Origin of the sequence: Mycolicibacterium chlorophenolicum, assembly GCF_001044235.1 — a bacterium.
GTDB classification, from domain to species: domain Bacteria; phylum Actinomycetota; class Actinomycetes; order Mycobacteriales; family Mycobacteriaceae; genus Mycobacterium; species Mycobacterium chlorophenolicum.
On record NZ_JYNL01000020.1, the window covers coordinates 729,782 to 784,726 of the forward strand.

Genomic DNA, 54,945 nt, shown 5'->3' on the forward strand with positions numbered 1-54,945 from the left:
CTGACGAAGCTGAACCTGCCCGAGACGGGCGACGATCACCGTCGGGTGCGCGCGGTGATCATGTTCCTCGAGGGCCGCTGACGTCTCGGTCGGCCAGCAACCGGTTGATCGCCACCGGCGACAGCGCGAACTTCGGCAGGAATCCCAGGGCGGGGCTGGCCGCGATCAGGTCGGCGAAATCCTGCTCGTCGTGGGTGGACGTCAGGATCACCGGCACCTCGGCCAACCGCTCGGCGACGTCGAAACCGCTGTCGGCGCCCAGATCGACGTCCACCAGCGCCAGATCCGGCCGCAGGGCGCGGGCCTGCTGCTCTGCTTCCTCCGCATCGGCTGCGGTGCCGACCACGACGAAGTCCGCGCGCTCCAGCATGTCGCGCGCGGCGTCGCGGAAGCCGGGGCTGTCGTCGACGATCAGGCAGCGCACTCCAGTCATGCTTCGAGCATGCCCGGCCGACCGCCCGATGGCATTCCTGTTAACGGGAAACCTTGCGATTACCATCACCCGGTGACCTGGCGTTCGCTTCCGACCCGGCTCCTGGCCCTGGTCGTGCGGCCCACCGCCCGGCCGCTTGGTGTCGGGATCGCCGTGGCCGGCGCCTTCCTCGTCGCCGAGGTGCTCGCCGTGTTCGCACTCAAGCGGATCGCACCCGAGAACGCGTTCGGTGCGCTGCTGCTGCTGGGCGTGCTCGTCGTGTCGGCGGGATGGGGCTTCGGGCTGGCGATCGCCACGTCGCTGGCCAGTGCCGCGGTGTACGCCTATCTGCATCTGGAGGGCCGCGACAGTCTGGCCCCGGCGCTCGCGATCTTCCTGACGCTGGCGCTGCTGACCAACGCCCTGGTGGGGCAGGCGCGGCTGCGCGCCGCCGAGGCCGAGCAGCGCAGGCGGCAGGCCGACGCGCTGGCCGCCCAGCAGGCGGCTCTGCGTCGGGTGGCCACGCTGGTCGCCGGCGGCGCCGAGCTCTCGGAGGTGTTCTCCGCCGCTGTCGAGGAGCTCGCGCACAGCCTCGAGGTCGACCAGGTGACGCTGCTGCGTTTCGACGGCGACGGCACCGCGGAGGTGCTGGCGGCACGCGATCGGCCCGGCAAGCCCAGCCTGACGCCCGGCGAGCGGCTGTCACTGGCCGGCGACAGCGTGAGCACCAGGATCCGGCAGCGTGGCGCGCCCGCCCGGATCGAGGACTACGCGGTGGCGACCGGCCCGATCGCGACGAGGCTGCGCGGCCTGGGGGTGCGCTCGGCGACGGGCGTGCCGCTGATCGTCGACGGCGCGGTGCTGGGCGCCCTGCTGGTGGGTTGCCTTGACTCCGAGGCGATCTCCGAGGATCTCGACGCCCACATCGGCGACTTCGCGGATCTGATCTCCACGGCGATCGCCAACGCGCAGACGCGGGCCGCACTGACGGCGTCGCGGGCCCGCCTGGTCGCCGCCGCGGACGAGGCGCGCCGCGGCTTCGAGAGAGACCTGCACGACGGCGCGCAACAGCGCATCGTCTCGCTCAGCCTCGAGTTGCGCCAGATCGAGGCGGCCGCCGACGAGCCGCTGCGGGCCCAACTGTCGAACGCGGTGGCCGGTCTGGCCGGTCTCTACTCGGATCTGCAGGAGCTCTCCCGCGGGATGCACCCGGCGGTGCTGTCCAAGGGCGGCCTGCCGTCGGCGCTGAAGGCGCTGGCGCGACGTTCCTCGGTGCCGGTCGAGTTGACGGTCGGGGTGGACCGCCGGCTGCCGGAGTCGGTCGAGGTAGCCGCGTATTACGTTGTGGCAGAAGCGTTGACGAATGCCGCCAAGTACGCCGAGGCGGACGTGGTGACCGTCGAGGTCGGCCTGGACAAAGACACCCTGCACCTGTCGGTCACCGACGACGGAGTCGGTGGTGCCACCGCGGGCGCCGGTTCGGGTCTGGTCGGCCTGCGCGACCGCGTGGAGGCGCTCTCGGGGGCGCTCACGGTGACGAGCGAGCCGGGGGCGGGGACCAGGATCGACGCCGCCATCCCGGTCGGCGAGCCCTGACCACGAGCCACCTCCTCAGCCCGGCGGTGCCGCCGCGAGCGTCAGCGTGAACGTCGCTCCGCCGCCCGGGGTCTGCGCGACGGAGATGTCGCCGTGGTGGGCGACGGCGATCTCGCGGACCAGCGCCAGTCCGATGCCGTAGCGTTCGCGGCCGCCGGCCGCCGTGTGGGCGTGCCCGTGGGAGAACCGGGCGAACAGGCCCTCCATCGCGTCGGGGTCGACGCCCACGCCGTCGTCGCGCACGTCGATGACGACGTTCGGTCCGCGCCGGCGCAGACAGATCTCGATGGAGCCGCCCGCGTGTTCGTGGGCGAGAGCGTTGTCGACCAGCGACGTGAGCGCGCGACGCAGCGCGGCAGCCGACCCGAGAACGACGAACGCCGTTGCCGCGTCGGCGTCGCGGTTCACCGCCAAGGTCACACCGGCGGACGCGGCGTGCTCGGACATGCTGGCGCGGACGTCCTCGGCGAGGTCGGCGACGTCGACGCGGTCACGCGGCACACCCTTGCTGGCCATCGAAGCCGACGCCAGCAGATCCTCGATCACCTCACCGAGCACCCGGGTGTCGGCGGCCAGCGCCTCGATCTGTTCCTTGGCGCGGTGGGCGTCGCCGTCGTCGAAGCGCCGGGCCAACAGTTGAATCCTGGTGTGCAGCACGGTGAGTGGGGCGCGCAATTCGTGGGAGGCGTCGGCGACGAACCGTCGCTGGAGGGCCAGGGCTTCGGTGAGGGGACGGAGCGAGCGCCGCGTGAGCAGGACGACCACACCGACCGAGGCCAGGATGCCGGCCAGTTCGGCTGCGCCCAACGCCAGCAGCAGCCGGTTGCGGCTCGCCTCATAGGATTTCAGCGCCAGCAGCGCCACCACCCTGCCCTCGGGCCGGTCGGCGACCAGCACCCGGTACGACTCGTCACCGATGCGGATGTCAGAGAAGCCGGGTTCCCGCCCGAGCAGCTCCGCGGTCGGCAGCCCGTCGGCGCTGGCGGACGTCTCGCCGGCCAGATCCCGGAGCACGAGTTGCATGCCCGGCGGCGGATCGGTCACGTCGTCGGCCGTCCCGACGACCGAGGTCAACTGGTCGGCGATCTGTTGCTTCTGCACCTGCCCGTCGACGAGGAAGATGACCGCCCCGACGAGCAGCAGCACCGCGGTCAGGGCCAGGGACGCCTGCAGGGCGGCGATCCGACCCGCGCGCCGAACGACGGCCAGATCGCTGCTCGACGTCATCCGGCGGCCCCCAGGCGGTATCCCGTGCCGTGCACGGTGCGCACGATGCCGCGCCCCAGCTTGCGACGGAGGTAGTGCACGTAGGTGTCGACCACGCCGGGATTGTCGACCCCGTCGAAGGCGGAGCTGAGCAGCTGGCCGCGGGTGTAGGTACGCCCGGGGGCGGTCATCAGGACACTGAGCAGCGCCGCCTCCCGCTCGGAGAGTTCGACCTCCCCTGCCACCGCGGGCCCGCTCACGGTCCGGGTCACCCGGTCCAGCGACAGACCGGCGGCCCGCAGGGTCGAGTCGCCGTTCGGCCGTCGCACCAGAGCGCGGATGCGGGCCAGCAGCTCCGGGACCTCGAAGGGTTTGATGAGGTAGTCCTGCGCGCCCGCGTCGAGACCATCGACCCGGTCGGACAGCGCACCGCGCGCAGTCAGCATCAGGATCGGGGTGGCCGTTCCCCGCGATCGAAGCGCGACGACGAGGTCGAGGCCGTCCATGACCGGGAGCCCGCGATCGACGATGATCGCGTCGTGCCGCCGCGTGAGTGCGGCGTGCAGGCCCCGTTGAGCGTCGTGTGCGACCTCGACCTCGTACCCCTCGTCGGTGAACAGCCCGTCCAGCATCGAACTCAAGGCGCGGTCGTCCTCGACGATCAGCAGCCTCGGCTTCGCAGTGCGGTCGGGCACTCGACGAGCGTCCCACGGCAGTTCTTCGAAGGCTCGAAGAATCGACTGCCAGCATCGGCGTCATGGAATCACCCCGTTCCGGAGTGCGCCGCGCCAGAGCCGCCTCGTGGGCGCTGGCCGGCCTCGGCGTCGCCGCCGTCGCGGGCACCTCCACGCTGGCCTATGCCGACACCACCGCACCGGCGGCCCCCGCCGCCCAGGTCGTCGTCGACCCCGTGCCCGCGGACAGCGGTCCCCCGCCCCCACTCGACCTGCCGGTGCCGGCGACCACGACCGCCGACACACCGGTGGTCCCCGTCCCGCCTCCCGATCCCACGGTCGAGCGGGCGCCGGCCACCACCCGGTGGACACCGGCACCCGTGTACACCCCGCGCGAGACCTACCAGCCCACCCCGGTGCAGACGTCCGATTCGGCGCCGGCCCCCGAGCAGACCACGCAGACCCGCGAAACGTCGACGCCCCCGACGACCCGGCGGCGCACCCTCACTCCGGCACCCAAGCTGTCGCCGAGCTTCTCACCGCATGTGACGGTGTCACGCGGCTCATGACCCTCGACGCCCCGGACCTCGCGCACAGCCGATGGCAGCGCTGGAGCACCGACATGCACATCGTCGTGACCGAACCGCCGTCGCTGCGCCGCGCCCGGTTCGAGGTCGACGCCGAACTCGACGCCGTCGAACGTGCGGCGTCCCGGTTCCGGCCGGATTCCGAGGTCATGGCGCTCGCCACCTCTGATGGCCGGCCGACCAGGATCAGCGAGACGCTGGCCGTCCTGCTGGAGGCCGCCTTGACCGCGGCACGGGAGACCGACGGCGACGTCGATCCCACCGTGGGCGCCGCGGTGGTCGCACTCGAGGGCGACGGCCGTGCCGCGCTGTCGACCATCACCCCGGCGTGCTGGTCGATGGTCGCCCTCGACGGTCGGGTCGTCACCGTTCCGCCCGGGGTGCTGCTCGACCTGGGCGCCACCGCGAAGGCCGTCGCGGCCGATCGGTGCGCGGACCGGGTCCACCAGGTCACGGGCAGCGGGGTGCTGATCAACCTCGGCGGTGACATCGCCACCGCGGGGCCGGCGCCCGACGGCGGCTGGCAGGTCCTGGTGCACGACGTCGACGGGGATCCGGACAGTGCGGTCGCGTTGCCGTCCGGCACCGCACTGGCCACCTCCAGCACCCTTCGGCGCACCTGGCGGTGCAATGGCGCAGTGCTGCATCACATCCTGGATCCGCGCACGGGCCGGTCCGCGGATCCGTTGTGGCGCACGGTGTCCGTCGCGGCGCAGACCTGTTGGGCCGCGAACACCGTTTCGACAGCGGCGATCGTGCGCGGGTGGGCGGCGCTGACATGGATTGCGGCGCTGGGAATGTCGGCGCGACTGGTGGACAGCGAGTGCGTCGAGCACACCATCGGTACGTGGCCGCGCACTGCTGCGGAGGCTCGGCGATGACCAGTGAGGCACTGTGGGCGCTGGGGCGCGGTACCGGGATCACCGCCCTGGTGTTCCTGACGATCTCGCAGGCGCTGGGCATCGCCACCCGTTCCGGGCGCCGCGTCGTCGCGCTCCCCCGCTTCGCCGTCGCCGACGTTCACCGGTTCGCCGCGCTGGCCGGGACCGGGCTGGTCGCTCTGCATCTGACCCTGCTGTTCTTCGACCCGTACGCCCAACTGCGCCTGGTCGACTTCGTCGTTCCGTTCCTCGCCGCGTACCGGCCCGTCTGGCTCGGCCTGGGCACCCTCGCCTGTGACGTCCTCGTCGTGGTGACGGTCAGCAGCCTGTTGCGTCACCGCCTCGGTCTGCGCGCGTTCCGCGCCATCCACTGGCTCGCCTACGCGCTGTGGCCGGTCGCGCTGGTGCACGCGCTCGGCTCGGGCACCGACGCCCAACGCGCCTGGTTCCTGGCTCTGGCAGGCGGTTGCGCGGTCGTCGTCGCGGGCGCGCTGATGTGGCGACTGCGGGCCGACTACGTCGAATACGCCGATACCCGAACAGAGGCCCGCCGATGACCGCCCTCTCACCGTCGCGCACGAATCCTCCTGGTGCACAACGCCTCTTCGCTGCCGGCGGGAGCGGCCTGACCGAGCATCACACGCGATTCGGCGCCCTCCCCACCCACTCGGCGGAGCAGGTGGTCGCGTCACTGCACGCAGCGGGTCTGACGGGGCGGGGCGGAGCAGGGTTTCCCACCGGCCGCAAGATCGCCTCGGTCACTGGACGCGGCGCCGTGGTGATCGGTAACGGCGCCGAGGGCGAGCCACTCAGCCAGAAGGACGCCATGCTCCTGACCCGGGCACCCCATCTGGTGCTGGACGGTCTGCAGGTGTGCGCATCGACGGTCGGCGCGGACAGGGTCTACCTCTATGTGCCGGAACGCATTTCGCCGGCCGTACGGAAGACCCTCGACGAACGGGTCGCCGCCGGAGTGGACCCGCGCCGGGTGACCCTCGTCGAGGCCTCCGACACGTTCGTCGCCGGCGAGGAGTCCGCGGTGGTCCGGCGCATCGAAGGCGGTCCGGCGCTGCCCCGCGACCGCACGGTCCCGACGTCGATCTCCGGGGTGCGGGGACGCCCCACGCTGGTCAACAATGTCGAAACACTGGCCCATGTCGCGTTGATCGCCCGCTACGGTCCGCAGTGGTTCCGATCGGTCGGCGACCCGGAAGATCCCGGCACCATGCTGATCACACTGTCGGGAGCGCTACCCCGACGCGGTGTCCTCGAACTGCCCACCGGAACCCCGCTGGCGGACGTCCTCGCCGCAGGCGGCCTCACCGACCTGCGGACCGCCCGAGCGGTGCTGACCGGCGGCTACCACGGCAGCTGGATCCCGGCGGCGAACCTCACCGATGCCCGCCTGTCCCGTGCGGGCCTGCGAGCGTGCGGGGCCACCCCCGGCGCGGGCATCGTCCATGTGCTCGCCGCCGACCAGTGCGGCCTCGCCCACACCGCGGGCATCGTCGCCTACCTCGCCGATCACGGTGCCCGACAGTGCGGTCCGTGCCGCAACGGCCTTCCCCGGCTGGCCGAGCTGTGCGACGAGCTCGCCTACGGCCGGGTCGACGACGGACAGATCCGTGAGCTGCACCGGATGCTCGGCCTCGTCGATGGCCGCGGCGCGTGCCGCCACCCGGACGGCACTGTCCGCATGGTGCGCAGCGCGCTGAACGCCTTCGCCGACGACATCGCCCACCATCGCGCCGGCCGCTGCAGCGCCGCACTGGTCACCGCCCGCAGCGCCGACCGTCGCGGTGCCCGACGCGCTGTGGGGATCGCGTGAAACGCCCGGCGGCACCGCGCAGGTTGCACATCGACTGGACCCGATGCGATGGCCGGGGCCTGTGCACCGAGCTGCTGCCCGGGGTGTTCGACCGCGACGACTGGGGCTACCCCCTGGCGCGTGACGGGTCCCGCGAGCCGGTGATACCGCGCGGCGACCTGGCCGAGGCACGGATGGCCGTGAACCGCTGCCCACGCCTCGCGCTGTCCCTGACCACGCGCTCCTAGCTCGACATCCCTTCCCAACAACCACTTTCACCAGAAAGGGCTCGCCTTGTCCACGTTCCAGGGACTTCCCGCTCATATCCTGCTCGTGCACTTCATCGTGGTGCTCGCGCCGGCGACCGCCGTGCTCGCGATCGTGTGCGCGCTGTGGCCGGCCGCGCGGCGCCACTTCACATGGCTGGTCGTGCTCCTTGCCGCCGCGACCACGCTCCTGACCCCGCTGACGACCGATGCCGGCGAGTGGCTGGAGCAGCGCACCGAACCCACCGCAGTGCTGCAGGCGCACACCGAACTCGGTGACACCATGCTCTACTTCTCAGTGGGCCTGCTCGTCGCCGCGGCGCTGCTGGCGTTCATGCATCTTCGCGAGAACCGCAACCAACCGCTCAAGCCGGCGCTCCGATGGGCCGTTGTCGGCATCGTCGTCGTCGCAGCCGTCGCCACCTCGGCCCAGGTGTATCGGATCGGCGACTCCGGGGCGCGCTCGGCCTGGGCCGACAAGGTCGCTGCGACGCAGTCTCCCTGAGGGGTAGCGGGCCTACTTCTTGCGCTGGCTCTGCGCGTACTCCTCGGGCCGATTCTTCTTCATCCACGCCCTCATCGGCCAGAACAGCACCCAGAGAACCGGATACACGGTGACGTAGAACAGCCCGTACACGGCCAGACACCCCAGTATCCCGAGCACCCAGCCGGGGTAGATGATGATCAGGCAGAACTGGATGAACTGCTTCAGCACGACCGGGTACCCGTCGGCCATCGCCCACACCGTCTTCGGGCTCAGGGCGTTGACGAGTGTCCGCCACGTCGACGGCTTGGGCGCCGCGAGTGGTTCGCCGTCCTCGGCTTCGGCACCGCTCGCGGGCTCGGTCATGGCTAGAAGTCCCAGTCCTCGTCTTCGGTGTTGACCGCCTTGCCGATCACGTAGCTGGAACCCGAGCCGGAGAAGAAGTCGTGGTTCTCGTCGGCGTTCGGGCTCAGCGCCGACAGGATCGCCGGGTTGACGTCGGTCTCGTCGCGCGGGAACAGCGCCTCGTAACCGAGGTTCATCAGCGCCTTGTTGGCGTTGTAGCGCAGGAACTTCTTGACGTCCTCGGTCAGCCCGACCTCGTCGTAGAGGTCCTGGGTGTACTCGACCTCGTTGTCGTAGAGCTCGAACAGCAGCTCGTAGGTGTAGTCCTTGAGCTCCTGGCGGGTGGCGTCGTCGGTCAGCGCCAGCCCGCGCTGGAACTTGTAGCCGATGTAGTAGCCGTGCACGGCCTCGTCACGGATGATCAGCCGGATCATGTCCGCGGTGTTGGTCAGCTTGGCCCGGCTGCTCCAGTACATCGGCAGGTAGAAACCGGAGTAGAACAGGAAGCTCTCCAGCAGCGTGGAGGCCACCTTGCGCTTGAGCGGCTCGTCACCCTTGTAGTACTGCATGACGATCTCGGCCTTGCGCTGCAGGTTCGGGTTCTCCTCCGACCAGCGGAACGCGTCGTCGATGTCGGCGGTCGAGCACAGCGTGGAGAAGATGTTGCTGTAGCTGCGCGCGTGCACCGACTCCATGAACGCGATGTTGGTGTACACCGCCTCCTCGTGCGGGGTCAGCGCGTCGGGGATCAGGCTGACGGCGCCGACGGTGCCCTGGATGGTGTCGAGCAGCGTCAGGCCGGTGAAGACCCGCATCGTGAGCTGCTTCTCGTGGGCGGTCAGCGTGTTCCACGACGGGATGTCGTTGGAGACCGGCACCTTCTCGGGCAGCCAGAAATTACCGGTGAGGCGTTCCCACACCTCGGCGTCCTTCTCGTCCTGCAGGCGGTTCCAGTTGATCGCGGAGACGCGGTCGATCAGCTTCATTCCCTCGGACACCAGGACCCCATTTCGCCGGATTTTCACCTGTGTGAGCTGTTCTACAGGCCACCACCGACACTACAACTTGTTGGGTGCGAAAACGGGTGACGATGCCACATCTTGTGTTGGCGTGTCGCCTCGTACGCGGCCGGCCGTCTCCGCGGGCATCCCGACGCCGCCGGACCTCCCCGTGGCGGGTGCGGATCGTCGGGCCAGCACCCACACGGTGGCCGCGGTGAGCCCGACCGTGAGCACGGCCAGCGCGCCGATGCTGTGACCGGCGCCACCGGTGAAGGTGTCACGGTAGGCGGCCATGGCCGGCACGGACGCGGTGTACCTGTCGAGCCCGAGGTGTCGGCCCAGGGCTTCGAAGGCATGGCGGTTGGACAGCACGATGCTGATCAACCGGCCGGGGCCCGCCATGGCGTCGACGGGAACGATCGCCCCGCCGAAGAGCACCTGCGGGAAGCACAGCATCGGCAGGGCCAGGGCGGCCTGGGCGGCGTTGGAGACGGCGGCCGACGCCAACAACCCCAGCGCAAGCGCTGACGTCGCCTCGAGCACCATCGTGAGGAACAGCAGGGCGTAGACGTGCCAGCCGGCAGCGGGCAGCCTGCCCAGCAGGCGCAGCACTCCGAGCAGCACCACGCACACCGCGGCCAACACGGGGAGCAGCGTCGCCACTTTCGACAACACGTAGGCGCCGACCCGGAGACCGGACACGCGCTCCCGCCGGAAGACAGCCATCTCGCCGACGATCTGCAGCAGACCGTAGGTCAGGCCGAAGAAGAAGCCGTCGAAGGCGATCCAGAACACGATCTGCGCCGGGGCCACGCCTGCGGCGCGGACGTCGAAGGCGTCGCGGGTGAACAGTGTCGCCATCATCGCGGTGACCAGAACCGGGGAGCCGAGCAGGATCGCCAAGGTGAGACGGTTGCGCAGCAGGACGTCGACGTTGCGCCGCGTCAACAGCCACCACTGCCGGACCGCACCGGTACGCCGACGGTCCGGCAATGCCACCGGTGCCGACGCAGGCTCGCTCCTGACGGCAGTGGCCAGTCGCTGCGCGAATCGCCGGGCCCAGACGGCGGGGGTGTCCTCCGCTGCGAGCCGCTCATAGACCTGGGCGAGGTCCGTCACGCCGAAGTGACGCCGCGCCTCTGCGGGGGTACCGATGAAGGCGAGGTGGCCGTTCGGAGCGAGAAAGACGACACGGTCGCACATGTCGATGCTGGCCGGTTCGTGCGTCGTCACGACTGTGGTGACACCGCGATCAGTCAGTCGGCGCAGTAGGCGCATCACCTCTACCGATGTCGCGGGATCGAGTCCCGACGTCGGCTCGTCGAGGAAGAACAGGCGCGGCCGGGTCAGCAACTCGACGGCGATGCTGGCTCGCTTGCGCTGACCGCCGGACAACAGGCGAATCGGAACGTCGGCCCTGTCAGCCAGATTGAGGTCGGACATCGTCTGTTCCACCACGCGGTCGGCCTCCTCGGCAGAAGTACCGGCCGGCAGCCGCAGCTTCGCCGCGTAGCGCAGCGTGCGCCGCAACGGCATCTCGAGATGAATGATGTCGTCCTGAGGGACATATCCGACGCCATCGGCCCCGCACGCCCCGGGCGGCAGGCCGTCGAAGCGGATCTGCCCGCCCGATGGTCGCCGTTGTCCGGCCAGAACGTCCAGCAGCGTGGTCTTGCCGGCCCCACTGCCGCCCGCGATGGCGAGCAACTCGCCCGGCTCCACGGTCAGGGACAGCTCGGCGAGGATCTGCCGCCCGCCGGACCGGTAGGTGACGTCGACGGCGTCGACCCGGCCGCCGCGTCGCGTCTGGAGGTGAAATGTGCTGTCGGTCATGAGGAAAACCCCTTCGTGAGTGAGCCCGGTCGCCTTGATCGTCGGCTGCAGCGCGAAGATCCGCATGGGGCGTTTGCCCCAATCTGCGCGACCACGCAGGGGAATTCCGAAAATCGTTCTCCCGCAGAAAAGTACGAGGATCGTTACCGCGCGTCGGCGACGAACGGGGCAAGACCGCGGTCGATCGCCGCGAGACTGGCCTGCGTTCGGTTGTTCACGTTGAGTTTCGCGTAGACCCGCTCGACGTGGTTGCGCGCCGTCTTCTCCGCGATGTGCAGCGCGGCCGCGATCTCGCGGTTCGACCGGCCCTGCGCCACGAGCCGCAGCACATCGACCTCCCGCGGGGTGAGGCTCCCGTCGCGCGATGTACGCCGCGGAGCCTGGTGTCCGGCCGCCGCCAGGACGGCCTCGACGGAGTCGTTGTCGAGGCGCCCGGCGCGGGCGTGTTCCCGCATCGTCCGCGCGGCGCCGGGGCCGTCGAGGGAAGGTCGGTCGCGGTGCGGCTCGAGCAGCTGGTGGTAGGCGACCGACGCCGCGAGCAGGCGGTCGGCGGCCGACAGCTCGGCCCCGACGAGCCCGCGGGGAAAACCGGATCCGTCGATGCGCTCCTCGCCCTTGGTGGCGATGGACACCACCGACTCCAGACCACCGACCCGGCTGAGGATCCGCCCGGTCAGATACGGGTACAACTCGAGCCGCTCCGACTCGGCCGTGGTGAGCGGCCCCTTCTTGTTCCAGATCTGGTTCGACACGCCCAACCGGCCGAGCCCGTGCACCAGGCCGGCCCGGTACAGGCGTGACACGTCGACCGTCGGCATGCGCAGTCGCCGGGCGGCCTCGGCGGCCACGTCGGCGATCCCACGCGAATACCCGGGCGAGCACGGGCATTTGAGGTCGACGAAGTCGGCGACAGCGCGGAGCATGTCATCGGTTTCGTCGGCATCCAGGGTGCGATGACGATCGGGTGCCTGCGCCAGCGCGGCGGTCCAGACGTCGATGTCGAGAAGCCCGTCGACGATCGCTGCGGCATCGCGGACGAACACGTCGGCCACCTCCGGGCTGAATTGCGTTGCGCGCCGGGCCCGTGCGACCTCGACGGCGTGTGACACGCCACCGGCCCGCAGATGCACTTCGGCCACGTCGGCCAGCCGCACGATATGGACTTCGTCCGGAATTTCCTGTCCACGAACACCATTGGGCATCCCGCGGCCGTCCCACCGCTCGAAGATGTGCGCCAGGGCCCGTCCGACCTGGGGATCCAGACCCATCCGATCGGACAGCACTCCTGCGGAACTGCAGTGCGAGTTAATCAGCTCGCCGACCTGGTGGCGGGCCGTCATGAGGAATGCGGCGGTGCGCACCCCGCGCTCCCATCCCGGCGAGTCCCGCCCGACGTGGCTCGCCATCAGGCGCAGGAACGGCAACCCGGCCATGTCCACGCCGTAGGTGTCCGCCCGGAAGGCGATGTCGTCACCGAAGAGAGCAGCCAGCTCGTGAGAGTCGGCGTGACACCCGATCCACCCGACCAGGTTGGCGTAGTAGACGGTGGCGCGGCGCTGCGCGTCGAGCCCCATGCGCTCGGCGATCCGGGTCGCGATCAGCGAGGACCGCAGCATGTGTTCCATGGGTTGGCCGAGGCCGAGATCGATCGCCAGGGAGATCGCGGCCAGCAGTTCCGCCCTGCGCAGTCCCCTGTCCGAGCCGATCCCCGACGGGTGCACGCGCTCATTGTGCACCCGGGTCGTCATTCGCACGCCCCTGATCGTGCGGGCGGACCGGAACGACGGCATGAGGCGATTGCCTCATGTGTGTCGCGCACCCGTACGCGAACATCGCCGCATGACCACGATCATCGAGCCCCGCGCCACCTTCTCGACCGCGCGGGAGAACCCCTGGGATGCGGTGCTCACCGACGGTCACGCGTCACTGGTCCGGGCTCGGCGGTTGTTTCGCTACCTACCGTCAGCGCCCCGATGCAAGCTGTGCAACAACCCTTTCGGCGGGGTGGCCGGGCGGGTGCTGTCCGTCGCCGGATTCAGCCCGTCCCGGAAGAACCCGAACCTGTGCAGCCGCTGTTGTGATGCGCTGCCGGCCGGGGGCGCCGAGGTGGATGTCGCGGTGCTGTTCGCCGATGTGCGCGGCTCGACCGCACTGGGTCGGGCCGCGGCCGCGACCGACTTCGCCTCGCTGCTCAACAGGTTCTACGTCGCCGCGACCCACACGCTGCTCCGTCACGACGCGGTGATCGACAAGCTGATCGGCGACGAGGTGATGGCGTTCTTCGTCCGGGGTATCAGCGGCCCCCACTACCGTGACCGCGCGGTCCGGGCGGGGCTCGACCTGCTCGCCGCGGTCAGAGACGGCGACGGTGCGCCGTGGCTGCAGGTCGGCGTGGCGGTCAATGCGGGCACCGCGTTCGTCGGCAACGTCGGTGGACAGGTCGTCGACTTCACCGCGCTCGGCGACCCCGTCAACGTCGCCGCCCGAATGCAGGGGCACGCGGCGGGCGGCGAACTGGTCGTGGCCGCTGGAGTGGCCGACCACCTGATGGAGGACACGCCGCGGCGCACACTGCGGCTGCGTGATCGGCCACAGCCGCTCGACGCCTTCGTGCTGCGGGCGGGCGGATCGCCGGCGCTCAGGCGACCTTGTCGCGCCGCGTCACGCCTTCGTGCAACGGCAGGTCCGGATCGATGCGGATGCCCAGCACCTCGCACGTGCCGTTGATCGAGCCCATCATGATGGTGGTCAGGTAGTCGACGAACCGCTCGGTGGGCAGCCGGCGCGGGGTCTCGTGGTTGGAGCCCAGCCACCAGTCGGTGGCCGACGCCGCCGCCCCGAACGTCGCGAACGCGGCCAGCTCGAAGGCCGCCCCGTCGAGCTCCATCTCGCGCAGCTCGTTGCTGAACATGTCCGCCATCGCCAGCGTGATGTCCCGGCCCTCGTTGACGGCGCGGATCGTCGACTCGCTCTGCTCGGCGAACCGGCCCTGCATCAGGAAACGCACCACATTGGGGTGCTCGTCGACCAGACGGACGTACTGCTCCACGGCGCGGCGGATGATGGTGTGCGCCGGATCGGTCGAAATGTCGATCGACGGGAAGATGGCCGACCACAGCATGTCCCGCATGCGCTGACCGATCGCCTGGAACAGGTCGGACTTGTCGGTGAAGTGCCGGTAGATCTTGGGCTTGGCGGTGCCGGCCTCCTCGGCGATCTCGCGCAGCGAGACCTCGGGACCCTGCCGGTCGATGGCGCGGTAGGCGGCGTCGACGATCTCCGAGCGCACCTTCTTGCGGTGTTCGCGCCAGCGCTCACTGCGGGCGTCCACCTTGACGCCCGACTCGTCGGCAGGACGTGCCCTCGACCCTCGTCGCACGCGATCACTGTACCCGCTCGGGCGTCGCTGACCTGCCCAGACCGCGCCGGCCCGGGTCTGGGACCAACTGGTGACGTCAGCTCGTCCGCCGCGATGCGTCCAGGGACTTTCGGTACTATCTCGTGCGACAGCCGCTCAACGAGACGAGAGATATGACGCAGCGATACGACCTGGTCATCGCAGGCGGGGGGCCGTCGGGATCGGCCGCCGCATGGCAGGCCGCGCAGACCGGCGCGAAAGTGGTGGTCCTGGACAAGGCACAGTTCCCGCGAGCCAAGCCGTGCGGTGACGGCCTGACCGCGCGCGCGGTCAGCTACCTGCAGAAGATGGGCCTGGCCGACGAGGTCGACACCTTCCACCGGGTCAACAGGGTCACGGTGTTCAGCCCCAGCCGCTGGGAGCTGTCGTTCCCGAAGCGGCCCGGCATGCCCGATCACGGCCACACGGTCAGCCGCGAGCACCTCGACACCCTGCTGCTCAAGCACGCCGAGTCCGCCGGCGCCGAGGTCCGTCAGGGCGCCGAGGTCGCGGGCCCCGAGCTCGATGCCAACGGCCGGGTGATCGGCGTGGTGCTCAAGGGCGGCGAGAAGGTCTACGGAGACGCGGTGATCGCGGCCGACGGCGCCTACTCCCCCATCAAGCGGGCGCTCGAGATCGACTCGGAGTACAACGGCTACTCGGCGATCGCGATCCGCTCGGAGATGCCGGCCAACCGGGCCGACTCCGACAGCCTGGACATCTATCTGAAGCTGCAATTCCAGGGCGATCAGCTGCCCGGCTACGGGTGGGTGTTCCCGATGGGCCAGGGCGTGTTCAACATCGGCCTGGGCTATGTGAACAGCTACAAGAACTGGCAGTCGATCAACGCCACCCAGTTCCTCGGCGACTTCCTGCGCACGCTGCCGCGCGAGTGGGATCTGCCGCCCATCGAGGAGCTGAAGAAGAACAAGAGCGTGCGTGCCTGGCGGCTGCCGATGGGCTTCACCGCCTGGCCGGCCTGGCGCCCCGGCGTGCTGTTCACCGGCGACTCGCTCGGAGCGGGCAAGCCGGCGTCGGGCGCGGGGATCTCCAAGGCGCTCGAGTCCGGCCTGGCCGCCGGTGAGTGCGCGATCGCCGCTCTGACCAACGGCGGGCCCGACGACTTCACGAACTACGGTCAGCGGATGGAGGCCGCGTGGGGCCGGGAGTACAAGCGCGGCAGGTACTTCCACAAGCTCGCTGGCATTCCGGCGGTCGCCAACACCGGGATCAAGCTGATCGACAACGCCTACTTCCGCGACCGGATGCTCAAGTCGCTGTACAAGAAGGCGCAGGGCCCGCAGCACACCTATTAGGAACCACCCCGCCGCATCGTCGGCGCCCCGCCGGGTGTGGAGTTCCAGTTCACACCCGGCGGTGTGGTTTCCGCGCTCCCCTACCGTGACAGGCATGTCGCGACTGGGCAGCACCGCTGCGGAGCACCTGGCCGCGCTCGGCACCGTCGCGATCGAGCCCGGGCTGTCCGAGGCCGAGCTCACCGGCATCGAAGCCGAGTTCGGTTTCGCGTTCGCCGACGATCATCGGGCGTTCCTCGCCGCGGGGCTACCTGTCGGTGGCACCTGGCCGGACTGGCGCGGCACCGGCCGCAGGAGTCTGGCCACGCGGCTGCAGCTGCCGGTCGACGGCATCCTGTTCGCGGTGGAGTGGCGCGACTTCTGGGACGACGGCTGGGGCGCCCGCCCGGCCCGGATGCGTGACGCGCTCCGCACGGCGAAGTACCGACTGGACCGCGTTCCCCGCATGGTCCCGCTGTGCTCGCACCACTATCTGCCGGCCGGAGTGCCGGGACACCCGGTGCTGTCGATCTATCAGACCGACATCAGCGTCTGCGCCGCCGACCTGCTCGACTACGTCGACAGGGGCCAGCGGCCCGATGCGCGGCCGGTCGCGACGCCGACCGTGGCGTTCTGGTCGGACCACGTCAGCTGACCTGTCGGTGCCTGCGGGTAGACCTGATCCCATGGAGCAACGCATCAGCCTGATCACGCTCGGTGTCGACGATCTCGCCCGTGCTCGACGCTTCTACGAGGAAGGCCTGGGCTGGCAGCCCCGCGATGCGCCCGAGGGCGTGGTGTTCTATCAGCTGCCCGGCATCGCGCTGGCGCTGTTCGGCCGCGAGGACCTCGCCGAGGATGCCCACCACCCGGTCGACGGCCGCTTCAGCGGCATCACGATCGCGATCAACGAACGTTCCGAGGCCGACGTCGACGCGGTCCTGGCGCAGGCCGCCGACGCGGGCGCGACCATCCTCAAATCCGCCGAGCGGGTGTTCTGGGGCGGCTATTCGGGCTACTTCGCCGACCCGGACGGTCACGTCTGGGAGGTGGCGCTGAATCCGCAATGGACGATCAACGAGGACGGCACGCTGACGATCTGAGCGCCTGGTGTGCGGGCAGATCGCGTTCCGGCCCGCAGGACGATCTGATCGCACACCAGAGGACGTCAGCGACCGCGGGGCCGCCCCGGCTTACGGGCCACCTTGCCCGCGGCGGCGCGGGCGGCCTGTTTGGCGAGGGTCTTCTCGCGGGCGGTGCGCTTCGGCGGCGGCGGTGTCTGCCCCCGCGACGACCCGGGTCGGCGGCCGCGCACGATGCCGATGAAGTCCTCGATGAGCGCCGGCTGCGGGCCCTCCGCGACGGCAAGAGCCACCGGGCACGGCGGCGCATCGGTGATCGGCCGGTAGGTGACGTCCTTGCGGTGATGCAGCCGCGCCAGCGACTGCGGCACGATCAGCACCCCGACGCCGGCAGCGACCAATTCGATTGCCTCGCCGGTGGTTTCGGGCCGGTGATCGACCGGGGCGCCGGGGGCGCCGGTCCAGTCGACGACGTCGTCGCGAGGAAGCAGGCGCGGCTCGCCGTCGAGATCGGCGGCGGTGATCTCGTCGGGCACGGTGAGAAGGTGGTCGTTCGGCACGACGGCCACCGTGGTCTCATCGTAGAGCGGGATGACCGCGAGCCCGGTCGTGTCGGACGGCAGCCGCAGCACCACGACGTCGACGGTGCCGTCGCGCACCGCGGCGGCCGCGTCCGCGGCGGCGACGGGGCGCAAGTGCAGCGGAATCTGCGGGTGTCGCTGCGACCAGTTGCGCGCCCATTTCGCAGGTGTCACCCCGGGGACGTAACCGACGGTGAGCGAGGGCGCGTTCACTGCCTCAGGCTATCGATAAGCTCTGCCCATGAGCAGGCCGAACGCGCAGTCCATGAAACCCGCCACGGCGGCGAAGAAGCTGGACGTCTACCTGCCCGCGACGCCGGCGGACTTCCAGCAGAACGCGATCACCCGGGAGGAGCTCGCCGCGCTGCAGGCCGACCCGCCGCAGTGGCTGCAGGATCTCCGCAAGAACGGGCCGCATCCGAAGAATCTGGTGGCCGCCAAGCTCGGCGTCTCGATCGCGGGCCTGGCCCGCGGGGGGATCACCGAGGCGCTGACCACCGAACAGATCGCGGCGCTGCTCGAGGAGAAGCCCGACTGGCTGGTCGCCGAACGCGAGAGCTATCAGAACGTGCTGCGTGAGGAGCGGCGCCTCAAGGCGCTGCGTACGGAACAGCTTCGCGACAGCTGACTCCGCACCGCGCCGACCGTGCGGTGTCGTACGCGAATCGCCGCGGCAGCCGTACGGAATCGCACACTGGAAGAGGCGCTAGCCGCGAATGCACAACGCCGCCGACGGAAAACCGCCGACGGCGCTGAACGATTCACCTCACAGCATGCAGCTGACGCAACCCTCGACTTCGGTTCCCTCCAAAGCCATCTGACGCAGCCGGATGTAGTACAGCGTCTTGATGCCCTTGCGCCACGCGTAGATCTGCGCCTTGTTGAAGTCGCGGGTGGTCGCGGTGTCCTTGAAGAACAGCGTCAGGCTCAGCCCCTGGTCCACGTGCTGGGTGGCCGCGGCGTAGGTGTCGATGATCTTCTCGTAACCGATCTCGTACGCGTCCTGGTAGTACTCCAGGTTGTCGTTGGTCAGGTACGGCGCCGGGTAGTAGACGCGGCCGATCTTGCCTTCCTTGCGGATCTCGATCTTGCTGGCCACCGGGTGGATCGAGCTCGTCGAGTGATTGATGTAGCTGATCGATCCCGTCGGCGGAACCGCCTGCAGGTTCTGGTTGTAGATGCCGTGCTCCTGCACCGACTCCTTCAGCCGCTTCCAGTCGTCCTGGTTCGGGATCCGGATGCCCGCGTTCGAAAACAGGGTGCGAACAGCTTCCGTTTTGGGCTCCCACACCTGATCGGTGTACTTGTCGAAGAACTCCCCCGACGCGTACTTCGAGCGTTCGAACCCGCCGAACGCCGAGCCCCGTTCGATCGCAATGCGATTCGACGCGCGCAGCGCGTGGTAGAGCACGGTGTAGAAGTAGATGTTGGTGAAGTCGACGCCTTCTTCGGAGCCGTAGAAGATCCGCTCACGGGCGAGGTAGCCGTGCAGGTTCATCTGCCCGAGCCCGATCGCGTGAGACTCGTTGTTGCCCTGCTCGATCGAGGGCACCGACCAGATGTGGGTCTGATCGCTCACTGCGGTCAGCGCCCGGATGGCCACCTCGATGGTCTGCGCGAAGTCCGGCGAATCCATCGCCTTGGCGATGTTCAGTGAGCCGAGGTTGCAGGAGATGTCCTTGCCCACCCTGGCGTAGCTCAGGTCCTCGTTGAACAGCGACGGGGTCGACACCTGCAGGATCTCCGAGCACAGGTTGCTGTGGGTGATCTTGCCTTCGATCGGGTTGGCCCGGTTCACCGTGTCCTCGTACATGATGTACGGGTAACCCGACTCGAACTGCAGCTCGGCCAGCGTCTGGAAGAACTCACGCGCCTTGATCTTCGTCTTGCGGATGCGCGCGTCGTCGACCATCTCGTAGTACTTCTCGGTCACCGAGATGTCGGCGAACGGCACCCCGTAGACGCGCTCGACGTCGTACGGCGAGAACAGGTACATGTCCTCGTTCTTCTTGGCCAGCTCGAACGTGATGTCCGGGATCACCACACCGAGGCTCAGCGTCTTGATGCGGATCTTCTCGTCGGCGTTCTCGCGCTTGGTGTCGAGGAACCGGTAGATGTCCGGGTGGTGCGCGTGCAGGTACACCGCGCCGGCACCCTGACGCGCGCCCAGCTGGTTGGCGTAGGAGAACGAGTCCTCGAGCAGCTTCATGATCGGGATGACGCCGGAGCTCTGGTTCTCGATGTTCTTGATCGGCGCGCCGTGCTCGCGAATGTTGCTCAGCAGCAGGGCGACTCCGCCACCGCGCTTGGACAGCTGCAGTGCCGAGTTGATCGAGCGCCCGATGGACTCCATGTTGTCCTCGATGCGCAGCAGGAAGCACGACACCGGTTCACCGCGCTGCTTCTTGCCCGAGTTGAGGAACGTCGGGGTGGCCGGCTGGAAGCGGCCGTCCATGATCTCGTCGACGAGCTTCTCGGCCAGAGTCGTGTCGCCGGAGGCCAATGTGAGCGCCACCATCACCACGCGGTCCTCGAAGCGCTCCAGGTAGCGCTTCCCGTCGAACGTCTTGAGCGTGTACGAGGTGTAGTACTTGAACGCGCCGAGGAAGGTCGGGAACCGGAACTTCTTGGCATACGCGCGATCCAGCAGCGTCTTGACGAAGTTGCGGGAGTACTGGTCGAGCACTTCGCGCTCGTAGTACTCCTTCTCGATCAGGTAGTCGAGCTTCTCATCCTGGCTGTGAAAGAACACCGTGTTCTGATTGACGTGCTGCAGGAAGTACTCCCGCGCGGCCTGCACATCCTTGTCGAACTGGATCCTGCCGTCGGCGTCATACAGATTCAGCATCGCGTTCAGGGCGTGATAATCCATCTCGCCCGGGAGCGCGTGTACGCCGGTGGTTACAGGTTCTGCAGCTGTGACGGTTGGTGGCACGTCTGGTCCTTCCGGGATTGGGCCCAAAAATCGTTCAGGCCCGCGCGGACGGCGAAGACGTCGTCCGTGGTGCCCATCAGTTCGAAGCGGTACAGGTACGGGACGCCGCACTTGCGGGAGACGACGTCCCCCGCGTAGCCGAATTCGGCGCCGAAATTGGTGTTGCCCGCGGCGATGACACCGCGGATCAACGACCGGTTGTGTTCGTTGTTGAGGAAAGCGATCACCTGCTTGGGGACGTATCCCCCGCGATCGGGATCGGGACCGTTGGCGTGCCCTCCTCCATAGGTGGGGAGGATGAGCACATACGGCTCGTCGACCTGGATCTGTTCCTTGAGGGGAATCCGGACGGCAGGCAGCTCGAGCTTTTGTACGAACCGATGCGTGTTCTCCGACACGCTGGAGAAGTAGACCAGGTTGCTCACGTCCACTCCTCTCGGTCGATGCATCGGATGAATCGTCAGATGGGCCTAGGCGGTGACGGCGGACGCGCCGGCCAAGGTCTTGATGCGGTCCGGGCGGAACCCCGACCAGTGGTCATTGCCGGCCACCACGACGGGTGCCTGCAGGTAACCGAGCGCCATCACGTAGTCGCGCGCCTCGGAATCCACGCTGATGTCGACGACGTCGTAGGTCACGCCCGCCTTGTCGAGCGCCTTGTAGGTGGCGTTGCACTGAACGCAGGCCGGCTTGGTGTACACGGTGACAGTCATCTGCGGGCTCCCTCAGCGAAAGTTTTCATCAACAACGGGCGTTCTCGTGGTCACTGCACACCTCATCCGACGATCAGCTGGCCGGGCGATCCACCCTCCCTGCCCTCAACGCCGATCCGAGGAAGGAACTTCCCCCGGAACCTCCGCCGAGCGCAGATCGCGCTTTTCGTCGCCCTCCACCCTAGAGCACTAGATGTTGTGCCTCGTTAGTAGAGCACACACAAGATGGCCTTAATAACACGTTTGGAATTTTGCCTGGTCAACGCGGTGTGTCGCGACGATTTCGGCGTGTCGCAGATCACATCAGGGCCCTCGCGCATCCATGTCTCAGGTCTACCAGGACCCACTGACAACACCGGCGTCGCCGGCGCCGCGCCTTCTCACGCCCAGCAAACGACAAAGCCCGGCATTGCTCAGAAGCAAAGCCGGGCGGTGCCGTTGAGGTGTGGGTCAGCCGATTTCGGCGACCAACTTGCCGACGATGTCGCGCAGCTTGGCCGCGACCTCGGCGCTCTCGCGCGGGTGCTTTCCGTCGAGCGTCTGGGTCGGCAGCGACAGCTCGAGGTCCTCGACCACCCGGGGCCCGGCGATGCCGAACGACTTGCGGGTCTCGTCGTGCGCCCACACGCCGCCGTACTGGCCCAGCGCGGCGCCGATGACGGCCAGAGGCTTGTCCTTGAGGGCGCTGTTGCCGTACGGCCGGGACAACCAGTCGATCGCGTTCTTCAGCACGCCGGGGATGCTGCCGTTGTACTCCGGGGTGACGACCAGCGCCGCGTCGGCGCGGGCTGCGGCGTCGCGCAGCGCCGCCACCACCTCGGGGACCGACTCGTTGTCGATGTCCTCGTTGTAGAAGGGCAACTCGCCCAACCGGTCGAAGCGCTCGAAGGTCACCCCCGCGGGGGCCGTTTCGGCCGCCAGGTCGGCGAGCTGGCGGTTCACCGACGCCTCTCGCAGACTTCCCACCAGAACCAATACCGTGCTGTCTGCCACTTCGTTCCCTTCCGTCGTCGCGGTCGATACTCGCAGAGTTTAACCGGACCGCAGTCCGATTAATTCCGGCTGAGTTAAAGTTGCCAGGTGAGCGTCTCCGACGGCCTGACGACCCTGTCCGTCAGCGAGCCCGGACCCCCGGAGCGGGGAGACGCTGCGCGTAACCGGGCACTGCTTCTGGACGCGGCGCGCCGGCTGGTCTCCGAACACGGCGCCGAGGCGGTCACCACCGATGACATCGCGGCCGCCGCAGGCGTCGGCAAGGGCACGTTGTTCCGCCGGTTCGGCAGCCGCGCCGGGCTGATGATCGTGCTGCTCGACGAGGACGAGAAGGCCCTGCAGCAGGCGTTCCTGTTCGGGCCGCCGCCGCTGGGCCCCGGCGCTGCGCCGGCCGACCGGCTGCGGGCCTACGGCCGCGAACGCCTCGCGTTCGTCGACACCCACCACGCGCTGCTCTCCGATGTGGGCCGAGATCCGCAGATGCGGTACAACGCCCCGATGATGCTGCACCACAGCCACGTTCGGATGCTGTTGGACCAGGCACACACGAGCGGCGATCTGGATGCGCAGACCACCGCGCTGCTGGCCCTGCTCGACGCCGACTACGTCCGCCACGAGACCACCGAACGCGGACGCACCCTGGGCGACCTCGGCGACGCATGGGACACGCTGGTCGGCAAACTCTGCGGGACATGAGTTCGCCGGCGCAGTGGATCCTGCACGTCGATCTGGATCAGTTCCTGGCGTCGGTCGAACTGCGGCGCCGGCCCGACCTTGTCGGACTGCCCGTCATCGTCGGCGGGAGCGGTGATCCCACCGAAGCCCGCAAGGTGGTCACGTGCGCGTCCTACGAGGCCCGCGCTTTCGGCGTGCGTGCCGGTATGCCGCTGCGGGCGGCGGCGAAGCGGTGTCCCGACGCCACGTTCCTGCCGTCGGATCCCGACGCCTACGACGCCGCCTCGGAGCAGGTGATGCAGGCGCTACGCGACCTCGGCCATCCCGTCGAGGTCTGGGGCTGGGACGAGGCGTACGTGGGCGCCGGTCCGACCGAGGATCCGTTCGACCTGGCGCGCCGCATCCAGCAGACGATCGCCGCGCAGACGGGCCTGACGTGCTCGGTCGGTATCAGCGACAACAAGCAGCGCGCCAAAGTCGCCACCGGCTTCGGCAAGCCGGCCGGCATCGCGGCGCTGACCGACGACAACTGGATGACCATGATGGGTGACCGGCCCGTCGACGCGCTGTGGGGCGTCGGCCCCAAGACCGCGAAGAAGCTCTCCGCCATGGGCATCTCGACCGTCGCCGACCTCGCGGCCACCGACGCGTCTGCGCTCACGGCCACGTTCGGTCCCACCACCGGGCTGTGGATCCTGCTGCTGGCCAAAGGCGGTGGCGACACAACGGTCAGCGCGGCGCCGTGGGTGCCCCGTTCCCGCAGCCACGTCGTCACGTTCCCCGAGGATCTGACCGACCGGGCCGACATGGCGACCGCGGTCACCGATCTCGCGCGCCGCACGCTGACCGAGATCGTCGACGAGCACCGGGTGGTGACCCGCGTCGCGGTCACGGTGCGCACCGCCACCTTCTTCACCCGCACCAAGATCCGCACGCTGCCGGCGCCCGGCACCGACCCCGAGATCGTCGTGGGCACCGCGTTGGACCTGCTCGGCGAGTTCGATCTCAGCCGGCCGGTGCGACTGCTCGGGGTCCGGCTGGACCTGGCGATGACCGAGCGCCCCGTCGCCGCTGTCGGTACCGAGAGCTAGCGTCACGTTTCGATGCTGCAGACAGTCGCGGTGCGCGGGTACCGCTCGCTCCGGGATCTCGTGGTGCCTCTGCGCCGGCTGACCGTCGTCACCGGAGCCAACGGCACCGGCAAGTCCTCGCTCTACCGCGCGCTGCGCCTGCTCGCCGACTGCGGTCGCGGTGAGGTGATCGGGTCCTTCGCCCGCGAGGGCGGTGTCGAGTCCGCGCTGTGGGCCGGCCCCGAGCAGCTCGCCGGGGCGCGCCGCACCGGGACCGCTCAGGGCGGCCGGCGCACCCGTCCGGTATCCATCGAATTAGGGTATGCCGCTGATGATTTCGGTTATCTCGTGGACTTCGGACTTCCTCAGGCAGTCGAGACGGCGTTCGCCCGCGACCCTGAGGTCAAACGGGAACTGATCTTCGCCGGGCCGGTGGCGCGGCCGACCACCACCCTGGTGCGCCGGGTGCGGGGGCTGGTCGAGGTGGCCTCGGACGGCAGCCGCGGATTCGACGAGCTCTCCCGCAACCTGCCCGCGCACCGCAGCGTGCTGGCCGACTGGGCGGGGGCCGCACCGGAACTGGTGATGGTGCGGGAACGGCTGCGTGACTGGCGCTTCTACGACGGCTTCCGCGCCGACGCCCACGCTCCGGCGCGCCGGCCGCACGTCGGTACGCGGACACCGGTGCTCGCCGACGACGGCGCCGACCTCGCCGCCGCGGTGCAGACGATCCTGGAGACCGGCACCGAGGATCTGCACCGCGCGGTGGCCAGCGCGTTCGACGGCGCCTCGGTCTCGGTGTCGGTCACCGACGGCCTGTTCGATCTCAACCTGCACCAGCGCGGCATGCTCCGGCCGCTGCGCAGCGCCGAGATCTCCGATGGCACACTGCGTTTCCTGCTGTGGACGGCCGCGCTGCTGAGCCCGCAGCCCCCGTCGCTGATGGTGTTGAACGAGCCGGAGACATCGCTGCACCCCGACCTGGTCGCCCCGCTGGCCGACCTCATCACCGCGGCCGCCGCCGTGACCCAGGTCGTGGTGGTCACGCATTCGGCGGCGTTGCGCGAGCGGATCGGCGCGACGCCGATCGGCTCCGACGGCGACGCGTGGGAGATCGAGCTCGTCAAGGACTGGGGTGAGACGAAGGTGTGCGGCCAGGAACTGCTGACCACTCCGCCGTGGGACTGGGGCAGGCGATGACACTCAGCGCTGGCGCGGGTGCGGCCGTAAGGCCCGGGTGAAGACGACGTTCACCCGCTCCATCGCCATCGCGTAGGGCCGCCAGAAGGTGCGCTTGGCGAAGTAGAGCGCACGGATGTCGGCGGAGGTGTACACGAGAAAGTTGTTGCGCACCACGCCGCGCAAGATCTTGTCCGCAGCGGTCTCCGGCGACACGGCATGCCCGCCGAAGCGATCCGTCCACCACTGCACCCGCGGGTCCTCGCGGTCCACCCCGGCGATGTGAACCGATTGCACCAGTGGGGTTTTCACCGCGCCGGGCACCACCACCGACACGCCGATGTCGTGCCGGGCCAGGTCGAAACGCAGGACCTCGGACAGACCGCGCAGGCCGTACTTGCTCGCCGAATAGGCGGCGTGCCACGGCAGCGCCACCAGGCCGGCCGCCGACGACACGTTGACCAGGTGTCCGCCGCGCCCGGCGGCCACCATCGGCGGCAGGAACGTCTCGATGACGTGGATGGGGCCCATCAGGTTGACGTCGATCATCGACTTCCAGTGGTGATGGGTGAGCTGATCGACGGTGCCCCAGGTCGAGATCCCCGCGATGTTCATCACCACGTCCATCGATCCGTGCCGGGTGTGGATGTCCGCGGCGAATCCGGCGACCGCGTCGTAGTCGGTGATGTCGAGCGCACGGTGGGCCGGCACCGCGGCGCCCAGCGCCTGCGCGTCGGCCACGGTGGCCGACAGCCCCTCGGCGTCGCGGTCGGTCAGATACAGTTCGGCACCCTGAGCCGCCAGCTTCAGCGCCGTCGCACGTCCGATCCCGCTGGCCGCACCGGTGAGGAAGCACCGCTTGTCAGTGAAATAGGCACCGCGCCCGTCGCCAGAACCCATGACAGGGACACTACCGGCCGTCCAGCGCACCGATCTCGCTCACTCGCCGCGCAGGTCGGCGCCGCCCCAGAGTCCGTACAGCCACAGCCGCTCGGCGATCTCGGTGGCCCGCGCCGGGTCGACCTCGCGGCCCACGAACGCGCTGTCGCGCGCCAGCGTCATCGACGTGACCGCCGTGAGGGTGCGGACCAGCGCCGGTAGGTCGTCGGAGATCGGACGCGCGCCCTGGTCCTGCCCGACCAGTCCCACGATCTTGTTGACGACGGTGTCCTGGAAGTCGTCCATGATCTCGCGGATCTGCGCGTCGGTGCTGCGCGCGAGATTGCAGGCGCCCATGATCGGGTCGTTCGAGGCGAACACCGCGGCCGCGTAACCCACCATCCGGGTGGCGAACGCCGACGGCGTCTCCCCCGCCTCACGCGGGGCGAAGTCGTGGGTGAGCTGGTCGAGTTCGGCCATCGCCTCGGCGACGATCACGGCGAGCACCGCGTACTTGGAATCGAAGTAGAAGTAGAAGCCCGAGCGCGCCACGCCCGCGCGCTCGCTGATCGTGCTCACCGACAGGTCGGCGAACGAGCGCTCCTGCAGCAGGTCACGCACCGCGGTGATGATGGCGTCCCGCTGCCGATCGCCGCGGCTGCGCCGCGGATCGGTGGTGGCGGGATCGGCTGTCATGGCAGTCAACCTTGGCATCGCGGCGCGCGGGACACAAACTCCGTGAAACTTGACAGGCGTCAAGAGTCTCGACCAGGATGGTCGCCAGTGACATCGACCACAGTCACCCTCAGTCAGGAGTGTGAAGATGCCGACGATCAGCGCCACCGACTACTGGCTTGACCAGGCCAAACGGCGATTGAAGCCCACACCGGTGACCATTCCCGGCATGGGCGCGGTGGAGAAGCGCCTCAAGAACACCGAGTGGGACCAGTTCGTGTTCGCCGAGCCGCCGGCGGGCAGCGGACTCAAGGCGATCAAGGGTGACGCCGGGTTGCCGGTGATCGGGCACATGATCGAGACGTTCCGCGGCGGTCCCGACTTCATCCTCGAGCAGTACCGCAAGCACGGGCCCATCTATTACTCGCAGTCGCCCGCGCTGTCGGCGGTGATGGCGCTGGGCCCCGACGCCACCCAGGCCGTCTTCACCAACCGGAACAAGGACTTCTCCCAGCGCGCCTGGGATCCCATCATCGGCCCGTTCTTCGACGGCGGCCTGATGCTGCTCGACTTCGACGAGCACCTGTTCCACCGTCGCATCATGCAGGAGGCGTTCACCCGTAGCCGGCTGTCCGGCTACGTGCCGCACGTCGACTCGGTCGCGACCCGCGTGCTCGCCAACGACTGGGTGCCCAACGATCCGCGGTTCCTCTTCTATCCGGCGATCAAGGAACTGACCCTCGACATCGCCTCCGAGGTGTTCATGGGTCACCCGGCGGGCACCGACCGCGAACTGGTGACCACCATCAATCAGGCGTTCACCACGACCACCCGGGCGGGCAACGCCATCGTCCGCAAGCCGGTGCCGCCGCTGACCTGGTGGCGGGGCATCAAGGCCCGCGAGACGCTCGAGCACTACTTCTCCAGCCGGATCGGTGAGAAGCGCCGCTCGGAGAGCACCGACATGTTCAGCGTGCTGTGCCACTCGGCCGATGAGGACGGCGGCAGCTTCACCGACGACCAGATCGTCAGCCACATGATCTTCCTGATGATGGCGGCCCACGACACGTCGACCTCCACGATGACGACGATGGCCTACCACCTGGCGGCCAATCCGCAGTGGCAGGACCGGCTGCGCGAGGAGTCGGAGCGGATCGGCGACGGGCCGCTCGACATCGAGGCGCTGGACAAGCTCGAGACCTACGACCTCGTGGTGAACGAGTCGCTGCGGATGATGACGCCGCTGCCGTTCAACTTCCGCCAGACGGTGCGCGACACCGAGCTGCTCGGCTACTACATCCCGGCCGACACCGCGGTGGTGACGTGGCCGTCGATCAACCACCGGCTGCCCGAGCTGTGGACCGATCCGGAGAAGTTCGACCCGGAGCGCTTCGCCGAGCCGCGCAACGAACACAAGAGGCACCGTTACGCGTTCGCCCCGTTCGGCGGCGGAGCGCACAAGTGCATCGGCATGGTGTTCGGTCAGCTGGAGATCAAGACGGTCATGCACCGGCTGCTGCGCCGCTACCGGCTCGAACTGCCCAAGGCCGGCTACACCCCGCGCTACGACTACGGCGGGATGCCGGTGCCGCTGGACGGTATGCCGATCGTGTTGCGCCCCTTGCGCTGACGGACCTCAGGCCAGCAGGCGGTTGGCGCAGGCGACCACCGCCCGCAACGCCGACTGGACCGGGTCGTCCGACCAGCCCAGCGCCCACTCCGCACGCCCGGCCCCGCTGCCGCACAGGAACGTCGCGGTCTGCCCGCCGGCGCGCAGCTGGTGGAAGGCCGTCACCTCGACGGCGATCCCGCGGTCGTGGAGCATCGCGGTCAGCGCGGCCACCGGACCGCACGCGGCGGCCCGCGCCGTGCCGATGCTGTCCCCCAGTGCCAGCGTGGCCTGATAGGTGCGTGCCTGCGGGCCCAGCCGGCCCGCGGGACGGTCGCCGTCGACGCACGACCACTGCCCGAGGCGCACGGGCCCGGCGTGCGGCGCGTACTCCCCGACGAACGCATCGAAGGTCTTCGTCTCGGCGTCCGCACGCAACGGGCGCGGCACACGGCCGTCCACGCATGCGGCGAACGACGACAGGGGTGTGGTGGCGATGGAGGAGTTCATGGGTGCCGGCCTCGAGATGAAGGGGAAAGCGACCGACGAACGAGCAACGACCCACAGCGAGGGGTCGGTCTGGATCAGACCCCGCTGCGGGTTGCTACTACGAGTCGCCTCGGCACGTCGACGATGCTAGCCCCGCCCGCGCCGCCGCTGCAACCACATTCGCCTCGGAGGGTGTGGTGCTGCCGGTACCGTCCGCGGTTGGCACAATGAGCCCGGTGTCGTGGTCGCAGACGGTGCTGCTCGTCGCGGCCGGCATCCTCGGGGGTCTGACCGGGAGCATCGCGGGGCTGGCCTCGGTGGCGACCTACCCGGCTCTGCTCGTGGTGGGCCTGCCGCCCGTCACCGCCAACGTCACCAACACGGTCGCCCTGGTGTTCAACGGCATCGGGTCGGTCTTGGGCTCGCGACCCGAATTGGCGGGGCAGGGCCGTCGGCTCGCCCGGATCGTGCCGTTCGCGATTCTCGGCGGCGTGGCCGGGGCGGCGCTGCTGCTCTCCACCCCGGCCGAGGGTTTCGAAAGGGCGGTGCCGGTGCTGCTCGGTGTGGCGGCCGTGGCGATACTGCTGCCGGTGCGGCCTCGCGCCGACGTCGAGCGGGGCCGCAGACGCGAGCTGGCCGGTCTGCTGGCCGAGACGGCGGCGATCGCGGCGATCTGCGTCTACGGCGGCTACTTCGGTGCGGCCGCCGGTGTGTTGCTGCTGGCGTTGCTGTTGCGTTCGGGCACAACGACGTTGGCGCACGCCAACGCCACCAAGAACGTCGTGCTGGGGGCCTCGAACTGCAGCGCCGCCGTGGTGTTCGCGATCGTCGCGCCGGTGCAGTGGGCGGCGGTCGCGGCGCTCGGCCTCGGCTGCCTGCTCGGATCCCGACTGGGACCGGTCGTGGTGCGCCACGCGCCCGCCGGCCCGATGCGGGTGGCGATCGGACTCGCCGGTCTGGCCTTGGCGATCAAGCTGGGGTGGGACACCTACCGCTGAGGTCTAAAGGAACACGTTGTCGCCGTGCGCAACCCGCGTTCCGAGCTCGATCAGGTTCTCCGCCGAGGCGTGCAGCCGCTCGCCGGCCTCCGCGCTGGCCTGCCCGGCCAGGTACCGCGACCACGTGCCCTCGATGACGATGCCGAGCTTGAAGCAGGCCATGGCCACGTACCAGTCGAGCCGCTCGGTGGATCGCCCGCCGGCGTCCCGGTAGGCGGCGAGTAACTCTGTCCGGGTGGGCAACCCGCCGAGAGAGGCGAGCGCCGCGCCCGCATCGATCGGGTTCGGCCCGTCGGGCCAGCACACCAGCATCCAGCCCAGATCGAGCAGGGGGTCGCCGATGGTGCACATCTCCCAGTCGATGAACGCCGCCACCTCCGCAACGTCGCGGCGCAGCAGCACGTTGTTGAGGTGGCAGTCGCCGTGCATGATCGCCGGGTCGGCGTCCGGCGGGCGGTGGGCCTCGAGCCATTCGGCGAGACCGGCGACCGACGGGAACGACTCCGGCGCGTAGCCGTCATGGCGATAGCTCTCGAGGAGGCGCATGAACTGCGGAACCTGCCGCGCGAGAAAGGAACCCGGACGTTTGAGCTGCGCGAGCGCGCTGCCCTGCCACGGCACCGTGCTCAGCGCGGCGAGGCTCGCCGCGTAGGAGAGGCCGACATCGTGGCGCATCCTCGGATCGCGCACATATGCGTCGTCGACGTCGGTGCCGGGGTTGAATCCGTCGATGGCCTCCATCAGATAGAAGACGACACCGAGGACGTCGAGATCGTCGCAGCCGGCGATCAACTCGGGGTGCGGAACCGGGGAACCGGCGAGGGTCGTCAGCACCGCGATCTCCCGGCGCATCGTGTTGTCACTGGTGGGTCGGGGATGCTCCGGCGGGCGGCGCAGCACCATCGGCCGGCCGTCGACCGACAACTGCACCACGATGTTCTGCGACCCGCCGGTGAGCGGCGTGACGTCGGAGACGGTCGATCCGAGCCCGATCCGCCGGATCCAGGACTGCAGCGCCTCGGTGTCGGCGTCGGTCAGCATCACCTCGACTGGCATGTCCGCCATAGTGTCAGGTGGGCGCCGACGACAGTGACGATCAGTCGAGGATGCGGCGGGCCACGTTGGTGGTGACGAGGTCGAGCAGCTCGTCGGAGCGCCCGGCGAGGATGGTGCGGATCGCGTAGAGGGAGAAGCCCTTGGCCTGCTCGGCGGTGATGGCGGGCGGGATGGACAGTTCCTGACGCGCGGTCACGACGTCGACGACTGCCGGTCCGTCGACGGCGAACGCGTCGGCGAGCGCCTGTTCCAGGTCCGCCGGCTGTTCGACGCGCCGGCCGAAGATCCCCATCGCCTGGGCCACGTCGGCGAAGTTCGGGTTGACCAGGTCGGTGCCGTAGTTGACGATTCCGGCGGCTTTCATCTCCAGTTCGACGAAGTTCAGCGAGGAGTTGTTGAACACGACGAGCTTGACCGGCAGCCGGTTCTGGACGAGCGTGATCAGCTCGCCGAACAGCATCGTCAGGCCCCCGTCACCGGCCAGCGCGACCACCTGCCGGTCGCGCGCCGCGGTCTGCGCGCCGATCGCGTGCGGCAGCGCGCACGCCATGGTGCCGTGGTTGAACGAACCGATCAGGCGCCGGCGCCCGTTCATGCGCAGGTAGCGCGCCGCCCACACCACCGGCGATCCCACGTCGACGGTGAACACCGCGTCATCGGCGGCGAGCTGATTGACCAGTCCCGCAACGTATTCCGGCCGGATCGGGGTGCGGTCGCGGTCGTTGATGGCGAGCTCGTCGAGCGTCTTGCGGGTCCTGCGGTAGTGCCGCAGCGACCGCTCCAGGTGGGCGGTGTCGGCCTTGGGCCGCAGCAGGGCCCTCAGCGGCGGCAGGGTGTCGGCGACGGTGCCGACCAGACCGAGGTCCACCGGGGTCCGCCGGCCGAGGTGGCGACCGCGGATGTCGACCTGGATCACCCGCGCATGGTCGGGAAAGAACTGCTGATAGGGGAAGTCGGTCCCCAGCATCAGCAGCGTGTCGCATTCCTTGATCGCCTTGTATCCCGACGCGAAACCGAGCAGTCCCGTCATCCCGACGTCGAAGGGGTTGTCGTATTCGATGAATTCCTTGCCCCGCAACGCGTGCACGACGGGGGCCTTGAGGGCGTCGGCGAGCGCGACCAGTTCGTCGTGCGCACCGGCGACGCCCGCGCCCGCGAGGATGGTGACGGCCTGCGACGCGTCCAGGATCGCCGCCGCCTGCCGCAGCGACTCGTCGTCGGGGCGTGCCACTGTCGCGGCGGCGCGCACCGGTCGGGACTCCCAGGCCGTCGCAGGGGCCTTCTGTAGGAAGATCTCGCCGGGGATGACCACGACGGCCACGCCACGCTCCTCGACCGCCGCCCGCATGGCCATGTGCAGGATCCGCGGCAGCATCTCCGGAGTGCTGACCAGTTCGCAGTACACGCTGCAGTCCCGGAACAACTCCTGCGGGTGGGTCTCCTGGAAGTACTCGGACCCGATCTCGGTGCGCGGGATGTGCGCGGCGATCGCGAGCACCGGCACCCGGCTGCGCTGCGCGTCGAACAGGCCGTTGATGAGATGCAGATTGCCCGGCCCGCAGCTGCCGGCGCAGACCGCCAGTTCTCCGGTCAGCGCGGCGTCGGCGGCCGCCGCGAACGCGGCGGTCTCCTCGTGTCGCACGTGCTCCCAGGTCAACTCCCCGGAGCGGCGCAGCGCGTCGGTGAAGCCGTTGAGGCTGTCGCCCGGCAGCCCGTAGACGCGCCGGACGCCGCTGGTGTGCAGGGCGGTGATGACGTGATCAGCGACGGTAGCCACCCCTCGACCTTAGTGATTTCGGTGTCGTTGGTCGCTCTCAGCGCGACCGATGACGCCGAAATCACCCGTCTACTTGGGGGCGAAACGCTGGCCCGCGTCCAGCCGCAGGCACTGCCCGTTGAGCATGGGGTTCTCGACGATCGCGACGGCGAGTTTGGCGTACTCCTCGGGCTTGCCGAGGCGCTTGGGGAACGCGGCGTCCTTGGTCAGCACGGTGGCGAACTCGTCGGGGATGCCCTCGGTCAGCCCGGTGGCGAACAGGCTGGGCGCGATCGCGAGCGCCCGGATCCCGAGGCTGCCCAGATCGCGTGCCATCGTCAGGCACATCCCGGCGATCGCCGCCTTGGACGCGGTGTAGGCGACCTGCCCGATCTGCCCTTCGAAGGCGGCGATCGAGGCGGTGTTGATGATGACCCCGCGCTCTTCGGCCTCGTCGTCGACGGGCTCGTTGCTCGACATGTGCCAGGCGGCGAGGCGGCTGATGTTGAAGGTGCCGATCAGATTGAGGTCGATGCTCTTGCGGAACGACTCCAGGCTGTGCGGACCGTCCTTCTTCACGGTGCGCTCCGCGAGGCCGCCACCTGCGGTCGTCACGGCGATGTGCAGGCCGCCGAGCCCCTGGACCGCCTGATCGAGAACCGTCTCGGTGCCGTCGAAGTCGGTGACGTCGACGGCGTGGAAGGTGCCGCCGATCTCGTCGGCGACCTCGGCCCCCCTGGACTGCGGGCGGTCCAGCACCGCCACGCTCGCGCCACGCTTGGCCAGCGCCTCGGCCGTCGCGCGGCCGAATCCGGACGCGCCTCCGACGACGACGGCCTTCTTGCCCTCGATCTCCATCTCGCTCCCTTCCCGTCGACCAACGTTGCATTTCGTGGTCAATCTGTAAAGCAACCTAGCGGATGACACGAATCGGTAAGGGTTTCGGGTTCGCTGCGCCGGTAGTTTGGCGCCATGACCACTCTGGGTGCCCGGGCTGCGGGCGGCGTCGCCGCGGCCGCCGTCGCCGTCGGAGTGGCGCAGTTGGTCGGCGCGGCGTTCGGCCCGCAGGCCGACGTGCGGACGGCCGTCGGCTCCGCGGTGATCCAGTTGACGCCCGGACCGGTCAAGGAATGGGCCATCCAGACCTTCGGCACCGCAGACAAACTGGTGCTCTCGGTCGCCGTGCTGCTCGTCATCGCCGCGCTGGCCGCCGTCGCGGGGATCCTGGAAGGCCCGCGACGCCCGCTGGGCAGCGCGATGATCGTCGCCGCAGGCGCGCTGGGCTGCGCGGCAGTGCTGTCGCGCGCCGGGGCGACCGCCGTCGACACCATTCCCACACTGGTGGGCGTCGTGTGCGGGATCGCCGCACTGCGGCTGGTGATCTCGCGCCGTTTGCGGGACCGCGAGGCCGCCGAAGACTCCCCCGACGCGGGCCGGCGCCGCTCGCTGGTCACGCTGGGACTGCTCGCCGCGGGCGCGGTCAGCGGCGTCGCCGGTGTGGTGATCACCCGCCTGGCGTCCTCGGTCTCCGGTGACCGCAGCGCGTTCGCGCTGCCCCGCGTTTCCCAGCCCGCCGCCCCGATCCCCGACACGGTGCAGCCGAAAGACGTTGCGCTGCCGTCATTCGTGACGAGCAACGAGGACTTCTACCGCATCGACACCGCGCTGACCGTCCCGCAGCTCAGCCGCGAGGCGTGGCAACTGCGCATTCACGGCATGGTCGACCGCGAGGTGACCCTGCGCTTCTCCGACCTGGACCGCTTCGACCCGGTCGAACGCGTGGTCACGCTGACCTGCGTCTCCAATCCCGTTGGTGGCGAACTGATCTCGAATGCCGTGTGGACCGGCTACCGCGTCGCCGACCTGCTCGCCGAGGCCGGGGTGGACGCCGGCTCCGACATGGTGTTGTCGACGTCGGTCGACGGTTGGACCGCGGGCACGCCGGTCGAGGCACTCACCTCCGGCGACGCGCTGCTGGCGATCGGCATGAACGGCCAGCCCCTGCCGATCGAGCACGGCTACCCGGCCCGGCTGGTGGTGCCGGGTCTGTACGGCTATGTGTCGGCGACCAAATGGCTCGTCGACCTCGAACTCACCCGCTTCGACCGTGCCGAGGCGTACTGGACCAAACTGGGCTGGGCGCCGCGCGGTCCCATCAAGACCGAGTCGCGCATCGACGTCCCGCGCGCCGGTCAGGACGTCCCCGCAGGCCCGGTCACGTTCGGCGGGGTCGCGTGGGCTCAGCACCGGGGCGTGCGCACGGTGGAGGTGCAGATCGACGACGGCGACTGGCAGCAGGCCACGCTCGGCGCCTCCTACTCGAACGACACCTGGCGGCTGTGGAGCTTCGACTGGCAGGCCGCCGGCCCGGGCTTCCACAAGATCACGGTCCGGGCGACCGACAACACCGGTTACACCCAGACCCCGGATCGCGCCGACCCGGTCCCCGACGGGGCGACGGGCTGGCACTCCATCACCTTCAAGGTCACGTGAGCCGGATGTCGGTGGGCCGTGCCAGTCTGACCCCGTGCTCCTGGTAGAGGTCGCCCGCGCGTCGGCGGACGTGGCCGCGTCGTCCTCGCGACTGGCGAAGACCGCCCGCCTCGGTGAGCTGCTGCGCGATGCGGCCGCCGAGGGCCCCGACGCGGTGGCCGTGGTGGTGTCCTGGCTCTCGGGTGAGCTGACTCAGCGACAGATCGGCGTGGGCTGGGCCGCACTGCGCTCGCTGCCCGCACCCGGCACGGAACCCCGGCTCACCGTCGGCGAGGTCGAAGGCGTGTTCACCGAGATCGGGGCGACCGCAGGCAAGGGGTCGCAGGCCCGACGCGCCGAGCTGCTGGGCCAACTCTTCGCGGCCGCCACCGACGTCGAGCAGACGTTCCTGCGCAGGCTGCTCGGCGGTGAACTCCGGCAGGGAGCGCTGGTCGGGGTGATGGCCGACGCGGTCGCCGCCGCCGCCGGCCTGCCGCCCGCCGAGGTACGACGGGCCGCCATGCTCGGCGGCGATCTGCCCGCGGTGGCCGCCGCGGCGCTGACCGGCGGGCAGGAGGCGCTGGCGCAGTTCACGCTGCGGGTCGGCAAGCCGGTCGGACCGATGCTCGCCCAGAGTGCCACCGACGTCGCCGACGCATTGCAGCGTCTCGGCGGCAGCGCTGTCTTCGAAGCCAAACTGGACGGCGCGCGCGTGCAGATCCACCGCGCCGGGGAATCGGTGTCGATCTTCACCCGCAGCCTCGACGATGTCACCGCGCGGCTCCCGGAGGTGGTCGATGCGACGCTGGCACTCCCGATTGAGACCCTGATCGCCGACGCCGAGGCGATCGCGCTCAAGCCGGACGGGCGCCCGCACCGGTTCCAGGTCACCGCGTCGCGGTTCGGCCGCCGCGGCGGCGCCGGTCCGGGCGATCAACGCCTGTCGGTGTTCTTCTTCGATCTGCTCCACGTCGACGGCGCCGACCTCCTCGACCGTCCGGCACACGAGCGCAGCGCGGCGCTGGCCGCGATCGTGCCCGGCGACCAACGGGTCGACCGGCTGGTCACCACCGACGCCGACGAGGCTCAACACTTCCTCGACGTGACACTCGCGGCGGGTCACGAGGGGGTGATGGCCAAGTCGGCCGACGCACCGTACGAGGCGGGACGCCGAGGCGCGGGCTGGCTGAAGGTCAAGCCGGTGCACACCCTCGACCTGGTGGTGCTGGCCGTCGAGTGGGGTTCGGGGCGGCGCACAGGGAAGCTCTCGAACATCCATCTCGGTGCGCGCGACCCCGCGACCGGCGAGCTGAAGATGCTCGGCAAGACGTTCAAAGGGATGACCGACGAGATGCTGGACTGGCAGACGCAGCGGTTCCTCGACCTGGCCGACGGGCCCACCAACGGTTATGTCGTGAAGGTGCGCCCCGAGCAGGTCGTCGAGATCGCCTACGACGGCATCCAGACCTCGACGCGCTACCCCGCCGGCATGGCGCTGCGTTTCGCCCGGGTCCTGCGCTACCGCGACGACAAGACCGCCGCCGAGGCCGACACCGTCGACACCGTGCGCGCACACTACGACCGGGCCACCTGAGTCTGGAAACGGGGGTTCCGCGCCGGGACCGGATTGTCCGGTGCGAGTATCGACACGAGGCACGCGCGTCGAGCCGACGAGGGAGGGACTCGGAGGATCATGGCCACACCCACTGCCGCACCGTCAGGGCGCATCGAAGAATCCGTCGGTGACATCACCTACGTGAAGACCGACAAGGATCTGCCGCCCGTCGCGATCATCGACCGGTCGCCGATCACGACGAAACACAAGATCATCTTCGCTGTCGTCGCGGTGCTCGGGGCGCTGGCGTGGGCCATGATCGCGTTCTTCCGCGGGGAGACCGTGAACGCGGTGTGGTTCGTGATCGCCGCGATCTGCACCTATGTCATCGGCTTCCGGTTCTACGCCCGGCTGATCGAGATGAAGGTGGTGCGACCGCGCGACGACATCGCCACGCCCGCCGAGGTTTTCGAGAACGGCACCGACTACATGCCGACCGATCGGCGGGTGCTCTACGGACATCACTTCGCCGCGATCGCCGGAGCGGGCCCGCTGGTCGGTCCGGTGCTGGCGACGCAGATGGGCTACCTGCCCGGGGCGATCTGGATCATCATCGGCGCCGTCGTGGCCGGCTGCGTCCAGGACTACCTCGTGCTGTCGATCTCGGTGCGCCGCCGGGGCCGCTCGCTGGGCCAGATGGCGCGCGACGAACTCGGCGTGGTCGGCGGCATCGCCGCGATCGTCGGCGTGCTGGTGATCATGGTCATCCTGCTGGCCGTGCTCGCGCTGGTGGTGGTGGGCGCCCTGTCCGAGAGCCCCTGGGGCGTCTTCTCGATCGCGATGACGATCCCGATCGCGATCTTCATGGGTCTGTACCTGAGGTTCCTGCGGCCCGGCCGGGTCTCCGAGGTCTCGGTGATCGGCGTGGCGCTGTTGCTGCTGGCTGTCGTGTCAGGCGGCTGGGTGGCCGAAACCTCGTGGGGCGTGGACTGGTTCACGCTGTCGAAGGTGACCCTGTCGTGGTGCATCATCCTCTACGGCCTCGCGGCCTCGGTGTTGCCGGTGTGGTTGCTCCTCGCCCCGCGCGACTACCTGTCCACCTTCATGAAGGTGGGCACCATCGCGCTGCTGGCCATCGGGATCCTGATCGCCCGCCCGGTCATGGAGGCCCCGGCCATCTCCTCCTTCGCTGCCAGCGGCACCGGTCCCGTCTTCGCCGGCTCCCTGTTCCCGTTCCTGTTCATCACGATCGCCTGTGGCGCGCTGTCGGGCTTCCACGCCCTGATCTCCTCGGGCACCACGCCGAAGCTGCTCGAGAAGGAAAGCCAGATGCGGCTGATCGGGTACGGCGGCATGCTGACCGAGTCGTTCGTGGCGATCATGGCGCTGATCACCGCGGCGATCATCAATCAGCACCTCTACTTCACGATGAATGCCCCCTCGGCTTCGACCGGGACCACCGCGCAGAGCGCCGCCGACTACGTCAACGGGCTCGGGCTGTCCGGGGCGCCGATCAGCCCGCAGGACATCGACGAGGCGGCCCGCAGTGTCGGGGAGGAAACCATCGTCTCGCGCACCGGCGGAGCGCCCACGCTCGCCTTCGGCATGTCCGAAGTGCTGCACCAGGTGTTCGGGGGCACCGGGCTCAAGGCGTTCTGGTACCACTTCGCGATCATGTTCGAGGCGCTGTTCATCCTCACCACCGTCGATGCCGGGACGCGCGTGGCGCGATTCATGCTGTCCGACGCACTGGGCAACCTGGGCGGACCGCTGAAGAAGCTGCGCAATCCGAGCTGGCGCGTCGGCGCGTGGGTGTGCAGCCTGGTCGTCGTCGCCGCATGGGGCAGCATCCTGCTGATGGGAGTCACCGATCCGCTGGGCGGGATCAACACCCTGTTCCCGCTGTTCGGCATCGCCAACCAGCTGCTGGCCGCGATCGCGCTCACCGTGGTCACCGTGGTGGTCATCAAGCGCGGCCTGCTGAAATGGGCCTGGATTCCCGGCATTCCGCTGACGTGGGATCTCATCGTGACCATGACGGCGTCCTGGCAGAAGATCTTCTCCGGCGACCCGAAGGTCGGGTACTGGACGCAGCACTTCTCCTACCGCAACGCCAGGGACGCCGGTGAGACCGCGTTCGGGGCCGCCAAGAACCCCGGCCAGCTCGACGCCGTCATCCGCAACACGTTCATCCAGGGCACGCTGTCGATCGTCTTCGCAGCACTCACGCTGATCGTCTTCGCCGCCGGTGTCGCGATGGCCATCAAGGCGATTCGCGGCCAGGGTGCCCCGCTGACAGAGGACGAGCCCGTCCCGTCGCGGATGTTCGCCCCGTCGGGCATGTTCGTCACCGCCGCCGAGAAGGAGGTGCAGAAGCAGTGGGACGGGTTACCGCGGGAGCACGCCGGGCATTCGGCCAGATCGGCTGGTACGTCGGGTCCTTGATGGGAGACGACCACTACCGGCGGTATGTGGAACATCGGGAACGCGCGCATCCGGGCGCCCCGGTGATGTCGGAGCGCGAGTACTGGCGGCATCGGCACGCCGCCGCGGACGCCAACCCCGGCGCCCGCTGCTGCTGACGCCCGAACCGACGTTCGGGGGGAAAACGCGAGACGCGCACCCCATTTCGTCGATCTCGACGCTCCGGTCACGGGGTGCCGCGGTGCAGGGTCGCCGTCAGCTCGGCGATCTCGGCCTCGCTCACGGTCGCCGGGAACCCGACCAGCACGCGGTCGATCGCCCCGGCACACCGGTCCAGGATCTTGCCGGCCACGTCGTCGACCGGCGCCACCACCGCGAACGTCTCGAGCATCGTGTCGTCGATCAGCGATCCCATGACATCCCAGTCGCCCGCCCGGGACAGCCGGTGCAACTCGGTCTGCAGGTCACCCCAGCCGTGCAGTTCGAGCACACCCCGGTAGGCCGGGGTGGACGCGTAGAACGCGATCTGCGTGCGGGTGCCGACGGCCGCCGCGGCCAGTTCAGCCTCGTCGTGACCGGTCACCACGAACAACGGGCTGGCCACCTCGATGTCGGCACGCTGCCGGCCCGCCCGCTCCAATCCGCGGGTCAGCGTCGGGATCGTCACCTCGCGCAGATAGCGTTCCGTCGAGAAGGCATGCGCCAGAAGCCCGTCGGCGACTTCGCCGCACATCTCGGTCATCCGGTCACCCACCGCGGCGAGGAATACCGCCGGGTCGCCGTGACCGTGTGCCGGCGGAGTGAACATCGGTGTCATCAGCGTGTGCGTGTAGAAGTCGCCCTCGAAGCGCAGCGGACTGTCGTCGCGCCAGCAGGTCCAGATCGCCCGCATCGCCGCGACGAACTCGCGCATCCGCGCCACCGGACGGTCCCACGGCATGCTGAACCGTCGCTCGATGTGCGGCTTGATCTGGGAACCGAGCCCCAGCAGGAACCGACCCTGCGAATAGTCCTGCAGGTCCCATCCGATCTGCGCCACGGTCATCGGGTTACGCGCGAACGCCACCGCGATGCTGGTGCCCAGTTGAATACGACTGGTGTGTTCGGCGGCCAGCGTCAGCGGCAGGAACGGATCGTGGTCGATCTCGGCGGTCCAGCATCCGTCGTAGCCGCGCCGCTCGAGGGCACGGGCGCCCTCGGGTACCTGCGCGAGCTGCCCGACGACGGCCGCGTCGACCTTCACCCCGGCTGCGGTCAACGGTCGGACGCGCGGTAGGCGGCCACGATCGGTTCGAGTTCGTCGGGCGTGGCGCCGTGCATGATCACCGCGTCCGCGCCGTAGTCGAACTCCTGACGCAGCCGGTCGACGCACTGCTGCGCAGAGCCCGTCGCCGCGGGTTCCAGCCACTCGTCGGGGATCAGTGTCGCGATGTGCTCGATCTGATCGGCGGTGGCCTTGTGGTCGATGCCGCCCGGGACCGACTGCACCACGGGATCGTCCCGGAAGCGTTGCAGCACAGCAGGATCCCAGCCGTTGGTGCGGACCAGCAGGTCACCGTAGCCCTGCAGATAGGTGGCCAGCCGAGCCACCGTCTTCTTCAGCCGCAGCTCCTCGGGCAGGTGGTCCCCCACCGTCGCGAAGCACGACCACACCCGGACGTCGGCCGGGTCGCGGCCCGCCTGCTCGGCGGCGTCCTTCACAGTGGTGACGGCGCGCTGCAGCGTCTCGGGGGTGAAGTAGGTGTGCAGGATGACGTCGTCGAACACCCGACCGCCCAGCGCCAGCGTCTGGGGGCCGAACGCGACGATCGCGAGCCGGATGTCCTCGCGGAAGTCGGGGTCCAGGAAGAGCAGGTTGTACTGGCCGATCGGGCCGTCGTGGCCGAAGATCAGTTCACCGTGCCACAGCCTGCGCATGACCTGCGCGAAGTCCTCCATCTGCGCGGTCGTCACGGCCGGCACACCGAACGCGTCGTACATCGCTGCGATGCCCCGCCCGATCCCGAGGGTGAACCGCCCCCCCGAGAGCCGGTGCATCGTGGTCGCCCACGACCCGGTGATCAGCGGATGCCGGGTGTTGTGGTTGGTGGCGGCGGTGGCGATCCGCATCCGCGAGGTGACCGCCAGCGCGGCGCCGGTCAGCGACGAGGCCTCCTTGACGTTCCAGCGCTCGGAGATGAACCCCGTGCCGAAGCCGAGTTCCTCGCCGCGACGCGCCTCGTCCATCAGCCCGGCGGGACCGTCGCCGCCGGCGCCGGCCAGCAGATAGAACCCCAGCTCGTCGAGCACCCGACGACCTCCCGGGGTCGCGTCGCTCGTATCCGTCACGCCCAGACTCCTTGCTTGTAGCCGCAGTTCCAGACCTCGGTGATCCTGCCATCGACGACGCGGAAGATCTCCATACTCCCGATGGTGGTCTCGGTGCCGTCCGTCAGCCGCATGGGTGACTGGTAGACGACCGCGACATGCTCGCCGTCGTCGCCGGCCACCACCAGGTGCAGGTCGAAGCGGATCGTCTCGAACATCGCGAGATGGTCGACGACGCGCGCGACCGCCTGGTCGTGCGTCAGCGTGACGGCCGCACCCACCTCGTGCCGAATCACCGTCTCGCCGAGGAGCTCCCCCGCCAGCGCGACGTCGCGCTGATTCCAGACCACGAGGTTGTACTGCTCCACCACGTCGCGGGCGGTACGGGTCATCACGACACCTCCAACCGGGGACGGCCCGCACTGACCATACAACTCGGCCGCAGGTGTTCACTCCGGATACCGGGCCGGTCTAGAGTCCAACGCATGCCACAGCCGAATGAGTTCACCGTTCCCGGCGCCGCCGACGCGGTCGTCCGGGTCATCGGTGACCGCGAGTTCATCATCCAGGGCGAGCGGCGTCTGACCTATGCGCAGATCGTCGAGCGGTCGAACCGGTTCGGGGCGTTCCTGCACGCCCAGGGGCTGGGGTGCCACACCGAGCGCAGCGGGCTGCCCGGGCACGAGGTGGGCCAGGATCTGCTCGGCATCTACGCGCACAACGGCCCGGAGTACGTGGAGGGGATGCTGGGCGCGTGGCGCGCCCGCGTCGCCCCGTTCAACGTCAACTACCGCTACGTCAAGAGCGAGCTGCACTACCTGCTGTCGGATTCGGGCGCCTCCGCACTGCTCTACCATTCCGCGTTCGCCCCGCGGCTGGCCGAGGTGCTCCCCGATCTTCCGGCGCTGCGCGTGCTCATCCAGATCGCGGACGACTCGGGCAACGAATTGTTGCCCGGTGCAGTCGATTACGAGTCGATCGTCGGGGAAGGGCCAGCCGATCCGCCTCCGGTCGAGCCCTCGCCCGACGATCTCTACGTGCTGTACACCGGCGGCACGACCGGCATGCCCAAGGGTGTGCTGTGGCGCCAGCACGACATCTTCATGACCTCGTTCGGCGGCCGCAGCCTCTACACCGGCGAGGCCGCCCGCTCCTACGACGACATCGCCACCCGGTGCGCGGAATCCCCCGGCACCACGCTGATGGTGCTGCCGCCGCTGATGCACGGTGCCGCGCAGTGGGCCGTCCTGACGGCCATGACGACCGGGCAGTCCGTGGTGTTCTCCGCGGTGACCGACCACCTCGACGTCGACGACGTCGTGCGCACGGTCGAGCGGGAGAAGGTCCTGGCGGTCACCGTCGTCGGCGATGCGATGGCCCGGCCGCTGGCCGATGCGTTCGAGCGCACCGGGGCCGATCTGTCGTCGCTGGCGGTGGTGGCCAACGGCGGAGCGCAACTCACGCCGACCGCCAAACAGCGGCTGATCGACGCGAAGCCGAACCTGATGGTCGTCGACGGGGTCGGTTCCTCGGAGACCGGTGCGCAGATGACCCACATGTCGGGTCAGGGTGCGGTGTCGACGGGCACGTTCACCGCCGGGCCCGACACCTCGGTCGCCGCAGAGGATCTCAGCGCCCTGCTGGAACCGGGCCACGACGGGATGGGCTGGCTCGCGCAGCGCGGATACGTTCCGCTGGGCTACAAGGGTGACCCGGTGAAGACCGCCGCGACGTTCCCGGTCATCGACGGTGTCCGGCATTCGGTCCCCGGCGACCGCGCCCGCCACCTCGCCGACGGCGCGATCGAGTTGCTCGGCCGCGACTCGGTGACGATCAATTCGGGCGGCGAGAAGATCTTCGCCGAGGAGGTGGAGTCGGCGGTCGCGTCGCATCCCGCCGTCGCCGACGTCGTGGTGGCCGGGCGGCCCAGCGAGCGTTGGGGTCAGGAGGTGGTCGCGGTGGTCGCGCTCGCCGAGGGCAGGGACGCATCGGCCGAGGAGCTCGTCGAGCATGCGGCACAGGTGATCGCGCGCTACAAACTGCCCAAGGCGGTGGTGTTCCGGCCCGTGATCGAACGCAGCCCGGCCGGCAAGGCCGACTACCGCTGGGCCCGGGAACAGGCCATCAGCGGGCAGTGAGCCGCGAAAACAGCGGTGCGACCGCCTGATTCAGGCGATCGCACCGCTGTTGTCGAGCAGAACGTCAGGCTCAGACCTCGCAGGTCGACCCGTCGAGCACGCACAGCGGCTGGCTGGCGCCGAGCAGCGCACCGGACTCGGCGCCGGATGCGCTGAGCAGGTTGAAGTTCTGGTTGCCGTCGAACGGGCTGTAGTAGTTGTAGTCGCCGAGCTCCTTGGCCGCGTCGTAGTTCTTGAACGCCGGGATTCCGCCGAACGGGGTGACGTATTGGAAGGAGATCTTGCTCCTGCCCGAGTCGGTGGGCAGCGCGTAGTACGCCTCGCCGAACCCGGTGGTGCCGGTGTAGCTGAAGTTGAACACCGATCCGACCGGCGGGACCTTGCCCGCCTCCGGACCGACGCCCGAATCTTCCGCCACATCGACGATGCCGGTGACCAGCACGGCCTCGGAGCTGTTGCCGGCGAGATTCCACTGCTTGGTCACGTCGGCATTGACCTTGCCGAGGTACTTGCCGGCCGAGTCGTAGACCTCGTATTGCTGATAGCCCTGGACGATGGCCTCGCGTGGCGGGAGGCCGTTGACCCCGGAGTACTGCAGCTCGCCGACGGGCTTGAGGCTGTAGCCGGTGCCGTTGCGACCCGGAACGTCCAGCGACGTCCGGACCGGCGGCGCGGCCGCGTCGAAGCGGAACTGCAGATCCAGGGTGTCCACCCTGCCCGACCTCTTTGTATCGACCAGGATCGTCTTGATCACGTTCGAGTTCGGCCGCGCGTCCGGCTTGGCGTAGTAGAGAAGGTAGTCGCCCGGGTCCTCGGTCCAGTAGATGATGTTGTAGATGGTGCCTTCCGGCGGGATCTGGCCGGCCCCGACACCCACCTTGTCGCCCTCGGCGTTGGTGACGAGGATGGCCTCGCTGGTGGTACCCCAGAAGTCGGACGTGACCGTGACGACGCCGTCGAAGGTGCCGACGAGTTGGTTCGTCTGCTCGTCGTAGACGCCGAAGGTGTTCGACCCCTGGATGGCGTTGAACAGCGGCTGATAGGCGGCGTACGCCGTCCACGGGGTGGTCGGGTTGATCGGCTTGATGTAGTAGCCGTCCTGGGTGTGCAGCGGCCGGTTCACCCCGACGTTGTCGTAGAGGAAGTTGGCCGAGCTGAAGTTGATCCGGAACGGGTCGGGGTTGAGCGGCAGCGAGAAGCTGGACGTCACGAACTTGTAGGTGACGACGTCCTTGCCGCCGGGGTTGTCCAGAGCGGAGTAGACGTTGCCGTACTTGCCGTTGCTCACACTGGCGAACACCGACCCGGGCCGCGGGATGTCCTTGAGATCCGTGCCGAACTCGGCGCCGTCGACCTCGAAGTCGACGCTGTCGACCATGATCTGCAGCAGCCGGTTACCGGAGCCGACGTCATTGTTGTAGGTCACCAGCCCGTGGATGGTGGCGACCGTGGTGCCGTTGCTCGGGTCGACCAGCTGGAAGTCCTGCTTGCCCTGGACGATGCCGGGAAAAGCAGGAACCATCGTGTACTTGCCGTAGAACTGCCCGATGGTCGGCTCGCCGACGGGAACGACCTCGTAGCCGTTCCAGTACATCGTCGGGTCGTCGGTCTGCGCGGCGGCGAGCTCACGGCGCGATGCCGCGGCCGCGACCCAGGCGAACGGCGAGTTCGCCGCAGGCGACGTCGGCGCGTTGCCGCTGAAGACGTCGAGCAACCGCTTGAACAGCGTGGCCAGCGGGCCCTGCGACACCGGGGTCGTGGACGCTTCCTGCGCGGTGGCCGTCGGGACCTCCGCCGTGGTCGTCTCGGGGGTCTGGGCAGCCGTCGACACCTCCACCAGGGTGGAGGCCGGCTTGGTGGTATCCGGGGCATCGACGGCGATGCTGGCCAGCAAGGACTTCAGCGGCTTCTTGGTCGGGGTCGTGTCGACGGTGCTGGTGTCGTCGGTCGACGTGGACGTCGACTCCTCGGCGGGCTTCCACGACCACCGCGGCTTCTTCGGCGGGGTCTTGACCGCCTCGGCCGGATCGTCGGCGCCCTGCTGCGGGGTCTCGTCGGTGCCGCCGGACGGGGTCTCGTCCGTCCCGTCGGAGGGGGTGGCGTCGGGGTCGTCGGTGTCGGTGCCCGGCTTGGGCTTGTGACCGCCGAACAGGTCCGACCAGAGGGTGTGGCGGTCCTTCTTGCCGGTGCCGGTGCTGGTGTCGTCGGTGGCGTCGGGCTTGTCGCTTGAGCCCTTGTCGGACGCCGACGTGTCGGTACCGGACTTTCCGGTCGACTGCGTGCCGGAGATGGTGGACGACTCGGAGGTGGACGTCGTGCCGGTGGCGCCGGTCGCTCCGGAGGCGCCGCCCGAGGCGGATGAATCCGTGTCGGTGGAGGCATAGGCGACTCCGTGGCCGGTGAACACCGCCGCACCTACTCCGAGGGCGACAGCCAGTCCACCGATGCGACCGACATACGAACCAGCATTCATTGCAATCCCCCAGGGGCTACCAGCGACATGTGAGCGAAACTATACAAGTCGGGACAGCCTCCACAGCCTGTTTCCGACGTCATCCAGAAAACCTTCACATTTTTGCTGGGCGCCGTCCACACTCCGGTCGCCCATCGGTGGTCTCAGCCGACCCGCCGCGGCAGGTCGAAGGCGTCGTAGACGTAGGCCAGATCCTTTTGGATCCGCTCGGCGCTCAGGCCGAAACGATCCGGTGCGTGCTGGTGCTTGCTCTTGTACGAGCGCTGCTTCTCGGCCTGCGCGCGCACCTCGTCGAGAAACGCTGCGGTGGGCTCGATCTCGGCGAACTCGCAGATCCGCGCGATGGTCGGCTCCAGGTTCTGGATCAGGTCGGGATAGCGCACCACGCAGAGGTTCTTCTCGGGTATCGCGCCGGAGACGTACGCGTCGTAGAACACCCGCAGCATGGCACAAGAGGCCTGGTAGAGGTTCTCCACCCACCGCTCCTGGTCCTCGGCGCTGGTGCGGTTGAACGCGTCGTAGCCGTTCTCGAGCACGCTCGCGATCAGGGACATGCCCGACGGGATGACCTCGACCGGATCCCGGACGATGTAGACCAGCTTGCAGTCCGGATAGCGCTGCAGCACCTCGTCGAGGCGGAACGTCAGCATGCTCGTCTTGGCGAGGATGCGGCGATCTTTCTTGTAGTACAGATTCCTTCGCCAGAGCTCTTCGTAGTAACGGAAGAAGCGCTCCTTCTCCTGCTCACTGACACCGTCGATGCCGAAGCAGCGCCGGGACAGATCGCTGCCCCAGGTGTCCTGCCAGGCCAGGAAGTAGGCCCAGGCGAACGGCCCGTCGAGGGTGTGGAAGAACCATGCCGGATCGTCGGTCTCGATACCGCGCAGGCTGGTGTCGTGCACATCGGACGGGTGGTAGCGCGCGGGTGAGAGCCGGTCGAGCCGGGGCACGATACGGCCCAGCAGCTTGCGGGCGGTGATCGCCGGGAACAGCATCTCCCACAGCTCGAACGCGGCCAGGTCGCCGGTGCCCAGCAGGAAGCGGTGCAGGAACGTGGTGCCGCTGCGGGGGTTGCCGATGATGAAGATGGGTCGGTCGAGGGGCTCCTCGCGGTACTTCGGGAAGACGATCCGGTCCAGTCCCATCGTCACCGCGGAGAGGCCTGCCCGTACCTGCAGGATGAGGAACGTGCCCAGCGGCCGCAGCCACAGACCGAACGTCTTGTTGATGACCCGGTAGACGCGGAGGTAGCGCCCCATTCAGCCCTCCCAGACAGCGGCAGCACCGACGATGGTGAAACCGGCTGCGGCACTTGCCATCACGATCTTGTCCCCGGGCTCCACGGTGCCGTGTTCGAGTCGGTACTCGAGCGCGAGCGCCCAGGCGGTGCTGGCGGTGTTGCCGAACAGCGAGTGCGTGTGGACGCAGGCCTGCGGGCGGGCGCCCAGCTCGGTGAACACCCGCTCGAGCACGGCCTCGCTGGGCTGGTGGAAGGCGTAGTGGTCGACCTCCTCCGAGGACCATCCGAGATCACCGAGCATCTCCCGGATCGCGGGCGGCACGTGCACCGAGAGCGCGAACAGTTCCTTCGACTTCGACGTGAAATGCCCGTCGACCGGGGTCTTGCACAGTCCGTAGTGCTCGCACAGCGTCTTGTGGAAGATGCCCTCCAGGCGCGCGCTCCCGCCGGCCAGCGGCTCCCGCGACACCAGCAGCGCGGTCGCGGCGTTGCCCAGGGTCAGGCCGGCGGCGAACACCGCGACATCCTGGAGCGACCCCATGTCGTAGGTGATGCGGTCGCGGGTGAGCTCGCCGGAGCAGATGAGCGCCGTCTTCATCTCCGGGTGCAGCGCGAAGTAGCCCGCCACGGTGTGCATCGCTTCGATCAGCCCGGCGCACGCGCACGTCACGTCGGTCGCATGCAGCGGTCGGGCGCCGATCCGGCCTGCCACCTCGGCCGCGGTGGCGGGCTCGAAGTTGTCCCGGGCGATCCCGCCGTAGACGAGGAGGTCGAGGTCGCTCGCCGCCACCCCGTTCTGCTCGAGGCAGGCGATCGCGGCCTGGGACGCAAACTCGCCCGGGGACAGGGTGGTGCTCTGGTCCAGGTAGCGCGTCTTGGTGTTGCACCGGTCGAAGACGTATCGGATGGTTTGCTCGACGCCGTCCCACTCCGATGCGGGCCCTGTGAACTGCTCGCGAACGATGCTGAGCACCTCGTCGTTGTCCATTGCCTTCTCAGGCAACACGGAGGCTGGCCGAGAGAAGTAAAGAGTTGGAAGCGTCATGAGCCGATCCCCCTGTCAAGTGGTGGCGAGATGGTAGCGCTAGCAGGTCATAGACTATGAGCCACGGGGCGGCTCCGCAATTGCAGCAAACGAAACTTACTACGCCGACGTTTCTCTGTGGAAGTTACCGTGCCCTACACAGGCTGTCAGCAGTTTGGGCAGATCTCGGTTGGGACACAAATTTTGCCAGGCCGCTCACAGCTTCTCCCCCGACGCGGCCTTGATATTGACTACTACGTAATATCTCTACCTGCGGCAAGGTTAGCTGACCCCCCGAAATCCGGGAGCAAATCGACAGGTCGGGTTTTTCGGGAGATTCGGTCGCCGCTGCGGCCAGCAACACGGACCGGCGGATCTGTCAAACGCAGTGGTCCCGACGGTGGATGCCGCGTCGGACCGCGTCCAGCCGAACCGGCTCGCCCTCCCCGAGCGACGCGATCTGCCGGGCGATGTCGGCGTGCGCGAGGTGGATCCGCCCCCGCGGATAGGAGATGGCCTCACGCAGCACGCCGGTGGGCCTCGGGGCGTGGACTGTCCGGATAGCCTGGAGGGGGTGCGCTGGATTGTCGATGCCATGAACGTGATCGGCACGCGGCCTGACGGGTGGTGGCGCGACCGGCACCGGGCGATGACGGATCTGGTCCATCGCCTCGAGCGGTGGTCGCTGGCCGAGCAGGTGGACGTCACGGTGGTCTTCGAGCAGCCGCCCGTCCCCCCGATCGAATCGGACGTCGTCACCATCGTGCATGCTCCGGCGGCAGGCCCGAACTCCGCGGACGACGAGATCGTCCGGCTGATCGGTACGCAGGCGCGCCCCGACGACGTCGTGGTCGCCACCTCGGACCGGACACTGGCCGACCGGGTCAGATCGGGCGGGGCCGCGGTGGTCCCGGCGGAGCGGCTGCGGAATCTGATCGACCCGCGCTGAACGGACCGGTCAGGTGCCGGTCCAGTTCGGCTTGCGCTTCTCGGCGAACGCCGTCGCCCCCTCCATCGCGTCCTTCGAGGAAAACACGGGGGCGATGAGTTGGCCCTGTTTGCGCCACATCTCGCTCTCGCTCCAGTCCGCGGATTTCATGATGATCTCCTTGGTGACCGCCACCGCGAGCGGGCCGTTCGCGGTGATGCGATCGGCGAGCGCCAGGGCGCCGTCGAGAGCCTCGCCGGGTTCGGTGAGCACGTTGACGAAGCCCCACTGCGCGGCCTCCTCAGCGGTGAAGCTGTCTCCGGTCAGGGCGAGTTCCAGTGCCTTCTGGTACGGGATGCGGTGCGGCAGCCGCAGCAGTCCGCCACCCGCGGCCACCAGACCGCGCTTGACCTCCGGGATGCCGAACTTCGCGTTCCTGGCCGCCACCACGAGGTCGGTGGCCAGCACGATCTCGGTGCCGCCCGCCAGCGCGTAACCCTCGACCGCGGCGATCACGGGTTTGCGCGGCGGCCGCTCGGTGAAGCCGATGCCCCGGCCGGGGATCGCGGGCACCTCCCCGGCCATGAACGCCTTCAGATCCATCCCCGCACAGAAGTTGCCGCCCGCGCCGGTGATGATCGACACCGACAGCTCGGGGCTCTCGTCGAGTTCGTCCATCGCATCGGCCAGTCCCCTCGCCACCGCGAGGTTGAACGCGTTGCGCGCCTCGGGCCGATTGATGGTGATGATCAGAACGCGCTCGCGGCGTTCGGTGAGAACCTCGTCTGCCACTGTCTCCCTTGACCTTTCGTGTGGTGTCGCCCCGAGGTCAGACCTCGACGACGACGGCGCCGCCCTGCCCGCCGCCGGCGCACATCGCGGCGACTCCGATGCCACCGCCGCGGCGCTGCAGTTCGTAGATCAGCGTAGTGACCATCCGGGCGCCGGAGGCGGCGATCGGATGGCCGAGGCTGCAGCCGCTGCCCGAGAAGTTGACCAACTCCTCGTCCAGGCCGAACTCGCGGCACGCCGCGATCGGCACCGATGCGAACGCCTCGTTGATCTCCCACAGCGCCACGTCGGAGGCCTTCAGGCCCGCCCGGTCGAGCACCTTGTCGATCGATCTCAGCGCGCCGAGTCCGCAGTCTCTCGGGGCGACACCCGCAGCGGCCCAGGCTCGGACGGTCGCCATCACGGTGAGGCCGTTCGCCGCGGCGTAGTCCGCCTCGACCAGCGCGACGCCGGCGGCGGCGTCGTTGGTGCCGCTGCTGTTGCCGGCGGTGATCGAGAATCCCTCGATCTCGGGATGGAGCACCTTGAGCCCGGCCAGTTTCTCGACGGTCGTGTCGCGGCGCGGATGCTCGTCGACGCTGAAGTCGGTCACCGAGCCGTCGAACTGCGTCACCTTCAGCGGGATGATCTCCTCGACGAATTTGCCGGCGTCGATGGCCGCGACGGCGCGCTGGTGCGAGCGCGCCGCCCAAGCGTCCATCTCCTCGCGGGTGATGCCGACGGCCTGTGCGGTGTTCCAGCCGACCGTGATCGACATGTCCTTGGAAGGCGCGTCGGGTGTCTCGACGTGCGTCGGCGGCATCCAGCGCTCCTCGAACCTCAGCTCGGGGCCGGGGATGCGCCAGTTCACCAGAGGCGTCATCGACAGTGACTGCACGCCGCCGGCGATCAGCACCCGCTCCATCCCGGAGCCGATCTGCGCCGACGCGTTGCCGATCGCCGTGAGGCTGCCCGCACAGTGCCGGTTCACCGACTGTCCCGGCACATGCTCGAGGCCGGTCGCGGCTGCCGCGTAGCGAGCGAGATCGCCTCCGCCGTAATGGGATTCAGCGAAGATGATGTCGTCGACATCCGCAGGGTCAACGCCGGAGCGCCGTACCACCTCGGGCAGCACCGTGGTGATCAGGGTTTCGGGCGGGGTGTTGACCAGCGTGCCTTTGAAGGATCGGCCGATGGCCGTCCTGGCGGCGCCGACGATGACAGGAGTGGGCATGTTTCGACCTCGGGTCTGGGCAGGCGGACGCATCCGACGGACGTTACAAAAGTAGCAGATACTGTAGCGCCGGCTGCAGTGGGGCCGAGGTCAGGCGATCACGCCGCGCCGGGTGAGGTGCTCGATCAGCGGAGCCGCGCCCGCGGCCAGATGCTCCGACATCGCGGAGCGGGCCCCGTCCTCGTCCCGAGCCGCCAGGGCATCCAGCAGCCGGCGGTGGTGCCGATTGGACTCCTCGGGCCAGCCGTCGATCGTCGGGAACACCGCCTCGGGCGCGTACCGGGTGATCTGCGACATCAGCTGCGCGAGTTTCGGCGAGTCGGCGGCGACGTTGATCGCCCGGTGGAAGTCGTGGTTCAACCGCACGGCCCGTTCCCCGTCGCCGGCGGCGTAGGCGGCCTCCAACTCGCCCTGGATGGCGGTCAGCTCGTCGAGCGCGGCATCGGTGATCGCGGCCGCGGCGCGCGCCGCGAGTTCGCCGCCGATGTGGGCCTGCACCTGCGCGACGTCGGTGACGTCACGCACCGTCACCGGCCGGATCACGAAACCCCGACGGGGCTGCTGATCCAGCAGCCCTTCGGCCTTGAGTTCGAACAGCGCCTCGCGCACCGGGGTCACGCTGACGCCGAGTTCGGCCGCGAGCTGGTCGAGCCGCACATACGCGCCGGCGGCGTAGGTTCCATCGAAGACCCGCTGACGCACGATCCGGGCCACGTCCTCGGCGAGCTGCGGCCTGACCGCGAAATCGAAGGTGCTCACCGAACTACACCCGGTAGTCGGCGAGGAGCCGCTTGCTGATGATGTTCTTCTGGATCTCGCTGGTTCCCTCGCCGATCAACAGGAACGGGGCGTCGCGCATCAGCCGTTCGATCTCGTACTCCTTGGAGTAGCCGTATCCGCCGTGGATCCGGAAGCTCTGCTGCGTCACCTCCGCGCACACCTCGCTGGCGAAGTACTTCGCCATTCCGGCGGCGACGTCGTTGCGCTCCCCGGAGTCCTTGAGCCGGGCGGCGTTGACCATCATCAGATGAGCCGCCTCGACTTTCGTGGCCATCTCGGCCAGTTGGAACGCGATGGCCTGGTGCTCGGCGATCGGCTTGCCGAAGGTACTGCGCTGCTGGGCATAACGCGCGGCCAGCTCGAAGGCCCGGATGCCGACTCCGCAGGCCCGGGCGGCGACGTTCACCCGACCCACTTCGACGCCGTCCATCATCTGGGCGAAGCCCTGTCCCGGCGCGGCACCGAGGATGTCGGCCGCCGCGGCCCGGTACCCGTCGAAGACCATCTCGGTCGTGTCGACGCCCTTGTACCCGAGTTTGGCGAGCTTGCCCGGAATGGTCAGCCCGGGCGCCACTTCCCCGAAGCCCGTGGGCTTCTCGATCAGGAAGGCGGTCAGGTTGCGATGGGGCTTGTCCGCGCCCAGGTCGGTGCGCACCAGCGTGGCGACCAGGGTGGAACTCCCGCCGTTGGTCAGCCACATCTTCTGGCCGTCGATGGTGTAGGTGCCGTCGCCGTTGTCCGTGGCCCGGGTGCGGATGGCCGCGACGTCGGAACCCAGCTCGGGCTCGGACATCGAGAACGCGCCCCGGGTCTCGCCGGTGGCCATCCGCGGCAGGTGATGGCGCTTCTGCTCGTCGGTGCCGTGCTGACGGATCATGTAGGCGACGATGAAATGGGTGTTGATGACGCCCGAGACACTCATCCAGCCGCGCGCCAACTCCTCCACGCACAGCGCATAGGTCAGCAGGGATTCGCCGAGTCCGCCGTACTCCTCGGGGATCATCAGGCCGAACAGCCCCATCTCGCGCATGGCGTCGACGATGGCCTGCGGATAGGTGTCGGTGTGTTCGAGCTCCTGTGCGGCCGGAATGATCTCCTTGTCGACGAACTGCCGCACGGTGGCGATGATCTCGGTCTGGAACTCGGTGAGCCCGAGCGTCTGAGCGAGTTTGGTCATGCGTCCACCCTTTCGAAGATCGCGGCCAGTCCCTGACCGCCGCCGATGCACATGGTCTCCAGTCCGTAGCGGCCCCGCCGACGGTGCAGTTCCCGCGCGAGTGTGGCGAGCATCCGGCCTCCTGTCGCGCCGACGGGATGCCCGAGCGAGATGCCCGAGCCGTGCACATTGGTGCGCTCCAGATCCTCTGCCGTGAAGGACCATTCGCGCATGCACGCGAGGGCCTGCGCCGCGAACGCCTCGTTCAGCTCGATGAGGTCCATGTCGGCGAGTTCGAGGCCGGCGTGGCGCAGCGCTGCCCGGGTTGCCGGCACCGGTCCGATCCCCATCACCTCGGGCGGCACACCGGCGACCGCCCACGAAACGAGCCGTACCAGCGGGGTGAGTCTGAGTTCCGCAGCCTTCTCCGGGGTGGTCACCAGGCACATCGAGGCCGCGTCGTTCTGTCCGCTGGAGTTTCCGGCGGTGACGGTGGCCTGCGGATCAGCTTTCAGCAGAACAGGTTTCAGCGCAGCGAGCTTCTCGACGGAGGTGTCGGCGCGCGGATGCTCGTCGGTGTCGACCAGGCTCTCGCCGGAGCGGCTGCGGACCGTCACGGGAACGATCGTCTCGGCGAGTAGGCCGTCGTTCTGGGCGGCGACCGCCCGCTGATGCGACCGCACGGCGAGCGCATCCTGCTCCTCCCGCGAGATGTCGTACCGGCGGCGCAGGTTCTCCGCGGTCTCGAGCATGCCGCCGGGTACCGGGTGATGTCTGCCGCCCGCGGTGGTCCGGCCGCGGGCCAGTCCGTCGTGCACGGTGATGCCGCCGCGCGGGGGTCCCCAGCGCATCTCGGTCGAGTGGAACACCACGTTGCTCATCGACTCCGCGCCGCCGGCGACCACGAGTTCCTGTGCGCCACTGCCGATCTGCAGGCACGCCTGGATCACCGCCTGCAGTCCTGAGCCGCAACGCCGGTCGATCTGCATCCCGGGCACCGTGACGGGCAACCCGGCATCGAGCGCGATGACCCGGCCGATGGCCGGCGCCTCCATGCTGGGGTAGCAGTGCCCGACGATCACGTCCTGCACGGCCTCGGGCGCCACACCGGTCCGCTCGAGCAGCCCCTGCAGCGCGGCGACGCCGAGGTCGACGGCGGTCAGGTCACAGAACATGCCGCCGTAACGACCGATCGGCGTGCGGACCGGCTCGCAGATCACCGCCTCCCGCATCAGAGGTGGCGCCCGCCGGTGATCTCGAGGACGGTGCCCGTCATGTACGAGGACAGGTCGGAGGCCAGGAACAGCGCGACCTTGGCCACCTCGTCGGGTTCCCCGGCGCGCCCCATCGGCACCTCGGCCACCTTGGAGTCCCAAATGCGTTGCGGCATGGCCTCGGTCATCGCCGAACGGATCAGCCCGGGCTGGATGGCGTTGACCCGCACGCCGAGATAGGCGAGTTCCTTGGCGGCCGCCTTCGTCATCCCGACGATGCCGGCCTTGGCGGCCGAGTAGTTCGTCTGCCCGACCATGCCGACCTTGCCGGAGATGGAGGACATGTTCACGATCGCCCCGCGCTTGTTCTCCCGCATCACCGCCGCCGCGGCCCGCAGGCCGTTCCACGTGCCCTTCAGATGCACCGCGATCACCTGGTCGAACTGCTCCTCGGTCATCTTGCGCATGGTGGCGTCCCGGGTGATGCCTGCGTTGTTGACCATGATGTCCAGACCGCCGAAGTGCTCGGTCGCGGCCGCGACCAGCGCGTCGACCTCCCGGGAGTCCGTCACGTCGCAGCGCACCGCGCGTGCGACGTCGTCGCCTCCGAGGGAGTCGGCCGCCGCCTGGGTCGCGTCGAGGTTCACATCGCCGAGAACCACCCGGGCGCCCTCGTCGACGAACCGTTGCGCGATGGCGAGACCCAAGCCCTGCGCTCCCCCGGTGACCACCGCGGTCTGACCAGCCAGTAGTGC

At 69.0% G+C, this 54,945-nt stretch carries 55 protein-coding genes (2 of these 55 only partly in view); 24 read left to right on the forward strand and 31 right to left on the reverse strand.

Features of this window, described 5'->3' with window-relative positions; translation table 11 throughout:
• Nucleotides 1-81, forward strand: partial view of a response regulator transcription factor gene (locus tag MCHLDSM_RS11600; protein ID WP_048470164.1) — the 3' end only. The gene continues 573 nt to the left of window position 1, outside the view; only the last 81 of its 654 coding nucleotides appear in the window; its start codon lies beyond the left edge, outside the window; its stop codon occupies nt 79-81.
• On the opposite strand, the gene MCHLDSM_RS11605 is transcribed toward MCHLDSM_RS11600, so the two are convergent.
• Nucleotides 59-433, reverse strand: a complete 375-nt coding sequence (locus MCHLDSM_RS11605) for a response regulator (RefSeq protein ID WP_048470165.1) — start codon at nt 431-433, stop codon at nt 59-61. The genes MCHLDSM_RS11600 and MCHLDSM_RS11605 overlap by 23 nt on opposite strands.
• A gap of 72 nt (nt 434-505) precedes the next feature.
• Here MCHLDSM_RS11605 and MCHLDSM_RS11610 point away from each other — a divergent pair, with 72 nt between their 5' ends.
• Nucleotides 506-2,008, forward strand: a complete 1,503-nt coding sequence (locus tag MCHLDSM_RS11610; RefSeq protein WP_048470166.1) for a GAF domain-containing sensor histidine kinase — start codon at nt 506-508, stop codon at nt 2,006-2,008.
• 15 nt (nt 2,009-2,023) lie between these two features.
• Here MCHLDSM_RS11610 and MCHLDSM_RS11615 read toward each other — a convergent pair whose 3' ends face one another.
• Nucleotides 2,024-3,235 (reverse strand): sensor histidine kinase, encoded by a 1,212-nt coding sequence (locus MCHLDSM_RS11615; protein WP_048470167.1) that lies wholly within the window; start codon nt 3,233-3,235, stop codon nt 2,024-2,026.
• On the reverse strand, nt 3,232-3,909 hold the full coding sequence (locus tag MCHLDSM_RS11620) for a response regulator transcription factor (RefSeq protein WP_048470168.1): 678 nt from the start codon (nt 3,907-3,909) through the stop codon (nt 3,232-3,234). The genes MCHLDSM_RS11615 and MCHLDSM_RS11620 overlap by 4 nt, the downstream gene beginning before the upstream one ends.
• Before the next feature lie 62 nt (nt 3,910-3,971).
• On the opposite strand from MCHLDSM_RS11620, the gene MCHLDSM_RS11625 reads away from it, so the two are divergent.
• From MCHLDSM_RS11625 to MCHLDSM_RS11650, 6 genes are read left to right on the forward strand one after another with little or no spacing between them, the layout of a single operon-like run.
• Nucleotides 3,972-4,457 carry a hypothetical protein gene (locus tag MCHLDSM_RS11625; protein WP_048470169.1) on the forward strand — a complete coding sequence of 162 codons (486 nt, stop codon included), beginning with the start codon at nt 3,972-3,974 and terminating at the stop codon, nt 4,455-4,457.
• Entirely contained in the window at nt 4,454-5,356 is a 903-nt protein-coding gene (locus MCHLDSM_RS11630) for an FAD:protein FMN transferase (RefSeq protein ID WP_048470170.1), read from the forward strand. Before MCHLDSM_RS11625 ends, MCHLDSM_RS11630 begins: the two co-directional genes overlap by 4 nt.
• Nucleotides 5,353-5,913: a ferric reductase-like transmembrane domain-containing protein gene (locus MCHLDSM_RS11635; RefSeq protein ID WP_048470171.1), complete on the forward strand. Its 561-nt coding sequence runs from the start codon at nt 5,353-5,355 to the stop codon at nt 5,911-5,913. The genes MCHLDSM_RS11630 and MCHLDSM_RS11635 overlap by 4 nt, the downstream gene beginning before the upstream one ends.
• Complete coding sequence (locus MCHLDSM_RS11640; RefSeq protein WP_048470172.1) at nt 5,910-7,184, forward strand: NADH-ubiquinone oxidoreductase-F iron-sulfur binding region domain-containing protein; 1,275 nt, start codon at nt 5,910-5,912, stop codon at nt 7,182-7,184. The genes MCHLDSM_RS11635 and MCHLDSM_RS11640 overlap by 4 nt, the downstream gene beginning before the upstream one ends.
• On the forward strand, nt 7,181-7,411 hold the full coding sequence (locus MCHLDSM_RS11645; RefSeq protein WP_048470173.1) for a ferredoxin: 231 nt from the start codon (nt 7,181-7,183) through the stop codon (nt 7,409-7,411). The genes MCHLDSM_RS11640 and MCHLDSM_RS11645 overlap by 4 nt, the downstream gene beginning before the upstream one ends.
• A gap of 46 nt (nt 7,412-7,457) precedes the next feature.
• Nucleotides 7,458-7,934 (forward strand): DUF2231 domain-containing protein, encoded by a 477-nt coding sequence (locus tag MCHLDSM_RS11650; RefSeq protein WP_048470174.1) that lies wholly within the window; start codon nt 7,458-7,460, stop codon nt 7,932-7,934.
• A gap of 12 nt (nt 7,935-7,946) precedes the next feature.
• Here the strand turns inward: MCHLDSM_RS11650 and MCHLDSM_RS11655 are convergent, their stop codons facing one another.
• The 4 genes from MCHLDSM_RS11655 to MCHLDSM_RS11670 form a co-directional block, all read right to left on the reverse strand.
• Entirely contained in the window at nt 7,947-8,279 is a 333-nt protein-coding gene (locus tag MCHLDSM_RS11655) for a hypothetical protein (protein WP_048470175.1), read from the reverse strand.
• A 2-nt stretch (nt 8,280-8,281) separates the two neighbouring features.
• Nucleotides 8,282-9,244: a class 1b ribonucleoside-diphosphate reductase subunit beta gene (nrdF, locus tag MCHLDSM_RS11660; RefSeq protein WP_043407313.1), complete on the reverse strand. Its 963-nt coding sequence runs from the start codon at nt 9,242-9,244 to the stop codon at nt 8,282-8,284.
• A 72-nt stretch (nt 9,245-9,316) separates the two neighbouring features.
• Complete coding sequence (locus MCHLDSM_RS11665) at nt 9,317-11,092, reverse strand: ABC transporter ATP-binding protein/permease (protein WP_082168843.1); 1,776 nt, start codon at nt 11,090-11,092, stop codon at nt 9,317-9,319.
• 143 nt (nt 11,093-11,235) lie between these two features.
• Nucleotides 11,236-12,840 carry an HD domain-containing phosphohydrolase gene (locus tag MCHLDSM_RS11670; RefSeq protein ID WP_048470176.1) on the reverse strand — a complete coding sequence of 535 codons (1,605 nt, stop codon included), beginning with the start codon at nt 12,838-12,840 and terminating at the stop codon, nt 11,236-11,238.
• A 91-nt stretch (nt 12,841-12,931) separates the two neighbouring features.
• Between MCHLDSM_RS11670 and MCHLDSM_RS11675 the strand changes: the two genes are divergently transcribed.
• Complete coding sequence (locus MCHLDSM_RS11675) at nt 12,932-13,819, forward strand: adenylate/guanylate cyclase domain-containing protein (protein ID WP_082168822.1); 888 nt, start codon at nt 12,932-12,934, stop codon at nt 13,817-13,819.
• Here the strand turns inward: MCHLDSM_RS11675 and MCHLDSM_RS11680 are convergent.
• Nucleotides 13,731-14,471, reverse strand: a complete 741-nt coding sequence (locus tag MCHLDSM_RS11680) for a TetR/AcrR family transcriptional regulator (RefSeq protein ID WP_048470177.1) — start codon at nt 14,469-14,471, stop codon at nt 13,731-13,733. The two genes, MCHLDSM_RS11675 and MCHLDSM_RS11680, sit on opposite strands and share 89 nt — an antisense overlap.
• 152 nt (nt 14,472-14,623) lie before the next feature.
• On the opposite strand from MCHLDSM_RS11680, the gene MCHLDSM_RS11685 reads away from it, so the two are divergent.
• From MCHLDSM_RS11685 to MCHLDSM_RS11695, 3 genes are all read left to right on the forward strand, one after another.
• Nucleotides 14,624-15,805, forward strand: a complete 1,182-nt coding sequence (locus MCHLDSM_RS11685) for a geranylgeranyl reductase family protein (protein ID WP_048470178.1) — start codon at nt 14,624-14,626, stop codon at nt 15,803-15,805.
• Nucleotides 15,806-15,899: 94 nt separating this feature from the next.
• Entirely contained in the window at nt 15,900-16,439 is a 540-nt protein-coding gene (locus MCHLDSM_RS11690; protein ID WP_048470179.1) for a hypothetical protein, read from the forward strand.
• A 31-nt stretch (nt 16,440-16,470) separates the two neighbouring features.
• Nucleotides 16,471-16,887 (forward strand): VOC family protein, encoded by a 417-nt coding sequence (locus tag MCHLDSM_RS11695; protein WP_048470180.1) that lies wholly within the window; start codon nt 16,471-16,473, stop codon nt 16,885-16,887.
• A gap of 65 nt (nt 16,888-16,952) precedes the next feature.
• On the opposite strand, the gene MCHLDSM_RS11700 is transcribed toward MCHLDSM_RS11695, so the two are convergent.
• Nucleotides 16,953-17,660, reverse strand: coding sequence for a LysR family transcriptional regulator substrate-binding protein (locus MCHLDSM_RS11700; protein WP_048470181.1), 708 nt, complete (start codon nt 17,658-17,660; stop codon nt 16,953-16,955).
• Between the two features lie 28 nt (nt 17,661-17,688).
• Between MCHLDSM_RS11700 and MCHLDSM_RS11705 the strand changes: the two genes are divergently transcribed.
• Entirely contained in the window at nt 17,689-18,075 is a 387-nt protein-coding gene (locus MCHLDSM_RS11705) for a DUF5997 family protein (RefSeq protein ID WP_048470182.1), read from the forward strand.
• A gap of 138 nt (nt 18,076-18,213) precedes the next feature.
• Here MCHLDSM_RS11705 and nrdE read toward each other — a convergent pair whose 3' ends face one another.
• The 4 genes from nrdE to MCHLDSM_RS11725 form a co-directional block, all read right to left on the reverse strand.
• Nucleotides 18,214-20,382, reverse strand: a complete 2,169-nt coding sequence (nrdE, locus tag MCHLDSM_RS11710; protein ID WP_082168823.1) for a class 1b ribonucleoside-diphosphate reductase subunit alpha — start codon at nt 20,380-20,382, stop codon at nt 18,214-18,216.
• The gene (gene nrdI, locus MCHLDSM_RS11715; protein ID WP_048470304.1) at nt 20,349-20,807 is read right to left on the reverse strand and encodes a class Ib ribonucleoside-diphosphate reductase assembly flavoprotein NrdI; all 459 of its coding nucleotides are present in this window, start codon (nt 20,805-20,807) and stop codon (nt 20,349-20,351) included. Before nrdI ends, nrdE begins: the two co-directional genes overlap by 34 nt.
• Before the next feature lie 45 nt (nt 20,808-20,852).
• A complete protein-coding gene (gene nrdH, locus MCHLDSM_RS11720) occupies nt 20,853-21,095 on the reverse strand; it encodes a glutaredoxin-like protein NrdH (protein WP_048470183.1) in 243 nt (80 codons plus the stop codon).
• Between the two features lie 450 nt (nt 21,096-21,545).
• Nucleotides 21,546-22,088 (reverse strand): NAD(P)H-dependent oxidoreductase, encoded by a 543-nt coding sequence (locus tag MCHLDSM_RS11725; protein ID WP_048470184.1) that lies wholly within the window; start codon nt 22,086-22,088, stop codon nt 21,546-21,548.
• Between the two features lie 87 nt (nt 22,089-22,175).
• Here MCHLDSM_RS11725 and MCHLDSM_RS11730 point away from each other — a divergent pair, with 87 nt between their 5' ends.
• The 3 genes from MCHLDSM_RS11730 to MCHLDSM_RS11740 are packed head-to-tail and all read left to right on the forward strand — an operon-like array spanning nt 22,176 to nt 25,033.
• On the forward strand, nt 22,176-22,784 hold the full coding sequence (locus MCHLDSM_RS11730; protein ID WP_048470185.1) for a TetR/AcrR family transcriptional regulator: 609 nt from the start codon (nt 22,176-22,178) through the stop codon (nt 22,782-22,784).
• Nucleotides 22,781-23,854 carry a DNA polymerase IV gene (locus MCHLDSM_RS11735; RefSeq protein ID WP_048470186.1) on the forward strand — a complete coding sequence of 358 codons (1,074 nt, stop codon included), beginning with the start codon at nt 22,781-22,783 and terminating at the stop codon, nt 23,852-23,854. Before MCHLDSM_RS11730 ends, MCHLDSM_RS11735 begins: the two co-directional genes overlap by 4 nt.
• 12 nt (nt 23,855-23,866) lie before the next feature.
• Nucleotides 23,867-25,033, forward strand: a complete 1,167-nt coding sequence (locus tag MCHLDSM_RS11740; protein WP_048470187.1) for an AAA family ATPase — start codon at nt 23,867-23,869, stop codon at nt 25,031-25,033.
• Nucleotides 25,034-25,036: 3 nt separating this feature from the next.
• On the opposite strand, the gene MCHLDSM_RS11745 is transcribed toward MCHLDSM_RS11740, so the two are convergent.
• Nucleotides 25,037-25,912, reverse strand: a complete 876-nt coding sequence (locus MCHLDSM_RS11745; RefSeq protein ID WP_048470188.1) for an SDR family oxidoreductase — start codon at nt 25,910-25,912, stop codon at nt 25,037-25,039.
• 39 nt (nt 25,913-25,951) lie between these two features.
• On the reverse strand, nt 25,952-26,587 hold the full coding sequence (locus MCHLDSM_RS11750) for a TetR/AcrR family transcriptional regulator (RefSeq protein WP_174545887.1): 636 nt from the start codon (nt 26,585-26,587) through the stop codon (nt 25,952-25,954).
• A 127-nt stretch (nt 26,588-26,714) separates the two neighbouring features.
• Between MCHLDSM_RS11750 and MCHLDSM_RS11755 the strand changes: the two genes are divergently transcribed.
• Nucleotides 26,715-28,196, forward strand: coding sequence for a cytochrome P450 (locus tag MCHLDSM_RS11755; RefSeq protein ID WP_048470305.1), 1,482 nt, complete (start codon nt 26,715-26,717; stop codon nt 28,194-28,196).
• 6 nt (nt 28,197-28,202) lie between these two features.
• Here the strand turns inward: MCHLDSM_RS11755 and MCHLDSM_RS11760 are convergent, their stop codons facing one another.
• Entirely contained in the window at nt 28,203-28,685 is a 483-nt protein-coding gene (locus MCHLDSM_RS11760) for a 2-isopropylmalate synthase (RefSeq protein WP_174545885.1), read from the reverse strand.
• 206 nt (nt 28,686-28,891) lie between these two features.
• Here MCHLDSM_RS11760 and MCHLDSM_RS11765 point away from each other — a divergent pair, with 206 nt between their 5' ends.
• Nucleotides 28,892-29,662: a sulfite exporter TauE/SafE family protein gene (locus MCHLDSM_RS11765; protein WP_172506333.1), complete on the forward strand. Its 771-nt coding sequence runs from the start codon at nt 28,892-28,894 to the stop codon at nt 29,660-29,662.
• A 3-nt stretch (nt 29,663-29,665) separates the two neighbouring features.
• Here the strand turns inward: MCHLDSM_RS11765 and MCHLDSM_RS11770 are convergent, their stop codons facing one another.
• The 3 genes from MCHLDSM_RS11770 to MCHLDSM_RS11780 form a co-directional block, all read right to left on the reverse strand.
• Entirely contained in the window at nt 29,666-30,718 is a 1,053-nt protein-coding gene (locus MCHLDSM_RS11770) for a phosphotransferase family protein (RefSeq protein ID WP_048470307.1), read from the reverse strand.
• A 40-nt stretch (nt 30,719-30,758) separates the two neighbouring features.
• Entirely contained in the window at nt 30,759-32,495 is a 1,737-nt protein-coding gene (poxB, locus tag MCHLDSM_RS11775; RefSeq protein WP_048470190.1) for a ubiquinone-dependent pyruvate dehydrogenase, read from the reverse strand.
• 69 nt (nt 32,496-32,564) lie between these two features.
• Nucleotides 32,565-33,332, reverse strand: a complete 768-nt coding sequence (locus MCHLDSM_RS11780; protein ID WP_048470191.1) for an SDR family NAD(P)-dependent oxidoreductase — start codon at nt 33,330-33,332, stop codon at nt 32,565-32,567.
• 114 nt (nt 33,333-33,446) lie between these two features.
• Between MCHLDSM_RS11780 and MCHLDSM_RS11785 the strand changes: the two genes are divergently transcribed.
• The 4 genes from MCHLDSM_RS11785 (at nt 33,447) to MCHLDSM_RS35955 (ending at nt 39,083) form a co-directional block, all read left to right on the forward strand.
• The gene (locus MCHLDSM_RS11785) at nt 33,447-34,967 is read left to right on the forward strand and encodes a molybdopterin-dependent oxidoreductase (protein WP_048470192.1); all 1,521 of its coding nucleotides are present in this window, start codon (nt 33,447-33,449) and stop codon (nt 34,965-34,967) included.
• 34 nt (nt 34,968-35,001) lie between these two features.
• On the forward strand, nt 35,002-36,540 hold the full coding sequence (locus MCHLDSM_RS11790) for an ATP-dependent DNA ligase (RefSeq protein ID WP_048470193.1): 1,539 nt from the start codon (nt 35,002-35,004) through the stop codon (nt 36,538-36,540).
• Nucleotides 36,541-36,639: 99 nt separating this feature from the next.
• A complete protein-coding gene (locus MCHLDSM_RS11795; protein ID WP_048470194.1) occupies nt 36,640-38,946 on the forward strand; it encodes a carbon starvation CstA family protein in 2,307 nt (768 codons plus the stop codon).
• Nucleotides 38,880-39,083, forward strand: coding sequence for a YbdD/YjiX family protein (locus tag MCHLDSM_RS35955; RefSeq protein WP_082168824.1), 204 nt, complete (start codon nt 38,880-38,882; stop codon nt 39,081-39,083). The genes MCHLDSM_RS11795 and MCHLDSM_RS35955 overlap by 67 nt, the downstream gene beginning before the upstream one ends.
• 68 nt (nt 39,084-39,151) lie before the next feature.
• On the opposite strand, the gene MCHLDSM_RS11800 is transcribed toward MCHLDSM_RS35955, so the two are convergent.
• The 3 genes from MCHLDSM_RS11800 to MCHLDSM_RS11810 are packed head-to-tail and all read right to left on the reverse strand — an operon-like array spanning nt 39,152 to nt 41,624.
• Nucleotides 39,152-40,168: an LLM class F420-dependent oxidoreductase gene (locus tag MCHLDSM_RS11800; RefSeq protein ID WP_048470195.1), complete on the reverse strand. Its 1,017-nt coding sequence runs from the start codon at nt 40,166-40,168 to the stop codon at nt 39,152-39,154.
• An 11-nt stretch (nt 40,169-40,179) separates the two neighbouring features.
• Nucleotides 40,180-41,253 (reverse strand): TIGR03857 family LLM class F420-dependent oxidoreductase, encoded by a 1,074-nt coding sequence (locus MCHLDSM_RS11805; protein ID WP_082168825.1) that lies wholly within the window; start codon nt 41,251-41,253, stop codon nt 40,180-40,182.
• Nucleotides 41,250-41,624 (reverse strand): nuclear transport factor 2 family protein, encoded by a 375-nt coding sequence (locus MCHLDSM_RS11810; protein ID WP_048470197.1) that lies wholly within the window; start codon nt 41,622-41,624, stop codon nt 41,250-41,252. The genes MCHLDSM_RS11805 and MCHLDSM_RS11810 overlap by 4 nt, the downstream gene beginning before the upstream one ends.
• A gap of 93 nt (nt 41,625-41,717) precedes the next feature.
• Here MCHLDSM_RS11810 and MCHLDSM_RS11815 point away from each other — a divergent pair, with 93 nt between their 5' ends.
• Nucleotides 41,718-43,370 carry a medium-chain acyl-CoA ligase Mig gene (locus MCHLDSM_RS11815; RefSeq protein ID WP_048470198.1) on the forward strand — a complete coding sequence of 551 codons (1,653 nt, stop codon included), beginning with the start codon at nt 41,718-41,720 and terminating at the stop codon, nt 43,368-43,370.
• Nucleotides 43,371-43,440: 70 nt separating this feature from the next.
• On the opposite strand, the gene MCHLDSM_RS40090 is transcribed toward MCHLDSM_RS11815, so the two are convergent.
• The 3 genes from MCHLDSM_RS40090 to MCHLDSM_RS11830 all read right to left on the reverse strand — a co-directional run bounded on the left by MCHLDSM_RS40090 (nt 43,441) and on the right by MCHLDSM_RS11830 (nt 48,086).
• On the reverse strand, nt 43,441-45,843 hold the full coding sequence (locus tag MCHLDSM_RS40090; RefSeq protein ID WP_131722624.1) for a hypothetical protein: 2,403 nt from the start codon (nt 45,841-45,843) through the stop codon (nt 43,441-43,443).
• Between the two features lie 143 nt (nt 45,844-45,986).
• Entirely contained in the window at nt 45,987-47,102 is a 1,116-nt protein-coding gene (locus MCHLDSM_RS11825) for a sulfotransferase family protein (RefSeq protein WP_048470200.1), read from the reverse strand.
• Nucleotides 47,103-48,086, reverse strand: a complete 984-nt coding sequence (locus MCHLDSM_RS11830) for a 3-oxoacyl-ACP synthase III family protein (RefSeq protein ID WP_234713952.1) — start codon at nt 48,084-48,086, stop codon at nt 47,103-47,105.
• 595 nt (nt 48,087-48,681) lie between these two features.
• Between MCHLDSM_RS11830 and MCHLDSM_RS11835 the strand changes: the two genes are divergently transcribed.
• Nucleotides 48,682-49,056 (forward strand): NYN domain-containing protein, encoded by a 375-nt coding sequence (locus tag MCHLDSM_RS11835; RefSeq protein ID WP_082168827.1) that lies wholly within the window; start codon nt 48,682-48,684, stop codon nt 49,054-49,056.
• Between the two features lie 9 nt (nt 49,057-49,065).
• Here the strand turns inward: MCHLDSM_RS11835 and MCHLDSM_RS11840 are convergent, their stop codons facing one another.
• From MCHLDSM_RS11840 to fabG, 6 genes are all read right to left on the reverse strand, one after another.
• Nucleotides 49,066-49,827, reverse strand: a complete 762-nt coding sequence (locus MCHLDSM_RS11840) for a crotonase/enoyl-CoA hydratase family protein (protein ID WP_048470203.1) — start codon at nt 49,825-49,827, stop codon at nt 49,066-49,068.
• A gap of 37 nt (nt 49,828-49,864) precedes the next feature.
• Nucleotides 49,865-51,040, reverse strand: a complete 1,176-nt coding sequence (locus tag MCHLDSM_RS11845; RefSeq protein WP_048470204.1) for a thiolase family protein — start codon at nt 51,038-51,040, stop codon at nt 49,865-49,867.
• Between the two features lie 90 nt (nt 51,041-51,130).
• Complete coding sequence (locus MCHLDSM_RS11850) at nt 51,131-51,799, reverse strand: GntR family transcriptional regulator (protein WP_048470205.1); 669 nt, start codon at nt 51,797-51,799, stop codon at nt 51,131-51,133.
• A 4-nt stretch (nt 51,800-51,803) separates the two neighbouring features.
• Nucleotides 51,804-52,997, reverse strand: a complete 1,194-nt coding sequence (locus MCHLDSM_RS11855; protein WP_048470206.1) for an acyl-CoA dehydrogenase family protein — start codon at nt 52,995-52,997, stop codon at nt 51,804-51,806.
• Nucleotides 52,994-54,208, reverse strand: a complete 1,215-nt coding sequence (locus MCHLDSM_RS11860; protein ID WP_048470207.1) for an acetyl-CoA C-acetyltransferase — start codon at nt 54,206-54,208, stop codon at nt 52,994-52,996. Before MCHLDSM_RS11860 ends, MCHLDSM_RS11855 begins: the two co-directional genes overlap by 4 nt.
• Nucleotides 54,208-54,945 carry the 3' portion of a 3-oxoacyl-ACP reductase FabG gene (gene fabG / locus MCHLDSM_RS11865; protein ID WP_048470208.1) on the reverse strand. It continues 12 nt past the right edge of the window, so only the last 738 of its 750 coding nucleotides appear in the window; its start codon lies beyond the right edge, outside the window; its stop codon occupies nt 54,208-54,210. Before fabG ends, MCHLDSM_RS11860 begins: the two co-directional genes overlap by 1 nt.

What these genes read in the sequence shown, in the direction of transcription:
- MCHLDSM_RS11635 (WP_048470171.1), top strand. Translation starts at nt 5,353, where the DNA reads ATGACCAGTGAGGCACTGTGGGCGCTGGGGCGCGGTACCGGGATCACC.
- MCHLDSM_RS11755 (WP_048470305.1), top strand. Translation starts at nt 26,715, where the DNA reads ATGCCGACGATCAGCGCCACCGACTACTGGCTTGACCAGGCCAAACGG.
- MCHLDSM_RS11760 (WP_174545885.1), bottom strand. Translation starts at nt 28,685, where the DNA reads ATGAACTCCTCCATCGCCACCACACCCCTGTCGTCGTTCGCCGCATGC.
- MCHLDSM_RS11855 (WP_048470206.1), bottom strand. Translation starts at nt 52,997, where the DNA reads ATGACCAAACTCGCTCAGACGCTCGGGCTCACCGAGTTCCAGACCGAG.
- MCHLDSM_RS11810 (WP_048470197.1), bottom strand. Translation starts at nt 41,624, where the DNA reads ATGACCCGTACCGCCCGCGACGTGGTGGAGCAGTACAACCTCGTGGTC.
- MCHLDSM_RS11705 (WP_048470182.1), top strand. Translation starts at nt 17,689, where the DNA reads ATGAGCAGGCCGAACGCGCAGTCCATGAAACCCGCCACGGCGGCGAAG.
- MCHLDSM_RS11795 (WP_048470194.1), top strand. Translation starts at nt 36,640, where the DNA reads ATGGCCACACCCACTGCCGCACCGTCAGGGCGCATCGAAGAATCCGTC.
- MCHLDSM_RS11625 (WP_048470169.1), top strand. Translation starts at nt 3,972, where the DNA reads ATGGAATCACCCCGTTCCGGAGTGCGCCGCGCCAGAGCCGCCTCGTGG.
- MCHLDSM_RS11815 (WP_048470198.1), top strand. Translation starts at nt 41,718, where the DNA reads ATGCCACAGCCGAATGAGTTCACCGTTCCCGGCGCCGCCGACGCGGTC.
- MCHLDSM_RS11670 (WP_048470176.1), bottom strand. Translation starts at nt 12,840, where the DNA reads ATGACGACCCGGGTGCACAATGAGCGCGTGCACCCGTCGGGGATCGGC.
- MCHLDSM_RS11750 (WP_174545887.1), bottom strand. Translation starts at nt 26,587, where the DNA reads ATGACAGCCGATCCCGCCACCACCGATCCGCGGCGCAGCCGCGGCGAT.
- MCHLDSM_RS11860 (WP_048470207.1), bottom strand. Translation starts at nt 54,208, where the DNA reads ATGCGGGAGGCGGTGATCTGCGAGCCGGTCCGCACGCCGATCGGTCGT.
- MCHLDSM_RS11615 (WP_048470167.1), bottom strand. Translation starts at nt 3,235, where the DNA reads ATGACGTCGAGCAGCGATCTGGCCGTCGTTCGGCGCGCGGGTCGGATC.
- MCHLDSM_RS11780 (WP_048470191.1), bottom strand. Translation starts at nt 33,332, where the DNA reads ATGGAGATCGAGGGCAAGAAGGCCGTCGTCGTCGGAGGCGCGTCCGGA.
- MCHLDSM_RS11655 (WP_048470175.1), bottom strand. Translation starts at nt 8,279, where the DNA reads ATGACCGAGCCCGCGAGCGGTGCCGAAGCCGAGGACGGCGAACCACTC.
- MCHLDSM_RS11825 (WP_048470200.1), bottom strand. Translation starts at nt 47,102, where the DNA reads ATGGGGCGCTACCTCCGCGTCTACCGGGTCATCAACAAGACGTTCGGT.
- MCHLDSM_RS11745 (WP_048470188.1), bottom strand. Translation starts at nt 25,912, where the DNA reads ATGGGTTCTGGCGACGGGCGCGGTGCCTATTTCACTGACAAGCGGTGC.
- MCHLDSM_RS11740 (WP_048470187.1), top strand. Translation starts at nt 23,867, where the DNA reads ATGCTGCAGACAGTCGCGGTGCGCGGGTACCGCTCGCTCCGGGATCTC.
- nrdH (WP_048470183.1), bottom strand. Translation starts at nt 21,095, where the DNA reads ATGACTGTCACCGTGTACACCAAGCCGGCCTGCGTTCAGTGCAACGCC.
- MCHLDSM_RS11695 (WP_048470180.1), top strand. Translation starts at nt 16,471, where the DNA reads ATGGAGCAACGCATCAGCCTGATCACGCTCGGTGTCGACGATCTCGCC.
- MCHLDSM_RS11765 (WP_172506333.1), top strand. Translation starts at nt 28,892, where the DNA reads ATGAGCCCGGTGTCGTGGTCGCAGACGGTGCTGCTCGTCGCGGCCGGC.
- nrdF (WP_043407313.1), bottom strand. Translation starts at nt 9,244, where the DNA reads ATGAAGCTGATCGACCGCGTCTCCGCGATCAACTGGAACCGCCTGCAG.
- MCHLDSM_RS11785 (WP_048470192.1), top strand. Translation starts at nt 33,447, where the DNA reads ATGACCACTCTGGGTGCCCGGGCTGCGGGCGGCGTCGCCGCGGCCGCC.
- MCHLDSM_RS11690 (WP_048470179.1), top strand. Translation starts at nt 15,900, where the DNA reads ATGTCGCGACTGGGCAGCACCGCTGCGGAGCACCTGGCCGCGCTCGGC.
- MCHLDSM_RS11630 (WP_048470170.1), top strand. Translation starts at nt 4,454, where the DNA reads ATGACCCTCGACGCCCCGGACCTCGCGCACAGCCGATGGCAGCGCTGG.
- MCHLDSM_RS11685 (WP_048470178.1), top strand. Translation starts at nt 14,624, where the DNA reads ATGACGCAGCGATACGACCTGGTCATCGCAGGCGGGGGGCCGTCGGGA.
- MCHLDSM_RS11735 (WP_048470186.1), top strand. Translation starts at nt 22,781, where the DNA reads ATGAGTTCGCCGGCGCAGTGGATCCTGCACGTCGATCTGGATCAGTTC.
- MCHLDSM_RS11675 (WP_082168822.1), top strand. Translation starts at nt 12,932, where the DNA reads ATGACCACGATCATCGAGCCCCGCGCCACCTTCTCGACCGCGCGGGAG.
- MCHLDSM_RS11665 (WP_082168843.1), bottom strand. Translation starts at nt 11,092, where the DNA reads ATGACCGACAGCACATTTCACCTCCAGACGCGACGCGGCGGCCGGGTC.
- MCHLDSM_RS40090 (WP_131722624.1), bottom strand. Translation starts at nt 45,843, where the DNA reads ATGAATGCTGGTTCGTATGTCGGTCGCATCGGTGGACTGGCTGTCGCC.
- MCHLDSM_RS11605 (WP_048470165.1), bottom strand. Translation starts at nt 433, where the DNA reads ATGACTGGAGTGCGCTGCCTGATCGTCGACGACAGCCCCGGCTTCCGC.
- MCHLDSM_RS11845 (WP_048470204.1), bottom strand. Translation starts at nt 51,040, where the DNA reads ATGCCCACTCCTGTCATCGTCGGCGCCGCCAGGACGGCCATCGGCCGA.
- MCHLDSM_RS11640 (WP_048470172.1), top strand. Translation starts at nt 5,910, where the DNA reads ATGACCGCCCTCTCACCGTCGCGCACGAATCCTCCTGGTGCACAACGC.
- MCHLDSM_RS11770 (WP_048470307.1), bottom strand. Translation starts at nt 30,718, where the DNA reads ATGCCAGTCGAGGTGATGCTGACCGACGCCGACACCGAGGCGCTGCAG.